This window comes from Streptomyces sp. NPDC102259, from assembly GCF_044766465.1.
In the GTDB taxonomy this organism is placed as follows: Bacteria; Actinomycetota; Actinomycetes; order Streptomycetales; family Streptomycetaceae; genus Streptomyces.
Genome location: NZ_JBIWMA010000001.1, coordinates 225,715 through 279,586, shown reverse-complemented (window position 1 = coordinate 279,586; position 53,872 = coordinate 225,715). Strand labels below are relative to the sequence as shown.

Sequence of the window (53,872 nt, the reverse complement as noted above, 5' to 3'; positions counted from 1 at the left end):
TGGTGGCGATCGAGTTCGGAGAGTTCGCCGATGCGGCGGTCCAGGGTGCCGGTGTTCTCGGCGGCTTTGGTGGCGTACTTGGCCACGTACGAGGCAACGGCCTGTTCGGTGATGTCTGAGCCGTCGCCGAAGGCCTTCACCGGGCGGACGTCGAGCTGTCGACCCCATCGGAACGTCCGCGCGGGTTGGTCGTCGACGGCCGGGACCGAGACGGACGTGTACGCGTGCGCGGCGGCGGCACGTACGGCGTCCGTGAGTACGTCGACCGTGGCCCAGGCGGGCGGCGGTCCCCCGGGCCCCTCGGGGCCGTCCAGGCGAACGACAGCGTGGAAGTGCAGAGCACCCCTCTTCTGGAACTCGGCCACCTTGCCGTACGAGACACGCAGGTGGTCGGCGAGTTCCCGGCGGGCCAGGCCGCCGCGGGCGGCGAGTTCGCGGCGGAGCCGGGTGGTGAAGCGCTGCCAGAGCTGTCCGGCGTGGTTGTTGAACAGGACGGCGCCCGCGTAGTCGTAGGTGTCCGGGTCGAGGGCAGTACCGAGGGTCGTGTCGTCGGCCGGGTGGCGAGTGCCGCAACGGCAGACACCACGATCCGGACGGTTGTGGACCGGGCCGAACGAGGGGGCCGTGAGGGTGGCGAAGACGCGCGGGTGATCGCGGACAGCGGCGGGGATGTCTCGCCGATCGTCCCCGGCGAGGCCGGCGCGGATCAGGTGGTAGGTGTCGCCCGCGTAGGTCCAGGCACAGGAGGGGCAGCGGGAGGCGCGTCGGTTGCCGCAGGCGAGGCGGAGGCGTCCGCCGGGCTCGTTCTCGGTGGAGTAGTGGTGCAGGGTCTCGCCGGTGGTCTTGTCTTTGGTGAGGGTCCAACCGGTGAGGTGGATCGGGTCGGAGCAGCCGCCGGTGCGGCGGATCTGGTCTTCCCAGCGGGTGTAGTCGGAGGCCGAGGCCACCCGGAGGATGTCTCCGAGGACGATCGGGTCAATCAGTTGGGCGGGCGTGGACGTCTTCTGTGCCGCAGGTGAGGCCCGGTGGGCCATGCTGGGGGTTCCTTCCGGTTGCGAGATCGATCGGTGGGGACGGCTCCCGGGCGGCGGATGCTTGGCGGTATCAGGGCCGCCCGGGGGCCGGTCAGCGTCGCTTGGCGTCGGAGGCGAGCAGGGAGCGCAGGACGACGGCGCAGACGGCGACAGACGCGCCGGTGATGGCGACGGCCAGGAGCAGCGAGACCAGGACGGCACCGAGGACCAGGACCACAGCCGTGCCGGCGCCGACGAGCGCGAGGGCGGTGCCGGGCGTGAGCTGGACGACTGGACGGGTGGGCACCTGGGCGACGGGCGTCGACGCCGTGGCAGGGGTGCCCGGGGTGATGATCGTCGGCTCGATGACGGCGGGCCGGGACTCGAGGCCGGTCGGGGTGGGCATCGTCGGGATCTTCGGGCGAAGCAGCATGGGCGGGTCTCCCTACTTGACGGCGGTGTCGATGACGGGGGCGAGGAGGCTGTCGGCGATCAGGTAGCCGCCGAGGAGCAGCACCAGGACCAGCCAGAGGGGCGGGCGGAAGAGCTTGCAGCCGAGGTAGCCGACGACGGCGAGGGCGAACCAGAGCGGGACCTGCATGGCGGTGTCTCCTAGCGGACGCGGCAGCGGTGGGTGCGGGCGGCGAGCTGGGCGGCGGTGCGGCTGGAGTAGTCGGCGGACCAGCCGCAGTGGTCGGCAGTGCAGACCGCGGCGTGCACGGTCCGGCCGTTGCGGTCGCGGTGGGTGCCGATCTGCACGGGACCGATCCGCATCACGGAGTGGAAGTTGTCGCGGGCGGGCATGGCGGTCATTCCTTCCGGGCGGTGGGGTCGGGGAAGCTGGCGCGGATACCGGCGGCGGTGGCCGGGTCGGTGGTGCGCTGGGCGGCTTCCTCGGCGAGCAGGTGAGCGAGGAAGGGCCGGTCAGCTGCGGTCATCTCGCGGGCGCTGTCGAGGTAGTCGGCGGCGGTCAGGTCGGCGGGGTCGGAAGTCATCTGTCGTTCCTTCCATCAGGTGAGCTGGGCGGCGATGGCGTCGGCGAGGTGGGGCGGGACGCCGAGGCGGGCGCGCAAGGTGTCGGTGTCGATCGGGGCACCGGTGCGGGCGCGGTAGTCGGCGGCGACCTTGCGGGCGTGGTCGACGAGGACGGCGGGAACCGCGGGCGCCGGGTCGACGGGCGGAAGCGCCGGCGGTTCCTCCACCGGGACGGAGGCGGGCTCCGAGTCCGGCATGGGTTCGGGGGTCGATTCGCGGTCCTCCGCGATGACGGGTTCCGGGGTCGGGGCGGGTGCCGACGGAGTCGGTGTGCCGTGGTCGGCGGAGTGGGCGAGGAGGGTGCCGCCGAGGAAGGCGAGGGCGGGCCAACCGGCGATGCCCAGACAGAGCAGGGCGGGCGGATCGGCCAGGTCGAGGAACCCGGCAGTGGCGACGTTGGCGCCGAGAGAGGCGACCAGGGCGATGAGGAACCAGCACCAGGCCAGCCGCGACGGACCCTCGCTCCGCAGCCGTCGCCAGGCGGCGACCAGGAGCAGGTCGACACTGACCGGGTAGGCCCAGGCCTTCCAGCCGTCTTGTCCGGCAGCGGCGGCCAAGTCGTGCAGGTGGGCGAAGGACAGGGCACCGGCGATCACGGCCTGAATCAGCACCGCGTCGACACGGAGGCCGTGGCGGGCACCCATCAGGACTCCGCATCGGGGCAGATGGGACCGCCGTCGAGGTCGTCGCCGGACGGGAACATGCCGGGCGGCGGCTCGGGCAGCGAGACGGCGAGGGACGTGCTGACGGCTTCCACGAAGTCGAGGTCAGCGCCACCCGTGTCGGCGTACAGGGCGAGTTGGCCGAGGAGGAGCACGGTCCGGGCGAAGTCCTCGCAGTCGGGGCACATGTGGGGCTCTCCCTTCATCAGGCATGGCGGGGGTAGGGACGCGGCGCGAGACGGTCGCGCCGACCGTTGGGGATGAGCGAGAGATCAGGCGGTGGCCGGAGAAGGCTTGGCCGACGGCACTGGATCGGCGGCGCCGGGGCCGGAGAGGGGGGGTCGGAACGACGCCAGCTCGGGCAGGTCCGGAGTCCGGTCGGCGTGCCGGTTGCAGAGGTTCACGGCCTGGCGGAGCGAGGTGTGCGGGGCCCGGATGCGGTGCCAGCCTCCGGAGGAGTCGCCCGCAATGGCGATCCCCCGCATCTCGGCCGGGATCTGGATGGCGGCGAGAACGGCGTCCGGGGAGATGTCGCCGAAGGCCATGTTGGCGGACGTCTCGTCGTTGACGCGGTGGGCGGTGCGGCCGGTGAGCTGGGCGCGGAGCATGGTGATGCCCTTGCCGAGTTCGGAACCGAAGCGCTGCCCGCAGATTTCGAGGTAGATGCCGGCGGCGCGGCCGAGCTGGGCGAGGCGGACCAAGGCGGTGATGATCCGGTCCCGCCGCTTCTCCTCCTCCTTGCTGGCGTACAGGGCGAGCTCGGCAACCTCGTCGACCAGGACGACGACCGGAGTCGGGCGCAGTCCGTCGGGCAGGTCCCAGATGTCGGCGGCGATCTCCGCGTCCGGTACGTCGACGGTGATCCGCTGCTGAGCACGGATGAGCTGATAGACGTCTGCCATCCGGGCCACGAGCGCATCGAGCAACTCGGCGGCGGTGTCGGGGTTGTCGGCCAGCGCGGAGAACCTGCGGGCCAGCGGGAACAGCTCAACCCCTTGCTTGCAGTCGATGCCGACGAGAGCGACGTCCATCGGGGCGAGTCCGGCGACCAGGTTGCGCTGGTAGACGGACTTGCCGGATTCCGTGGCACCGAGGGTGAGGGCATGGGGTATCGCCCGGTAGTCGCGGTAGTGCACCGAGCCGTCCTGTCGCAGGGCGACCGGCACCCGCATGGGCCGGATCTCGGTCGCGGCGGGCATCTGCACCCGCTTGAGCACGTCGTAGCCGGTCATCCGCACCTCCACGACCCCGGACCGCAGCTCACGCGAGTTCACGCCGTACATCGAGAACGAGTGCCGAAGCCGGTCCGAGGCGGCGGCGACGTCGAAGGCGTCCTGGCCGGGACGCAGCTTGAGCCGCAGGACCAGGCCGGTGCGGGTCGGCCGCAGCCGCAGGATGCGCGGCGGGCGGGACTCCGGCATCGGCCGGTTGGTGGCCCGTGCCAGGGCGAGCCGCCATCTCGCGGGCGGCACCGTCAGCCCGCACGCGTCCAGGACGGATCCGTACCGGACCAGGACCCGCAGCGCGGCCAGGGTGACCCCGAAGGCCAGCCAGTACCAGGCGGGGCGCCGCCACCGCAGGAGACCCGCGGTAGCGACGACCAGCACCAGAGTGACCGTGAAGCCGGTCATGATCAGGCCGCCTTCGGCCCGGCGGCGGCGTTGACATCGGCGAGCGAGGTGACCGCGACCGCGCGGAAGGCGATGCCGTGCCGCTTCTGGCCGTTGAAGTCGTTCTCCCAGGGCCGGGCGATCAGGCCGGTGAGCGCGACCGGCGTGCCCATGGCCAGCTCACCGCTGATCCCGGGCTCGGGGACGGTGATGGAAAGAATCTCCACCACCTCGTTCGCCGCGAACATCACGTCGACCGTCATCAGCTTGGATCCGGTCTCGATGTCCATGGCGATCTCGCCCGTACGGCGGTCCTTGACCTTGGGCTGCGGGGTCTTGGCGACCATCACGATCGCGGCGGAGGTGTCGACGGGAATCTGACGCACAGCAGATCACTCCTACATAGATGCTGGACTCCGTCGCTCATGTACATGAGTGACATGAAGAAGAGTGCATCACTCCTATACATGAGTCAACCCGCCGCGAAGAGGAACTCGCGGCGAGCTGCGTGAAGTTGAGCGGGCGTCAGTCGTCGGCAGGGATGCGGTACTCGAAAACGAACTGGTCAGCGGCCATGAGCGTGTCGCACACCTCCACCACGAGACCCGCGGTCGTACGGGCCTCCCGGATCAGGTGAACCACGGGTGCACCTGGGCTCAGCGCAAGCTCCGAGGCTTCCGACTTCGAGGCTGGCCGCGCTTGCAGAGTCTCGACGAACTCCGCGAACTCATGTCCGTGGTCTTCGAGTCGGGCGTAGATGCCACCACCGCCGGGGTTCTCGGCGAACAGCTCCGGGATCTCCTTCACCACGTCCCACGGCAGATAGGACGCGGCGGTCTCGACCGGAATACCGTTGCGGAAGTAGAGGCGCCGGCGGGCCAGCACCTGAGCACCGGCGGGAACACCGAGCCGTTGGGCAGCATCCTCAGGAGCCTCCATGGGCCCGATGTAGAGGACGCTGACCTTCGCGGTGGCGCCGGACTGTGCGGACTCCGCAAGGTAGGCGGCCTGCCCTCCTTGCCGGAGCGAGCGCCGGAAGCGATCGGAGGAGCGGTGCCGCACCGGAGGCCGGTTCTTCACGATCGAGCCCTTGCCGTGCCGGGTCTCGACGAGTCCACTCGCCCGCACCTCGACCATGGCCTTACGGATGGTGCCGCCGGACACGCCGTAGCGATCCACCAGCTCCGCTTCACTCGGCACCATGTCACCGGGCTTCAGAATCCCCGCCCGGATCTGCTGCACGATCTCTTCCGCGATCTGCACGTACCGAGGCCCGGCCGTGCCCCCTCCAGCAGCAGTTCCCATAGTCCTTCTCTGCCTCCTAAGCTCCTCTACATGAGTCAACCACAGGACGCGACACCGCCTCCCCTGCACTCCGTGTCCGTAGCCGGAGTAGTGGTGCGCGAGGACGGCCGCCTCCTGGCGATCCGCCGAGCCGACAACGGCACCTGGGAGCTCCCCGGCGGAATCCTCGAACTCGACGAGACCCCAGAGGCCGGCGTAGCTCGCGAGGTCTTGGAGGAGACCGGCATCCACGTCGAGGTCGACGAACTCACCGGCGTCTACAAGAACATGACCCGCGGAGTCGTCGCCCTGGTCTTCCGCTGCAAGCCTTCAGGCGGCACCGAACGCACCTCCGGCGAGTCCACGGCAGTCTCATGGCTCACGCCAGACGAGGTCAGCGAGCGCATGTCCGAGGCCTTCGCCATCAGGCTCCTGGACGCCTTGGACGGCAACGGCCCCCACGTACGAAGCCACGACGGACAGCACCTCATCCCAGCGGGATAAGACTTTCTCTCCTTCATCAAGGCGGCTCGCTCCGCTCACCGCGCGCGGCCCGGCCCCCGGCCGGGCCTGCGCTCCTGTCTCCGCCCCGCTCCAGCCCGGCCAGCGTCCGTGCCGCGCTCCAAGGGATCAGTCGCCTGATGCAAGAGAAGGGGTACGTCGTGGCTGGGGCGGCCGGTTCCACGGCTTTAGGCAGCCACTTTGGCGCGAGCCTCGAAGATCATGGCCCCAACGTCGTGCTTTAACGGGCAGGTCCACAGACTGCCCGACTCGCCGGAAGCTTACGGGGCCATGATCACTCGCGCCAAAGCAGCTCCAGCCCAAAGCCGCTCCACCGACCGCGAGCGTCGGTGCAGGGCATCGACGCCATTCCCAGAGAACGAAGATTCCTAGAGGCGAGCTTGGGGTATCACTGCCCGCAACCGGGACGTGCCCGCTCAAACGACCGAGCGGTAATCTGCGTTGGGCACTCGCACGCGCCAGCGCCTTCGAACGAACGTCGAGCTCGGGCCTGCCACCACCATACGGTCCGTGGTTCGCCCGACGTGGCTAGGAGTTACCTGGATGAGCTTCGCGTTCAAGCTAGTTGAGTGGCACAGTGCGGTCGGAAAAGCACCAGGCGCCTACTTGCTCCCGGAGCAATGGGATGATTTCGGATTTCAGACACTATTCGAACTGAAGATACGCATCACTCAAGGTGGTCGACTTGTCAAGATAGGACGCCTTCGAATTGCACACCCCGGAATGCAGAGCGATGAACTGCCAGGCATCTTCTCAACCCGCGAACAACTCGACGAAACATTCGATCGACTACCCCAAGGGTATTTCAGTCTCGGCGTCGACGATTCCTACTATTCCAATCTAAACGAGCTGCCGAATGAAATCCGTCATAACCTCTTCCGCGGGTTGAATGATCTCGCATTTAATACTCATCTCTGGCGCCGAGTTCGAGATGCACCCGTTTTGAAACAATCCGTCATGCGCGGGATTGAGAACCGCGAGGCAGAAATCGATCGCCTAGCCAAGATCGCCTACGGGCGAGCCAGGACAGTTCAATACGAGTGGACATTTGAAGCCAAACCAATTGGCGCCTCCAATTCCATTAATCTTCGCTTTAAGGTGGACCCCCACTCCGATCCGCCATCAAATGTTTACGCGCTGATCGGTCGCAACGGTGCCGGAAAAACTAGAATCCTGCATCAGCTAGCGAGTAAAGTTTCCAGGAGCGCGGCAATCATCTCAGACTTGAGCGATGATACTGCGGAGCCAATGAATGTCGTCGCCGTATCATTCAGCGCCTTTGACACTCTCTTCGCCAGCGACACGCGCACTTCGACACTGCTCCCGTTTAAATACGTTGGGCTTCACGCAAGCGGAAATAGAGGAACTTTCCTAAAGCCAGAGGCAGATCAAAAGCGCGAGTTTCTAGAAAGTTTTGAAGTCTGCATGATCGGCACGAGACGGCAGCTATGGCTACAAGCTATGCAGACCCTTAACTACGCAGGATCTGGATTCCTTGAGGGTCGGGAGGATCTGCTGCTGCGAGTCAGTGAGGGCGAGCCGATCAATGAGGTTGCCGCAGAAGCCGAGGAGTTGCTAGAAGAGCTAAGTTCAGGGCACAGAATGGTCTATCAGACGATGACCCATTTGGTCGCAAGCGTCACGGAACGAACTCTCGTCCTTATCGACGAACCAGAAACGCACCTTCACCCACCCCTACTGTCAGCATTGGTTAAGAGCATCTCGGATCTTCTACGGGACAGAAACGGCATGGCTCTGCTCGCGACGCACTCTCCTGTGGTTCTCCAGGAGATCCCCCGCAAGTGTACTTTCGTGCTCCGCCGGCACGGCCGAAGGCTGCGGGCTGATCCCCCGGAGATCGAGACGTGGGGCGAGAACGTGGGTGATCTGACTCGTTCCGTATTCCACCTTGAGGTAACCGCAACTGGTTACTACCGGCGGCTTGCTGAAATGGTTGACTCCGGGGCAAGCTATGAAGAAATTATCGATCGGTTCAATTCAATTGGAACCGAAGCACGTGCTCTTTTGCGCGCCCTGATCGCTGAGCGCCGCTCTGAACTTGAGGGCTAATGCTGCAACTTGACATTCCTGAGGTTACTGTCGCAGAAGCCGCGGCAGCGGTGACGCTACGAATGCGACGTCAACCACACTCCAATAGGATTGACGCACGAACGTCTGACATGAAAACGGCAGAGATGCTGTACCTCGCAGCCGGGCGTGACGGAACGTTGCACGATCTCAGCAGACAACTTCCTGCAACAGGGAGCGATGGAGAGTACCTAGAATTCGCGTACGACGGCGGCTTGGTCACTAGCAAGGCCGGCCGTGATATATATGATCAAATCCTGGCGGGTGCACCGTACGAGCGTTGTCCTTTGTGCGGGCGAGGGATCGCAACAACTCTCGACCACCAGCTACCTAAGAGTGAATACCCAATTCTGGCGATCACTCCAGCGAACTTGGTCCCGGCATGCAACAAGTGCAACCAGAGGAAGTCCAGTAAGGATCCCACAGATGAAACCGAGACGCTCCTTCATCCCTACTTCGACAGCCTAGGAACGAGTCAATGGCTGGAAGCACGGATTCACGAAGATTCGCCAGCTCGTGCCGAGTATTTCGTTAGACCGGGTGGCGACTGGAGCGCTACTTTTACCGATCGGGTAGTACGACACTTTACGTTTTTTGGGCTGCGCCGACAATACGCCCTTGCCGCGGCTGGAAAACTCGCGACTGACAGAATACAGCACTCCGGCCTACTCAAACGTGCCGGGCCAGATGAGCTGCGCCTGCACCTACAGGAGGCCGCAGCGGGATATTGGTCGACTGCGGGTAATACGTGGGAGGGCGCTCTCTGCAATGCCTTGGCTGATAGCCAATGGTATGTAAACGGCGGCATGAACGAAATTTAAGATTGGCCACCCACATGCGGAGCCTCACGTTACTTTCTCCAGCTAATCAAGCTAGCCGAGGAGAACGGGGACTACGCTTAAGCCGCCCCGTCCACTCCATTATTAACACCCGATAGGTGTTACCTTTAGCATCCCTGTTACCTATATTTGGGAGGCTTGAACCGACTCAGTCCAACGCTGTCTTGTGGCATTCCAAGGCTTCTTTGAGCGAGCAGCGTCAGGACGCTGCGGCCCGTTCCCAAGGGGAGCGAAGAAGCCGAGTGGGCGAGAGCGACAGGAATAACGGCGTTGGGATACAACTGGGTCTGCATGAGATCCAATGCCTCAAGGGTCACTCTGAGCGTTGGATACGACTCGTATTTTTCGGATGGAACCTGGATGAAGTCGCCGGCGCTATCCCGACGAGGTTTCTCATATGGATGCCCCCCAGGAACTCGCGGAACCGTCACGACGAGTGACTCTCCGGTACTCGTCTTGTAGATGAAGCGGCGACCGTAGAACTCATCTTTCCCATAGTGATGGTCGGGTTTTTGATTCGTCACATATCGATTGATATAAGGAGTATCCAGCATCATGACGTGCCCGTTTGGGATGTGACGCTCAATTACACGTGCGTGATCGGCGAAGCGGCCGGACTTCTCAATTCCAACCAACAGAGGAGGCGCGATGTCGCGCCGATCCATGGCAACACAAAGTTGAGTCCAATATTCGAGGAACTTGGACTTCATGGGTGCAGCAGGACCGTAGACAGCCAATGGGCCGTCAGTAATAAAGATGCCTTGTGACAGCATCCGGGGTTCCACCCGATAGAAGCCGTCAATGTAGGAAATAAGTAGCAGGCGTTCAGCCATGTTCATGGCTCGCGTGAGAGTGAGTGCATTCTCCCCATCGTCAGTGAACTCCTCGTATCCGCGAAGGACATCTGTTGGGTAAAGCTTCTCCATGCAGTCCGGAGTCGCACATACGCCCCCTGAGGCCGTTACTCTCTGGTCTGACGCTCCACAGGCCGGGCATTTACTCAGAGTTAGAGACGAAGCCGGAGCACCGGGTTTGCCGTGGATGGTCATGAGGGCATCGGTAAGACTGAATGAATTACCGAAATCAGTGATCTCTGACTCAGTGAAACTCCTGTCGAACTCCGCGCGCCAGGAGTCTCGCCCAGTGACTCCTTTGAGGAAAACGTTGGACCCGGGGAGGACGCTGTTCACCGTCTGCGTTATCTGTGCACGTTCCAGCTGACGCGCATTAACAAGTCCTGAGCTGTTGGCCCCTAGGAACTTCAAGATGTCGACGTACACACCGGCGATCTGAATGTAGCCCACACGGACCGACGGGTACCCCGGGCGAGCCTCAACTTCCTGGTTAGAGCCGTCAAAGGCAATGGCAAATGTTGGATCGGGGCGGTCATCTCTGTTTAGATTCTCAAGTGAAGTGAGCCTTTCTGTGATGTGGGCAGGATCACCTACCTCAAGGGCGGGGGTTTGCCAGCGCTCCATCGCTTCGCTGATCGCGGGACTGAGCGCAGTTTGTACATGGCCAATCCGTGAGGCCCGCTCTTGCTCGTAAGGCATTTCATCACCCTCAGGGATTGATAGGAGGAAGACCAGCCGCCTCGCGCGCACGGTTGATCATGGCATGGTCAAACTTCGCGATCTGCACCGGAACGATGTACTTCCCTGAGAATGTCTTCATTCTGGCGTAGCCGCGATCCTCCACTTTCCGCAGGCCATCGGCAAAGACGGCAAAGTCGTAATAGTGACTCAGTTCACGCGTCTCATTGTCAGAGTTCAGATGTGCCACGACCCAGTTCGAGGTGTTTGACAAAATTCGCTTGTCAATGCTCGTTACCTCTTGCGTCGCGTACACAAGGCCCATTTCGTACTTGGCGGCTTCTTTCGCGAGGCGCACCCAGGGGTCGTCCTTTACGGTGGACTTGCCCGCCTTAGTTCGATCAAAGAGGTTGTGAGCCTCTTCAACTACGATCTGAATTGGCGCATTTGGCAAGTTTGCCCTGAATCGCTGATTGGCGCGATCGATGAGCCGGAAAACGAGGCGCTCGGAAAGCATCGTGATGACTCGGTCACTCCCGACGGAGAGGTCAATAATCACCAGCCTTCCTGCCACCAGATCATCCCAAACTTTGTCAGCTAGATCACCGCGACTCGCGGGGTCATGGAAGTCAACCAGTGTCCTAATTCGGTTGATTACCGCGCTTCCTACCCTGGCGTCAAAGACGGCCAGCACTGCCATAAAAGGATCGCAGTTTTGCCACGTGGCGGCATTCACTTGCTGATATTGGGGCGGCACATTGTCGTTCACGACCTCTGCTATGCGTTCCGATAGCCACGTAACAACCGTCTTGGCCTCCGCAGGGGAATGGACAGCGCAGAGACCATTGTTGGAATTTACCAACTCGAGGATGCTCGGTCGATCCTTTTCAAACGCGGCCCGGGTGGCCTTATCCATCTTGAAACGGAGAGTAAAACCTGGTGCAGACCCTGGGTAGCTCGCCTTGGCAAGCAGAGCATAGAATGCAAGTTTGCCCCTTTGGACATCGCAAAGGGTGTCGTAATATTCGCGCTCGCCAGCAGGTCCGACGGGATAGTCGTCACGATCGGGTTCCAGCAGCCGAGCTGTCTTGAACGCGTTAGCATATGACGCGCTCATGTCCGCAAGTGAATCCCCCAGCATCTCCCATACCATGGGAAACTCATTCGTGTCATGAAAGTTCACAGCCAGGGGGAATTCCTGGCTATCGTCGGGATCGGGCTTCATCTTGTAGATCCGGACGCGATCGCCGCCGATACCCAGCAACCGAAGGCCAGTTTTGTCCTGCTCGTTTACGTTGGCGTATTCACCCTGTGGATCAAAAATAAGCTGACCGATGTTCTTTCGAGTGCGCGCTGCATGTTCGAAGACGGCCGTGCAAAGGGTCTTATTGGTGTTCGACTTACCCACACGTGTCATACCGAGGACCGCGGTCTTTCGCGAGATGAAGTCGGTTACGCGAACCTTCACGGGGACATTGTCCATCTTTGCAGCTACCGCGCGGCGGCGCGTGGAAGAGAAACGGACAACACCAATGTCGATCAGGTCAGGCTCTTCTTTCTTCTCGATCTCTTCCGATGTTTTGTCAGGATAAGAAGCGATGAAGGAGAGCACTTCCGCTGAGGGGAGGTATACAAAATAGCGGGCACCCGAGTACACGTTGTCGATATCGGCGCCCCACTGTACATACGGCTGACGTGCAACCAAATCCGAGTAGAAGGTCCCAAGTACCTCGCAGTCAAAAGCGGACATCTCGATCTGGCTTGAGGTCAGGTTATCGATCACGTCTTCCGGTCGCTGATCGCGAACATCTGCGGTGCGCATGGCCGCGAGCCGCGTGGCGATCAATTCGCTCTCATTGGGCAGCGCAGCGGTTCCCCGGACGCGGAGCAAGATAACTTCGTCTTCGTCCAGCGGGGCATTCGTCTCTTTAGTAGGGACCGTGGCTGCCGCCAGGAGGAATCCGTTGCGCGGGATACCACCCGCTTCCCTCTTTACGAAGTCGTCGGTGATGACGATGGCCTTGTCATAGTCAAGGTGGTAGATCCCGCCCAGCCTCTTAGCGCCATCGAGTAGCGCCGTCAACGGGTTCCCGCCAGCTGTGGCCGCTCCAGCAATACCCGATAGCCTGGTCATGTGCCCTCCCCTAGAGCTAGGTCCGGCCTGCCTACCAGACAGAACCGCGCCTGCGCAGGTGTGACCTGACGCCGGCCTAGCGCCCCTGCGCCTCCGACGACTTCACATCGAACGCAGAGGGGCCCCAGTTGAGGCTAGTCCAACTCGCGCTAGTTGGCGGGCTCTTGTAGATCTAGGACCCTGTAGTCGTCCGAAGGCGGGATCGTTGGGAGGTTCGTCACGAGCAACTCGTCCTTGACGGTGCGCTTTTCGGAACCCGCCGCGGTGTACCTGTGAGAGACGTGCAACGTCGTCTGCCCCTGCTGATCGCAGTACAGGTCGCGTACCGCTCCATGGTCGTCGTAAGACAGTAGCCAGCGATAATGAGTGTCTGTCAGCAGAGCCGAGGCGAGGGCGCCGTGTTCCCCGCTATCAAACGACCACTCGTACAGCCACAGGGCCTTGTCTACGTATGGTGGATCCAAGTAGACGACCACTTCGTGATCTTCAAGGAACCCGAAGCGTTCGGAGACCCTCTGTAGGGTAGTTCGCCAGTCAGCCTGCCAGACATCCAGTAGGCGTCCTGTCGAGGCCAGTTCGGCCACACCATTGATCCTTCGGGTCAGACCCTCCAGGCCGAATCGGCAGTCAATCGTGTACTTCGATGCTTGAGCACGCCCGCCGATGGGTCCCGCCCGGCCGTGGAGGATCCCCGAGAAGGTCGTGCGATTCAAGAAGAGGCACTTCAGAGCACGATCTCGTCGGCTGCGAGGACTGGCGGCACGCCAACGGTCCCACTCCTCGACCGTTATCGTCAGCTCATGCATGGAAGAGATCAGCCACGACGCATCGAAGGCGGCTGTCTTCCAGAAGGCAGCAACCAGCGGGTCGACGTCTGCCAGGATGCCGTGCTCAGCCACTCCTGCGCCGAGTAGCCTCAAGGTCGTCGTCGCGCCTCCGCAGAACGGCTCCACTAGCAGGCGTGGGGGGGGAATGTTTGCGGCGATGAGACCCTCGATGACAGGTACCAACTGACGCTTGGCGCCCGGGTATCTGAGAGGGCTGATCACAGAGCGACTGAAGAGTGACTGATCAACAAGGGGCTCAGCCTTGTCCAACACCGCTTCCGGCGGCCACGAACTGCGGCGACGTGTGACACCTCGCTTTATCCCCATCGGATCCTCTCTACCTCCATGCCTATGACGAACCAACTAGTCTCGTCGACACGGTTACTGTAGCGGTCTTCCAGCGTTCCCCCAGGTCAGATGCTCAATTTCGCGGCCGCCCCGCACGTCCAGGCATCTTCGTCGGGTGTCGCAGCCTCCGAGCTCCGCAGCCAGCAGACAGTACGCGGCACGACGCTCTTGCGTAGCCCCCGCGAAACCACGCGGAGACCGCCCGGCGACACTTGCCAGAACCAAACTTTCCCGTTCGGCAGATGAGAGAGCTCCCAAGGAAGGTGACCAGGTCTCGTGGACTACCTGTGGACTGAGTTCAGCCGATTGGCTCCCCGCCCAACCTTGACCAGCAGCATTGTCTGAGAACCAAGCGGCCTCCGGAGCCGTGTGCGCAGGTTCGAATCCTGCCGGGGGCACCTTGGATCAGGTGCCCAAAGACCCCGCCACCAGCGCTTTCGCTGAGGACGGGGTCTTGGCGTATGTGCAGGCGTGTGCGACCCGAAGCGGCTCTATGCCGGGGTCTGTGGACGAGGCGTGGACGGGATCTTGGGGCGTTCCCCCAGGTGGGCCCACCAAAGCGACGCAGCCCCGGCCGAGTACGGGGCCGCATCGCGAAGCGGTATCGGTCCCCCTAGTCGGCGGTGACCCCCCAGTAGCCGATCTGCGCAGGCCTGCCGTCGCGGTAGAGCACTGTGCAGTTCCCCTGGGCGCGGCTCGGGAAGCCCAGTTGCTCGGAATCAAGAGCTGCGTCCCACTCCTCGTAGGTGGGCCGGCCGTGAGGTGCCCATGCACGCACCTCCCCATCGGTCAGGGGCCGCATGAACGGACCGTCATCGGTGTCCGCGGCTTCGATCATGAGAGGAAAGTCGAGCACGGTGCACGTGCCGCCGGTGAATATGTACTCCTGCCACTCCGGGTCGCGCCACAGTTCCTCGACGGACTGCCCCTCGAAACCGTGGTTGTCCTGCGCCAACTCGTCCTCCTGAGCCTGCCGGAACGCGGCCACCAGATCACGCTGATACGGGCCCGTGTGGCTCCACTCGTTTCCGCCCATCCGTATCCCCTCCCCATCCGAACTGCTTGATCAGGAGCGGAGCGTAAAGGACGGCACTGACAGGGCGTCCACCCCGGCGCCGGTCACGCCCCGAAGGCTCCCCCACAGCTCCCATGGAAAGGGCCGACACTTCACCGAGGAGAGCTTGCTTAGGCCCCTATCCACGCTTGGCGATGACGGGCGACGTCGTACACCTGCTCGACCTGTTCAGTCGTCAGCACCCCTGAGAGCGGCGCCAGTGCCGACACCTCACGCTCCCGGTACACGCGCACACTGAGCTGCGTGGCGACCACCTTCAGATCGGTCACGCCGACGAAGACGAGCACCGGCTCCACCGGTACGGGAAATCCGCAGTAGCGCTCAAGCACTCGGGCTACCCGCTTGGCTTCAGCCCGGCTCTTGCGCGCATAGGGCGTCGGCTTTCCGTGATCGACCTTCACGGAGTCGTCGCCGACCCATACAGCCCTTTTGTGGTGGTGTTTCGTATTGATGCTGAATACGCCACCGGGCCCGATCAGCAAGTGGTCCACGTCCACCTTGTCGGCCAAGAGGATGGAATGCAGGACGCGCCAGCCGTGCCGCTCCAAGCGGTTCAGCTCGGTTCCCACCCTCTGCTCGCCCTCAAGGCCCTTCCGCCAGGAGTCCCATTCGGCGGGGCGCCGCAGGAGCTGTGAGACGACTCGCTTGATCAGGCCTGGCCCGGATTTGTCGAGCAGAGACTCGCCGGGACGGTTGGCGGACAGGTCGTCGGCCGCCGTCAGCGGCGGCAGCATCGGGGGCGCCTCAACCTCGAGCGTCCTGGGCGTCTTCTGCGGCGGGACCGGTTCGGGGTTGTTCCGTAAGTGATCTGTCAGCACGGCGATCACGTCGTCGCGATACTCGGCGACCAGGACTGTGATTCAAAAAAAGCCGACAAAATTGTGGCCCCTAGTAATCGGTATCGTCGCTGGTCTTGACCCAGATCGTCAGGTTGGTGTCGACGGCAACGGCGACAAAGCGCCGGGGCTGGGCCGTCCCTGGGCCGTGCGAAGCCGACCAACGCTGACAGGCGCCGTCGCGACTGGCCCGCGGTACGCGATGCTTGGGGTATGGCCTCTGAACCCAGCGCTGCTCCGTTGATGACCACTCACGTAAGTGCAGTGACCGACGGAACCACCAGAGTCTTCACGTGGGAGGAAGGTACACGCATCGAAGTCCGCAATCTGGGCGGCGAGATCGTCATCGAGGCGAACTCTGCCGGGTTGAAGACCCTGGCCAGCCACCTCATCACGCTCGCCCAGGACGGCACGCCGGACGGCGCTCACCTCCACCTGGAGGTGGACAACAGGCTCGAAGAGGGCTCCGTAGGCCTGGTCTTGGAGCGGTGCGACGACGAATGACTCGTGCCAGACACGTGCCAGATCGGGCGGGGAACCGCGGGGAACAGCGGGGCACCGATTGACCCTTTACTACGCACCCGCGTCGCGCCGCCGCAGGTCAAGCCCGTGGCAAGCCCCAGACGCCCTGAGCTTCCCAAGCTGATAGCTCGCGCTCCGTCGTCACGGGGCCGGCCGTCGCGGGTTGCTCCGGTCGACGGCGCAAGCCAGTAGCGTGGCTGAGGCCGGTGGGGGTGCAGCGAGGCATACGCAGTTGGTCGACGCACCCGCCATCGTGGCTGACTGTCGTCGGCTGAGGCTTGTGCCACTGCCGTGCCAGATGCAGCGGTCAGCCACGGTCAATCGGGGTGTCTGGCAGTTGAGTTGCGGGGCATCTCGCCAGGCATCGAAGCCGCTGGTCACCGGCCCTACACTCCAGCCTCTCTCCTAAAGCGGTAATGCCCACGCAGCCCAGACCACGGCCCCGCTACGCCAGCGAACTCATCGAGGGCCCCACTGAGTGCCGTTGTCGGTACGGTCGTCGGCGACTGGGCCATGCTGCCCGTCATGTCACGACGACTTGGAGGCATTGTGTACCCGTTCGCTGCGATGACGGCCAAGAAAGTTGAACCTGCCCTGCGTGAACTGCTGGAGCTGTGCCGGCGACGCGAAGGCCGACCTGCTGGTGCACACGCCTTGTTCGAAGCGACCTGCTCCATCGGCGGCGACAACGACACGTCCTACGTCCGGGTCAGTGTGGAGAGGCTCCCCCGCGACTGGGTGGAGATCTATGTGTATGCGTGGAACGTCGGCCACGACCTGGCCCGTTATGTCGGAGGTAACCCGCCACCGAGTTGGAACGACGAACTGCTCCGACTGCGCGGACCTGTGAGCCCGCACCAAAGCGACTCCAGCTGGCGCGTCGCCGAAGCGCTCTGTGCTCTGGTCGGAGGCACGAACGTCACCAGGCCAGAAGACGGCCTCGCGTCTTTCTCTCTCACACTGAACAGCGCAGTCGCCCCGAAACCTCCTGGCGAACAGTCATCCAACGCGCCGCTGGATCCGCCGAAGTAGTCGTCCGACCCCTTTGCGATTGATGAGACCCCGCGGGGTCACCGTTGACTATCCGCATTGGCCAACGACTCCTCGCCCACACGGGCCATCCGCAGACAGGCGAGCCGGAACAGGCCACCACTAGCTCCTGAACTGCTGGGGAACCGCCGACGCTGGTCGACGGGACCCGGTGGCGCGGGGTCAGCAGGCGTCGTACTTCCAAGCGCCGCCCTCGACCTTCCACGGCTGCCGCTGCTGGTCGAACTTGGGCAGGCCCTTCACTTTGTACGAGACGCGGCCCGTCCCCCCCGAAACCGTGGCGTGCACGTCCGTCGCCGGATGGTCGGGCCCGTAGCCCTCCGCCGCCTGGTCCGCGGTGGCCGCGTACGTGGCCGGGTCCGCCTTGGCGCGGCAGCGCTTCGACAGGAAGGCGTACGCCGCCTCTCCGGCCCCTCCGAAGTAGAGGTTCACGTACGTGTCCGCGACGCGCTCCAGGTCGACGGCGCCGGGCGCCGCCGGGGTGGTGTCTGTCGCCGTCTCGGCGGCCGCGGTGGGGCTGCTGCTCGGGGTGCCGGCATTGTCGTCGCCGGACGAGGAGCAGGCGGCGAGGGTGGCGAGCAGGGCGGTGGTCAGTGCGATGGTGGCGCGGGTGCGCATGTGTCCCCCATGAACGGTGTGCTGGAGGGGGCATGGTGCCACGCGGGCATGGTTGGGGCCCCGCCGGGGGAATTCGGCGGGGCCGTGGGAACCAGTCTGCGGCCGCTGTTTCAGAAGCTGTGCGGTTCGCTCACACCCAGGAGGTGACCGCGGCTGGTTGCGATCCGGAGCACGTCTCGAAGGGCTCCGGTCAGTTCCCCGGTCAACCGTCGTAGGTCCTCCGCGTCCGCGTCCTGGTCGTCGAGGGTGTCCGAGGCGTGCTCCAACAGGATTGCGACCGTATCGAGTTGGTCCGCTTCGATGTTGTCCGCCAGGCGGGACATGTAGCCGCCCTTGTCATCCGTGCTCAGGTAGCAGGGCTTGCCCTCCGGACCCGACCACGGGAGGAGGCGCAGTTCATTCTGTGCTGTCATCCTGACGTCTGCCTCTCGTCGGGCGTGCTGTGGGTGGTGAAGACTGCGTCGGCTCGATCCCCTGGGAAGACCAGAAGGGCCGCCTCGACCACTCGGCCGGTGGGGTCGGTCGCGACGCGCGTGATCGCCAGAACTGGCGTGGCGGAGTTGGTTCGCAGGGTCGATGACTCGTCCGGCGTCGGCTGGCGGGCGCATACGGTTTCCCGGACTGCAACCGGCGGAGGGCCGAGTACGGCGAACCTCTTGACGGCCTCTGGGCATGAGGATTCGTCGTCGAGCACTCCGGCCGGCGCCAGGTCGCGCGGGATGTAGATACGGGCCAGTGCGTGCGGTGACTCCCCCTCGTGGCTGACGCAGAAGAACTCCGCGAGTGGACTGCCCGTTGGCACCCTTAGCAGGGTCGTCAGGTGTCCGTCAGCCTGAACCGTGGCAGTGCGAACCGTGACGCGTAGAGCCGCTTCAGCGGCGGTCCACGGATCCAGCGTCCCCCAGCCGCCGACGTACATGATCCGGCGGAGAGGGCGGCGGACGAAGTTGCCTTTGCCGTGAATCTTCTCGACGAGGCCTTCGCCCTGGAGCACCGAGAGAGCACTCCGCAGCGTCGCTGTGCTGACCTTGTACTGACCCGCCAAGCCGGTCTCGGACGGAAGTCGTTCGCCGGGCTTGAGGTGGCCGGTCGTGATTTGGTTTCGGAGGTCGTCAGCGATGTCGTGGTGGCGAGGAGGCACGGACCGGGTCACCACCGCCTCATCATTCGCACGGCAGCGAACCGAGTGCGCGTGTGTATGGTCAGCAACTCGCCCGAGTCGAAGAGGATTTGCTTCGCTCCCTGGGAGAGCTGGAAGAGATCCTGCACCCGGCAGGCCCGGCCTCCGAGTTGGATGATGTCGCCGCGCTGCACGGTGGCCGCGGTCACCTCGACGTTGGATGCCAGCGTGCCGACGGGCACTCGTTCTCTCACCGCTGCACCTCCGTGGGCTTCGTCCGGCCCGGCATCGAATGACACGAGCAGTCGCACGCCTCGTAGACCACCGGGAGGTCGACCGGCGCCGAGGCCGGGGAGGACTCCGCGCAGGTGTCGTGGGTGCCGATCCGGCATGCGGTTGATCGGTAGGGAACGACCGAGGCGTCCGTTACGCGGGTCCGTCGACGGGGAGACATCAGTGGACCCCCACCAAGGCCGACCACGCGTCGGCCGACAGATACGGAGCGACTACCACTTCGCGCGCTCGCACGCGCTTCTCCCAGGCCAGTACGTACGGACGGACGAGCGCGACGTCCTCACCCCTGAGCGGTTGCCGGTGGTCCACGTCGTCGGAGGCGCGACGGCGGGCGGCCGTCGTCCTGTCCGGAGACAGGGAGGAGGCGGGGGTCGACGGCCCGGGGGTCGTTAAAGGGCGGCGGTGCCTGCCCCTGGGGAAGTACCGCTCTCTGGTGAGCGAGACGGCACGGCGGATACGGTTGAGCACGCTGGTCAGCTCCTATCGCTGATGGCCCGGTCCCCCGACATCGCCCGTCGCGGGGACCGTTTTGCGTACGACCGCCCAGAGGGTGCGGCCGTTCATGCTGGTGGCGAGGAGGCCGAAGCGGTCGGCTTCCGCCACCACGTCCAGGACCTCCCGCCATGACTCGGCGGAGAGCTCGTCCGGCACCTCCGCTTCCACCGACGTGTGCCGGGGGTGTTGCTCCACTCGCGTGAGCAGCCCGAGGGCGGACAGCCGGGCGGCGAGGGCCGCCGCGCTAACTCCCGAAGCGGGCACAGGGCAGCCTCCGTCACCAGCGATCACTTTGAGTGAAGCTAGTTAACTAGATTAGAGCTAGTGGACTAGATTTTCCATATGTCTGAGCAGCCGCCCTATCTCCGCATCGCCGACGAACTCCGACGGCGGATCGCGGAGCACGTGTGGGAGCCGGGGGACCGCCTGCCCTCCCGTGCCCAGATCGGCGAAGAGTGCGGCGTGGGCGAGAACGTGGTCCGCCGGGCGCAGGAGTTGCTGATCTCCCAGGGTGTGCTGGAGGGTCGCGCCGGATCGGGCACCTACGTCGCCGAACCCCGTCAGCGAGTGCGCGTGGTCCGTTCCTCGGCGCGCGAGCAGCCCGACGGATCACCCTTCCGCGCGGACATGAAGGCCGTCGGCAGACAAGGGGACTGGGAAAGTCGTACCGACGCCAAGGTGCCGGCACCCGCGGAGATCGCCGCACGGCTGGGCGTCGCCGAGGGCGAGCTGTGCGTCCGTACGACGTACGAGTTCCTGGCGGACGGCAGGCCCGTACAGCTGTCGACAAGTTGGGAGCCGTACGACCTCACGGCCGGCACTCTCGTCGTCCTGCCCGAGGGAGGGCCGCACGCCGGGTCGGGTGTCGTGAACCGCATGGCCGCTATCGGCATCACCGTCGGCCACGCAGTGGAGCAGCCGGAGCCGCGGCAGGCGACCGCCGAGGAGGCGTCGCTCCTGGGCATCCAGAAGGCCGCGCTCGTCACGCACATTCGGCGGACCTACTACAGCGACGAAGGGCGGCCGGTGGAGACGGCGGACATCGTGGTTCCCGTCGCCCACTGCGAGATCGTCTACGAGATCCCGATCAACCGTCCGTAGCGGCTGACCTGCGGGACCCGGGAAAGCAGGTCTGCGGGCATCGCGACTACCGTCGGCGTCGGATGTACCAACCGGCGACCAGCACGATGAGAATGGCAACGACGAAGGCCCACACGGTCGTTGCTCCGTGGTACGAGCGGTAGGCAATCAGAGCATGCATGTTCAGGCGGATACCCCGGGCGTGTGGCTTCAGCCGACACGCGTCGCCCGCCCCTCTGCCGAATGCGTGTCGAAGTCGCCAAACGTCCGAACACCTCGCCCGGAAACGACCAGGTCAGGCCCACCCATCTGCCGGTCAGCTCAAGCGCCTTCTAAGCGCTTGGCCGCAGGTTCGAGTCCTGCCGGGGGCGCAAGTCTCCGCCCTCCCTTCGGGAGGGCATTTTTGCTGGTCAGAGCACGTTTCCCGCGACCCGACGAAGCCCCGAGCACTCCCCCGATGATCAAGGGGAAGGTCCGGGGCTGTCCGGCTGTCACCGGGTTTTCGCGGCTGCCCCTGTCGAATTTGTGTCGAAATGCTCGACGGAGAAGCCTCTGCCCGCGTCGGGCGGCTCGGGGAGCCTCCCCCGCAGCCGCCAGGCACCGTTTCAGGTCAGGCAGCCGCCCCTCGATGTGCTGCCGCAGGATCGCGTCAGGGCGGGACGGCCCGGCACGGTGCGCGTCTCGCCCCCGGCCCGGCCCGGCCCTTCAGGTCACGAGCCTCATGGATCTCCCCCGGTGTCGGTCCACTGCTTGGCGACCTCCGGAGTCGCCGTGTGGATCAGCAGCTCACACCACTGGTCTCCGGCGTCGACGGCGGGATGCGTCACGTCTTGCACTCGTATGGCTACGGCTTTCTCTGGGCCCGGGACACGCAGGACGCAGTAGTGCAACGTGGCGAAGAGCGCGTGCAGCCGTGGGCAGGTGGCCGGAGCGGAGGTCGTCGTGTCGTGGAGGCAGGTGACCCCGACTACGCGCGCCGAACCAGGCGGAGTCGCCTGGTTCGGTCACGGCTGACGTCAACAGCGCCGGACGCCGGCGGCTTCGGGCGGTCGTGGGCGTCGGATCGAACCTCGCGGCAGCCGATCGCCGAGGGCGTCGGATCGAACTCCTGAAGCGGTGCTCTCAAGAGCTGTGCGTGCCGCACTCGGCCGTGCGCGGTGGCTGTCACCATCGTGGGATGGCAAGCAGGCAGCTACCAGCAGGCTGGACTCTGGAGGAGATCCGCAGGGTCTCCGGCGACCAAGAGGCCACACCACTCGACACCGATCGCGTCGTGACGAGCTGGCCGGCACAAGACGAGCGGCTCCACCCCGAATACATCTTGGGGTTCCACGGCCTCTGCCTCGTGAAAGCCGTCAACGACGACGACTGGTACATGGGCAGCCTGAACGACGACGGCATCGTCACCTGCTGGAGCGTTCACAGCGACCTATACGAGGCACTTCGCGGCCTGTGACCCGACGACACCTGTACCGACTGGACGGCAACGTCCGTCGCGGTTTCCGTGTCATTCAGCGCCGTTCACGGCCGTTCGGGCGAGACCGAAGGCGGTAGCCGCTCCCGCGACCGGCCGCCCGGGAACTCGGGTGAACGGATCCGCTCGAAGCCTCAGACCCCACCAGCCGTAGTTCGAAGCGCGTGGAGGGCAACGTAGGTGTGCCGCAACCCGCTTGACATGGTTGGGCCGTCGTGAGGTGATCCACCCACCATGATCCTCTGGGGGAAGAAATCTTGTGTCGTACATGGCCGTGACGCTTGCCGGCGCCGATTCACCGAGTGAGCATCTCCAGCTGGCCGCCTTCACGGCGATGGCAGCGATCGTCTTCACAGGGCTGGGGCGGAGGCAACGCCGCACCGGGCGCAGCCTGATCGCTCCGAACGAGACGATGAGAGCAGGTGACCGGCTGATCCAACCGCCGCCGCCAAGCCGCGGCCATCGAACTGCCGGGTGCGTGTGGATCGGCGTCGGAGGCATCTTCGTCTTGCCTGCAGTGTTCAACCTCGTGGCGGCGGTCCACGAGCTCATCAGTTGAGCCTCTGGGCGGCCCGGCCGCCTGCGTGGGGATATCGGCGCACCACAACCGCACCACAACCGCACCAGGCAGGGCGGGCAACAGCGGGGAGCGAGCGGTACACGAATGTCGGCAATCCTGACGTTGACGCTGGTCAGATTTCGATCCCGCCTCGCCTGACCGCAGCTTCCCGAGCTCGGCGTGCGGACGGTGCTGACGCGGACGATCCCCTCCGATACGGTGCCGAGCCATGGCGAATGGCAACGAAGTCCCTGAGAAGGTCGCGTGGGTTCTGATTCGGGACGACCGGGTATTGGTGACGCGTAGTCACGGCAGAGATCGCTTCTATTTCCCGGGCGGTCATCGTGAGCCGGGCGAGTCCGACGGCGAGACCCTGGTGCGGGAGATCGACGAGGAACTGCGGGCGGTGATCGACCCCAATTCCATGGTGCATTCCGGCACTTTCGAGATCGGCGAGGGCCATCCTGAGCACGGCCCCTTCCGGATGATCTGTTACACCGCCGATCACCGCGGCGAGTTGACCCCGTCGCGGGAGATCGCAGAGAAGGCGTGGTTCCGCTACGCCGACCGGAACCGGGTCTCGGCGGTCGACGAGATGGTCTTCGACACGCTTCACGCGGCCGGCCGGCTCCCTGATCCCGTAACCGCCGCACAGCAGCAGCGAAGTACACGACCTCAACGACCGCAGATGGTTCTCGGCAATCATCTGGCACACGCGTGCCCGCACGGCCGACTGAGCTCCGACCCCGTCGGGCTCGCATCGAACTCCTGAAGCGCTGCTCATCTCTGCGCAACGATGTCGAGCCAATCTGTGATCGCGGAGAAGTCCGCGTCCGTGAGTCCCAGGGCCGGTTCCACGCGATGGAGCAGCGACGGCCCAGGGTGCTGGGCAGCGACCCAGAGACGGTCCACGGAGCTGATCTCGTCGTCGACCCAGATGAACGGCCGGCCGTCGGCCCACTCGACGAGGTGGCGGGTCTTCCAGTGCAGGCCGCGCGGGCCCGGCTCGGCATCGGCGGCGGTGTCCGGCCAATCAGCCACGGGCAGGTTCGGAAGTCCGATCCGTGGGGCGACCACCTCGTTCGCCCTCTCCATCCAGGTCGTGGCCCATACGAGGCGACAGTTCAAGGCCAGGAGGCGCGCCCCGATGTCGGGGTCGAGCCGCTCCAGCAGCGGGTTTCCCTGATCGACAGGCGTCGAGGCACTGTTGGTGGCGGCCTGTGGATGATCGGACGGCGTCCCGAACGGGATATTCGAGTTCCTGCAATAGCGGGATTCCTGCCTGGACGTCACCGGCGCGCTTGATGTCACTCAAAATGACGTCATAGGTGCCGCGATGAATAGAGATGTAGATAGGCCTTGATGAGTTGCACTTTCCGCTGTGGCTCATCATCCACCCAGAGCAACCTGCCTGCCGCCCCGATCAAGATCTGACGCGTACTCAAGTCGACGTACGGCCGCCTTCCTTGCGGACAGGGGCGGTCAGCGACGGCCGTCAGGGCCGTGTCGATCCGGTTCGGCCCTGTCCGGCATGAGCATGCCGCTGGTGGCAGACTGTCTGGACTTTGAGTGACGGGGGCGCGATGAGTAAGAAGCATGTGCGAAAAATGCTGCGGAGGATGGCGAGCGGGGAGCCCGTTCGGATGACTGTCTCCATGTCCTCATGGAAAGGGCTCGCCCGACTCGCCTTCATCGCCCAGCAGTTCGGGTACGAGTACGCCAACCTGCAGCTGACCAGCGACAACAAGTTCGCGCTGTTCATCGTGCCCGACCCCAGCCCGCAAGCCCGACAGCGCGCTGCGCAGAATTGGGCGCGGTATCCCGACGCGAACGACGGGGTCTCGCTGCCGCCCGTCGTGCCCGACGAGATCGATCTCCTCAAGGCCCGCATGGTGGTCGACAGCGGCAATCAGTTCACCGACAAGGCGCGTATGGCGATCGCGGTTTTCGTCTTCACCTCGCTCGCCACGGCCATCGGCTTCAGGCTCCACGCGGACTCCGCCGCCGTCGTCATCGTCGTCATCGTCTGGGCCACGCTCATGGCCCTGCTGCCCGTCCTGCTCGCCTACAGCCGACGTCACAGGGCCAAGTACGCGGCCCGCCTGCAGGCCGCCGGGTTCACGCCGGTGACCGACCCGAGCGGTCGGCTGCGGTATGTGCCGCCAGGCAGGCGACTTCCCGGACACGGCAATCCGTTCGCCGGAGGGTCGTAGTGGCCGTGCCCGGTCACCGGGCGTACCCGGCCAGCAGCTCCGAGCCGTCGTGCAGGGCGACCCGCACCCCACCGTCCTTCACCTCTCCCGCCTCACCTTCGGCGACCGTCACCGTCACCGCCACCGCCGCGGGATGCGCGCCGTCGACGACCAGGTCCGTCATGCTCATGTGGGGTCGGGTGGTGAGTCGGTCGGGCCAGGCCAGGACGGCCGGCGGTCGCTCGGGCGCGGATACCTCCAGCTCGCGCAGTGGCACGGCCAGTCCCACGCCCAGCGCTTTGAGCGCGGCTTCCTTGCGCGTCCAGGTGCGCAGGAAGGCGGGCTGCCGTTCGACTGCCGGACGGGCGTACAGCGCGGCGAGTTCCGAGGTGGACAGGGCGACCCCGGCAGCGGAGTCGACGTCCATGTCGCCGTGGGACTCCTCCACGTCGAGGCCCACCTCCCCGCCCCGGCAGACGGCGACGCCGACGAGCGCGCCGCTGTGGGTGACGGAGAAGTCGTAGGCCGGACGGGTGCCCGAAGAACCGTCAGGCGGCAGTGCCAGGTGGACCTTGCCGTGCGGCCCGCCGCAGCGCGGACACACGCGGCGCAGGGGGACGTCCGCCGGGGGCAGGCCGAGCAGTTCGCCGAGGACCAGGCGGCTGAGGGCGCAGCCGACCAGGAACCGCCCCCTGCCCGCGGGGTCGACGGTCGACTCGTACCGGGCGCGTTCCACGGGATCGAGAAGTGCCTGAAGACCCGCCCGGGCGTCCCCCAGACGGGCCCACCACACCTGCACCGGGTGTCCTGTCACAGCGCCTCGTCCTGGTTCGATGATCAGTCCGCGAACAGTCCGCGCCCTAGACTCCTGCTCACACCACACCACACGAGGGGCAGCCGCATGCGACTGCACACACAGGAGTGGGGAACGGGCGAGCGCGTCGCCGTCCTCGTCCACGGCATCATGTCCGACCACCGCACGTGGCACGAGCTGATCCCGGTCCTGACCGGACGGGGCTACCGCGTCCTCGCCGTGGACCTGCGCGGACACGGCGACAGCGCTCGCGGGGAGTACGAGCCCCGGCTCTTCGCCGAGGATCTCGTCGAGACGCTGCCGCACGCCCCGGAAGTGGCGCTGGGTCATTCACTGGGCGCGCTGGCCCTGGCCCTCGCGGTGGCGGAGCTGCAACCGGCCCGCGCCGTCTACTCGGAACCGGCCTGGCAACTCGCCGGGGCCCACGGATCCATGGATCCGGCCCTCTTCACCCTCTTCAAGCGTTCTTCCCGCGCTCTCGCCGCGCTCTCCCGTCCGCCGCGCGACGGAGAATCGGACGAGCGCGCCGAGCAGCGGGCCGCTGCCGAGCAGCAGGCCCTCGACCGCTGGGACGAGAAAACGGCTCTCGCGCTCTCCTCCCACCGGCACATCGACCACACGCCGGAGAAGGCTCTGGTGCCCTCTCTCGTCCAGGCCTCGGACCCGAGCATGCTCGTCAGCGCGGAGATGCGGGCGGAACTGGTCCGGCGCGGTTTCGAGGTGCGTACGGTGCCCGACGCACCGCACGCGATCCACCGGGACCGGTTCGACGCTTTCGTCGAGTCGCTGTCGGGGTGGTTGTGAAGGGTGCGGGTCAGTGCACCGCGCGCAGCATGCGCGTGACGTTGATCCGCGTCGGCGAAAGGCCGAGCTCGACGCTCTGCATCATCCGCTCGCCGTTCAGTCGGCCATAGGCGAGCAGGTCGACATTGGCCAGGCTGAATTCGGGCCAGGTGTGAATGCTCAGGTGCGACGCGGAAAGCAGGAGAATCGCGGTGACGGCACCGTTCGGGAAAACGTGTGACGCCTCACCGAGTACGGTGGCGTTTCCCTTTTCGGCGGCCGTGCGCAGTACCTGGAGGAGGCGCTCCTCGTCAGTCAGGATGCTGTGGTCGCTCACCCATACATCGACGGCATAAGAGCACAGATCGTCGACGTTTATACCCTCGGTGGCGAGGTTGGCGGAGTTGGTCATGGGGAACCGGGGGTGACGAACCGCTGCCCCCGTCTCCTTTCACATAGATCTGCGCTGGTCCGCGCGGCCAAAGAAGAAGGTTGCGAGGCCGGTAAGCGGCGCTCGATGGTGCCCAGCGTAGCATCCGGGGCGCTCCAGGGCTCGCGCGCGCATCGCGTCAAGGGGAGAGGAGGGGGCCCCAAGGATTCGCCCGAAAAGCCATCACACCCTTTTCGGAATTCCTCCCTCAACCTCCCTGTAAACATCATGCGAAACCCCGAACGGAACACCGAACGGGACATCAATCGAAACAGCAAGTGAAATAGCGAGTGAGATAGCGAGTTAAATAGCAGGCAGAACCGTGGGCGGAACGGCAGACGGAACGACGGAGGGACCGACAGACGGAACGCCAGGATTCCCAGTCCTTTCCTGCGCTTTCCCCTCCCCTTCCCTGCCGATTCCCCGCCGTCCGAGCGGGTCCGGGGGCCCGCGTACCTGCCCGTATACTCGATAGTCCCGGAATCCACCAATCAGCTTGCCCGGAGTTGCCTTGTGAAAGACGCGCCTCGACACCGTCGGCGTGCCACCGCGGATTCCGTGCTCACGGACGTCGCGGAAGCCGTCCGGCTCCAGGAGGGCCCGCCCGGGGTGCGGTCCGTCCTGCGCGCGCTGCGCCGGCTGGCCCCCGCCTCCACGAAGGACCTCAGCCGCGCGACCGGCCTGCCCGTCCCGATCGTGGCCGCGCTGGGCAACGAGCTGCGCCGCCGGGGATTCGTCAGCACACAGCGTCCGTCGCGGCTGACCGAGGCCGGTCTGGACCTCGTCGCCCAGCTCGGCATGGACCTGTCCCTCGACGCCACCTGCACCACCTGCGACGGGCGCGAGCTGGTGATCCCCGACGTCCTGGACCAGGCCGTACGGCGACTGCGCGCCCTCATGGAGTCGGGTCCCGCCGCCGACATGGCGATCGACCAGTCGCACTGCACGGCCGAGACCAAGGTGCGCCGGGTGCTCGCGCTGCTCACGGCCGGCACGCTGCCCGGCGGCTCCCTGCTGCTGATCGGCGACGACGACCTGGTGTCCCTGGCCGTCGCCGTGGTGGGCGACGTGCTCGGCGCTCCGATCGTCGACCGGGTGACCGTCGTGGACATCTCCCCGGAGATCCTCGACTACATCCAGAAGGTGTCGGCCGGCCTCGGCACCCGCGTCGAGACCGTCCAGCACGACCTGCGCCTGCCGTTGCCCGCCGAGCTCCACGGGCAGCACGACGTGGCCATGACCGACCCGCCCTACACCGCCGAGGGCGCCCGCCTCTTCCTCTCCCGTGCCGTGGAGGGGCTGCGGCCCGGCCCCGCGCACAGCGTCTTCTTCTCCTTCGGCGGCAAGAGCCCGGACGAGATGCTGGAGGTGCAGCGGGAGATCATGGGGCTCGGCCTGGTCACCAACGGTTTCATCCGCAACTTCAACGAGTACGAGGGCAGCGGCATCCTCGGCGGTGTCGGCTTCTTCCAGCACCTGCTGACGACCACGTCGACGGCCCCCACCCACGAGGGCGAGTTCAGCGGTCCCCTCTACACCGGCGACAAGCGGACCCGGCAACGCGAGTACACGTGCGTGGCCTGCGATGCCCGGCTCCGCGTCGGGCCCGGCGCCCGCTGGACCTCGGTGGCCGCCCTGCGCGACGAAGGCTGCCCGAACTGCGGCAAGGGTCCCTTCCGCCCCGGCCGCCTGGTCCCCGCGGAGGACCCGACGACCCTGGCCGAACCGCCCGCCGAACAACCCACAGAACAACCCTCCGCCCAGGCCCCGCAGTCACCCCCGGCCCAGCAGGCGCCGCCGGCTCAGCAGGCTCCGGCAGCCGCCGACACCCCGGCCGCGGTCAGGAACCCCGCAGCCCCCGCCCCGGTGTCGACCCCGGCCACGCCCGTCGGACGCACGGTCGGCTGGCGCCCGCCGGCCGGGGAGGACCGTGCCGCCCTCGCCGAGCGGGCGCGGCCGTACGTCACCCGCCAGGCCGACGAGCGCGATCTGCCGGCCATCGGACGGTTCGAGGCCGAGATCGCCCGTGTCTCCTTCGGCGAGGACGCCATCGACGACCCCGCGCGGTGGGAGGCCCGCCTCGGCCGCGCCATGGAGAAGTCGAAGGAGGGCATGATCGTCGCCCACGGTCCGGGCGAGGAACCCGTCGGCTGGTGCTGGGTGAGCATCAACCAGAACGCGATGACGGGCGACCGTTACGCCAACTTCCGCTCCCTGGCCGTGTCCCCGGTGGACAACCGCAGCGACGTCGCCGAGCTCCTCCTCACCGCCGGTCTGGAGTTCTGCCTGGCCAACGGCATCACCGAGGTCGTCGGCCGGGTGCACGTGGGCAACGTCCCGATGCGCACGGTGTACCGCAAGTTCGGCTTCGACCCCACCAGCCTGTCGATGAAGCTGTTCCTCCCGGAGGGAGACGGCGCCCGATGAGCGTCACGGACGGCTTCGATCCCGACGGCGTCAAGTGCGTCGTATGGGACCTCGACGGCACCCTGTGGGACGAGATCGCCGTCGAGTCGGCCACCGACGACCTGCCCACGCCCCGCCCCGCCGCGCTCGCCGCGATCGACGCCCTGGCGGCCCGCGGTGTGCTCAGCAGCATCGCGAGCCGCAGCGCGCCGTCGGTGCTCGACCGGCTGGACGCCGTGCCGGAGGTGCGGGCGCGTTTCCTGGCCCCGCAGGTGTCCTGGCAGGACAAGAGCGAGTCGCTGCGCAGGATCGCGAAGGACCTCGGCATCGCGGTGGACGCCCTCGTCCTGGTCGACGACTCCCCGTACGAGCGCGCCGAGGTCGGGGCCCTCCTGCCGGGCGTGCGCACCCTCACGCCCGAGGACGTGCCCGCGCTGCTGGCCGCGTTCGAGGGCCGGGAGGTCACCGCCGAGTCCCGCGAACGCGTGCACCGCTACCGCACGGAGGAGACCCGCAGGGCCGAGGGGGAACGCTTCGAGGGCTCGCGCGAGGAGTTCCTGCGCTGGTGCGACATGCGCCTCACCGTCGGCACGGCCACGGCCGACGAGATCCCGCGCGCGCTGGAACTCGCCGCCCGCACCCACCGGCTGAACTCCTCCGGGCTCACCCCCGACCGCCTGCGCGAGCTGGCCTCCGCGGACGGACACGAGCTGTACACCGCGCGCATGACGGACCGTTTCGGCGCGTACGGCATCATCGGCGCCGCCCTCGTCGACCGCGCGCACCGCACCGACCGCGCCACGCCCGCCACCTGGTCCGTCCCGCTGCTCGCGCTCTCCTGCCGGGTGGCCGGCCGGGGCGCGGCGGCGGCCTTCCTGTTCCGGCTGATGGAGCGGGCCCGCGAGGCCGGCGCCGAGGAGTTCCGGGTGACCCTGCGCCCGACGGACGCCAATCTGGAGATGCGCATCCTGCTCCGCCAGGCGGGCCTGCGCCGTACGGATGACATCGCCACCGTCACCGGCACCGCCCCCGCCGCGGATTCGGCGGTCCTGGGCAGGACACTCGAGGGCGATCTGCCCGGGCCACCCGGGTGGCTGCACGTATCCGACCGAGAGGACGCCGAAGCGTGACGGACATCCAAGAGCGGGCCGCGGTGGAACGCGAGCTCCGTTCGCTGATCGCCGAGGCGGCCCGTCTGGACGCGGCGGTGGTCGCGGAACTCCCCGCCGACACCGACCTGTTCGGCCCGGAGATCGGCCTCACCTCGCTGGCCGGCGTGACCCTGCTGGGCACCGTCGACAAGCGGTACGGCGTCGACGTGGCCGCGCTGGATCTGAGCCTGGACAGCCTCCAGTCCATCGCCACCCTGAGCGACTTCGTCGCGACCCACCTCCAGTCGCACTAGCCACTCGGCTGTACGGCCGTCCTGTTCAAAAAGGGTGATCCGTCCGAACGCACCGTGACTCGCTCACGGTGTCGGCGTTGAACGGGGAGTGCGGTGGCGCCCCCTGCCACCGCACGAACCGATTCCCTAAGGAGAACGTGATGTCTCGCATCGCGAAGGTGGCCGCTGTTGCCCTCGGCACCAGCGCCGTGGTGGTCAGCGGAGCCGGCCTGGCCATGGCGGACGCGGGTGCGCAGGGCGCGGCCGTGGGTTCGCCGGGTGTCCTGTCGGGCAACGTCGTCCAGGTTCCGGTCAACATCCCGGTCAACGTCTGCGGCAACAGCATCAGCATCATCGGCCTGCTGAACCCGGCCTTCGGCAACACCTGCGCCAACGTCAGCGACCACGACAAGGGTGGCGACAAGCACCACGACAAGCACGGTGACAAGCACGACGACAAGCACGGCGGCGGCTACGGCGGCTGAGCTTCGTCCGTACGTCCCGTACGTACACCCCGGTCGTACCCCGCGTACGTACCACCAGGAGAGCCCCGGCACCTCGAGCGCCGGGGCTCTCCCCCTGTCCGCGAACGGTTCACCGTGTCGGGTTCACGGTGTCTGGTTCACCGTGTCGGGTTCACCTCGTCGGATTCACCTCGTCGGTTCACCGCGACCCGTTCACGCGTACCGGTAGATCCGGGACGCGTCCTCCAACTGGTCGGGGGTCACGTCCCACGGGGGCAGCTTCTCCTGCCGGGCGACGACCCGGCGGTACTGGCCGTTGGTCGGCCCCGGCGGTTCGGCGGGCAGGTAGCGGTGTTCGCGGTGCCTGCTCTGCCAGCGGGTCCACAACAGGTCGACGAAGGCGTGGTGCAGCCAGAAGACCGGGTCGTTGACCGAGGCGCCGCCGAGCATCACCCCGCCGACCCACCGGTGCACCCGGTTGTGGTTGCGCCAGGCGGCGCTGCCCGAGCCGGCGCCCCACCCCTCCAGCTTGTTGCGGAAGCCCCGGGTGACCGTCGAGTCCCAGGGCTCGGTGTCGTAGACGGGGTCCTGAAGCGCCGCGTCCAGGTCGCGGCGGGTGGGCAGGCTGATCGGGTCGGCGGCGCGGCCGAGGTCCCGGGTGAGGAACTCCCCGTCGGTCACGTTCTCCTTGATGGTCCAGTCGCCGGTGGCGTAGGCGAACGCCCCGGTCGTCACCTGGTGGTCGGAGCGCCGTCCGTTGCCGCCGAGGAGGTCCTTGGTCCAGGGCGCGGCGGTCGCGGTGCGGTCGCGCGTCCAGTCCCAGTAGGGCACCGTCACGGAGGAGTCGACCCGGCGCAGCGCCTGCTCGAGGTCCAGCAGGAACCTGCGGTGCCAGGGCAGGAAGGAGGGCGCCATGTGGGCCGTCCGCAGACCGCCGTCGCCGTCGGATACGTAGTAGTCGATGTGCATGCGGACGAACTCGTCGTACTCGCCCGTCCGTTTGATCTCCAGCAGCGCCCTCACGAAGCGCCGCCGTTCGGCGCCGGTGAGTGTGCTGACGTCCTTACGCGTGTAGGCCATGGTGTCCCCCCATGTGCGGGTGATGGTGTGCTGGATCCGCCTCGCGCAGCCGCTCCCCCGGACCGAGTCCGTCCACGGCGGCACGGACCGCCTCCAGGGGGGTGGCGTACGAGCTGTAGTGGTCGACCATGCTCAGCCAGGTGCCGTCGGCGCGGCGCATGAGGTGCAGGGGCCGACCGTCGACCGTGACGTCCCACCGGACGTCCGTCGCGGGCGCGTGTCCCGTCGGGGCGAGGACGCCGTGGATGTGCCGGCCCCGGTAGGTCTCGTCGAAGGTGTCCGCGGGGCCGCCGTCCGCCTGCCGCGAGGGCCGGGAGCCGGTGACGACGGGGACGATCGCGAGGGCCGCGGCGGCGCCGAGCAGCCCGCGCAGCAGGTCCCGTCGCCGTGCGCCGTGCGCCGTGCCGGGTCTGCCCGGGCCCACCGGCACTACGGTCACGGGTGCTCCGTCGACGCTGACGACCATGGTGTGCTCCTCGTCCGGTGCACCGGCCCGGTTCGCTGATCCGGTCCGGTTGTCCGTAGCGGGTTTCTGTAACGGGGTAACCGCCCGATGGCCCTCCTGGTCACCGCCCACAGCCCGAACGATCCGCCGGGGGAGCCGGATCCGGACACGGCGACGGGCCCGGACGACGGCGTCCGGGCCCGTGGTTCGTGACGGTTCGTTCGTGACGGTTCGTTCGTGGCGGTTCGTCCGCCGGGGAGCTAGAGCCCCTCGCCCACACCGAGGTCCGCGCCGGGCACCGCCTGGAGCATCGGGGTGAGCACTCCGGCCTGGGGCAGCTGGAGGTCCGGCAGGCCGAAGCGGTCGGGGTTGGGCGCGGTCAGCGGGGCGTCCAGGGTCAGCCCCGGGCTCAGCGTGCGCAGGTCGGAGGCCGGGGCGTCGAGGCCGAGGTGGTTGAAGTCGTTGCCCAGGATCTCCGGCAGGGGTGCGCGCAGCCCCACTCCGGGCAGCCCCGCGGCGACCGGCAGCTGCGGAACGACCCTCTCCGGGATGAGCCGGCCCTCGACGAAACGCGGCCCCTCGGGCGCACCCGGCGTCGGCAGGGGGATCTCGCCGCCGATCGTGGGCAGTTCCACGTTGAGGGACTTCTCGACGCCGTCGAGCGGTACGGGAACGGGCACCGTGCCGATCGCGGCGGCGGGGGTCACGGCGGCGGCGGCACCTGCGGCGGCCGCCACACACGTGATGACTGCGGCGAGGGTTCCTCGGGTGGTCGACTTCATCTCGGGTACGGGCCCTTTCGGAGGAGTGGGGGGCGTTGCGTCCGTACCGGGTAACGAGCAGGAAATCGGCATCAGTTCACAATTCCCCCGAGTGCCGCAATAGTGCTAAAGACACACCGCGGCGAGGTCCTACGACGCCAGGCCGTATCGGTACGACGGAACGATGGTCAGCTCGTCCAGAAATCCCACCATCGGGTCAGGATCAGCATGCCGATCACCCCGATGTGCAGCAGCGGCGGCACCCAGGGGAATTCGGCGAGGAAGTCGCGCACCCCGGCCGGGGCGGGCAGGAACGCGTGACGTACGTCGAACGAGACGACGTACCAGAACATGAGGATCGTGGCGACCCACGCCAGACAGCACCACAGACACAGCGCGTTGATCCGGTACAGGGACTCGAACTGCAGCCAGGACACGAACCCGACGCCGAACAGACAGCCGCCGGTGAAGGTCAGCCAGTACCAGCGCGGGAAGACGGCGCCGGCCAGCAGGCTCACGCCGACGCACACGACGATCCCGTAGGCGACCAGGCCCAGCATCGGATTGGGGAAGCCGAACGCCGAGGCCTGGTCGCTCGTCATGACGCTGCCGCAGGAGACGACCGGGTTCAGGCTGCACCCGGGCGTGAAGCCGGGGTCCTCCAGCAGCTTGAACTTGTCGAGGGTGATGACCCAGGCGGCCAGCAGCCCGGCCGCACCGGTGAGGACGAGCAGCAGGGCGTACGCGCGGCCGCCGCCCGCGGGCGCCGGGTGCGGCCGCCGCATCAACCGCGCAGCCTGCGAGCGGGCAGGACGATGTGCGCCGCGGCCGTCAGGGTCTCATAGGCGCCCGCGAACGCGGCCAGCTCCTCGGGCGTGACGGCCCGGCCGGGTGTGGCCTCCGGCCAGGCCCGGGTGGTGAGGACGAGGTAGGCGTAACCACGCTGCTCGACGGCCGCGAGCCACTCCGGCGGCGGCAGGCACTGGGCGTTCAGGCTCGGCATGTTCAGGATGGCCGCGCCCGACTCGACGAGCAGGGTGAACGGCAGGCTGGGCCGCTCGGTGCCGTCGACGACGTCCCCGCCAATGGGCATGCCGTTGTCGGTGAGCAGGCGCGCGACGGCGACGGCGGTCCCCTCGGGGCCCTCCGCGGTGTCACCGAGGGAGTAGGCGAGGAGGTAGGGCATGTCGCTGCCGTCGGGGGCCTCACCGCTCCACGGCATCACGACGAGGGTGCCCAGGTCGGCCACACGGAAGGGGCGGGTTGCGCTTGGGGTTGAGGTCACCGCGCGACCTTATCGGCGGGTCGGGGGGCGTTCGGACGTGTTCTCACTCGACCGGAGGACGCCGGTGCGTTGCTCCACACGAACGAGGGACGCGCCGCTCGACCCGCCTCGAACAGCACCGAGGGCCGCTCCCGTCGGTGACGGGACCGGCCCTTTCGGGAAAGGCGTCTCAGCCCTGGAGCGGCAGCCCGCCGAGGAGGGCGTTGTGGGTGTTGAGGGCACCCGTCGCACCCTTGACGGTACTGAGCACGGAGTCCTTGTTCTCGGTGTCGAGCGCGTCCGACTGGTGCTGGACCGGCATCGCGTCCTCCAGGTTGATGGGCCCCCTGGCGAGGGTGTCCACGGCACCGTTGAGGCTGGTGGGCGTGAGGTCGGCGGGGGTCGCGAACGCGGGCGCGGCGGCACCGGCGAGGACCATGGATCCGGCAACGACAGCGGCAGCCTTCAGGGACTTCATCGGATTCCTTTCTTCGGCGACTCGGCGACTCGACCACTGGGCGAATCGGCGACTCAAGTCACCAGGGAAATTCTGGCGCCGTGCCTAACGAGCCCCGCCGAATGCGGAAACCGTGTGCGCAGAAGATTTCCGCACCCCGGCATGAACGCCGGGGTGCGGAAATCGGGGAGCGACCGTCAGGTGGTCGGCAGGGCGGGCGCCTCCGGCAGGGCCGGCGCCTGCGCCTCGGCGGGCAGAGCCGGCAGAGCCGGCGCCGGTGCCGGCGCCTCCGCGGGCAGGGCGGGCAGGGTCAGGCCGGCCCCGCCCAGCGTCGCGCTGATCAGGTCGAGCAGGCCGGACACCACGCCGGTCACCGCCGGGGCGACCTGGCTGACGTCGAGTGACGTCGCGGCCGCGAGAAGGGCGGCGACCGCCTTGTCCAGCGCGGCGACGGCGTCGGACACCGGGTCTGCGGCGGCCTTCGCCTTGGCGTGGTCAGCGCCCTTGCTCAGCACGGGCTTGACCGGCAGCGCCGCGGCCGGGTCGGCGGGCTTCGCCGGGAGCACGACCGCCGCGTCGGCGGGCACCTCGGGCTTGGCCGGGAGCACGACCGCCGGGTCGGCGGGCGCCTCGGGCTTGGCCGGAACCGCGGCAGCCGGGTCGGCCGGCGCCTCGGGCTTGGCCGGAACCGCGGCAGCCGGGTCGGCGGGGTTGGCGGGCAGCTCCGCCTCCGGGTCGGCCGGGGTCGCCGGGGTCTCCGGAGTCGCGGGGGTCGCGGGGGTCGCCGGGGTCGCCGGGGTCGCCGTCGTCATCTTGGCGACGGCGGCCTTGACGGCGTCGCCGAGTTCGGTCGCCTGGTCGGCGGTGAGCTGACCGTCCTCGGCCTTGAGGACGGTGTTGAGCAGGTTGGCCACCGGGGTGATGACAGTGCCGAGCTCGCCGAGGCCCTGGGCCTGGGCGAGCAGCGCGTCGGTGCCGGCTACGGGCGCGTTCGACGCCGCGGCGTTGCGCTCACGGGAGGCGGCTCCGTCGGCCGCCATGGCGGCGGGGGCGGCGATGCCGAGGACGAGGGAGGCGCAGAGTGCGGTGGAAGCGATACGCCGTACGGGCAGGCCACGCATGGGGAATCCTTTCGTTTGCGTCGGGTCTCTCGTGATCCACCGTGCAAACGGTCGTCGCTCTCCGCAACAGCACGCTTTCGCTGAGTGACGATCAGTTCCCCGCCCCGTCCGCATCACCCCTGGTGGGGAGGCCTGTCAAGGTCCGTCGAGCGTGTCGGGGTCACATCCCCCCATTCGGGGCAGCGCCGCCGTCGGCACCCGCGGCAACGCGAACGGCCGCCCTCCTGGCGGGAGGGCGGCCGTTCGGCGAATGACGTGTCGTGACCTCGAAGGGCGAGGAGACGTCAGTCGTTGATGCAGGTGTTGCCGAACGCCGGGTTCAGCAGGCCGATCACGTTGATCGTGTTGCCGCAGACGTTGACCGGGATGTGCACGGGAACCTGGACGACGTTGCCCGACAGCACGCCCGGGGAGTGCTCGGCGATGCCGTTCGCGCCACTGTCGGCGGCGGCGATGCCGGAGGCGCCGGCGACGGCCGCGGCGGCAACGGAGGTAAGGACCAGGCCCTTCGCGATACGCGACATGGAGAGGTGCTCCTTGGGGTTTTGACACAAACACCTGGGCGGGGATGCCCGGCGCTGAAGTCAACGCGCTGGGCTCGCAGGGGTTGTGCCGCCAAATGAGTGATGTCACCGAAGCCCGGCTTCACCATTCCGACACACTTGTCCGGTTTCGACGGATTAATCCGGACAGCGGCTAGAGTTGCGCCCCATCCGACCCACGCCTATAGCAAGCAAATCGCACGAAAGGGCACCGCCGGTCATGCGTAATTCCCTGGGTCCGCTGGTACGCCGCGCGACAGTCGGCGTTCTCGCCCTCACCGCCCTCTGGGCACCCGGCGGTGCCCGGGCAGCCGGCGCACCGCCCGCCTCGGAGGCACAGCAACTCGCCTTCACACAGCGCTACCACGCGACACAGCACGGCGGAATCGTCCGCGCGGCCAACGCTGCCATCAGCTGCCGCACCACCACCACGCCCACCGGCAAGGCGGCGCCCGCCTGCCCCGCGGTGCGCCAGGGCGGGGCGGCCGTCAACAACGCCTTCGACATGTTCTACGTCGACGTGGACCGCGACCCGAACACCTACAACTCCTCCCGCGCCGAGGTCCGGCTCCCGCAGGGCGCGCGGGTGTCGTACGCGCGGCTGTACTGGGGCGGCAACCTGCGCGTCGGCGAGCAGAAGCCGCCGAAGGACAACGGGCGGGTGCTGATCGCCGAGCCCGGCGGTGAGTACAAGGCGGTGCTCGCGGACACGGTCGTCGGCCACCGGGTGGCCCAGGGCGCCGACGCCTTCCAGGCCTCCGCGGACGTCACGAAGCTGGTGCGCGCGAGCGGCCAGGGCCTGTACACGGTCGCCCAGATCAACGTGGCCATGGGCCGCTCGGCGGCCGGCGCGTGGGGCGGCTGGACGCTGGTCGTGGCGTACGAGAACCCGACGGAGCCGCTGCGTGACCTGTCCCTCTGGGACGGCTTCGACACTCTCGACTCCCCCGCGGGCAAGGAGATCCGACTGCGCGGGCTCGCCGTCCCGCGGGGCGCGGGCGGCCGGGCCGGGCTCGTGGCGTACGACGGCGACCGCGGCCGAACGGGTGATTCGCTCATGTTCTCCACCGGTGACCGAACGCCCGCCGCGCTCACCGATCCGGTCAACCCATCTGACGATGTGTTGAACTCCACGATCAGCGAGCCGGGGGAGGCTCCGGCGGCGCGTGTACCGGCGTACGTCAACACCCTCGGCTACGACTCCGATGTGTTCGATCTGAGCGGCGGTTTGCGGCGCGGCGGTGACCAGCTGGCCGTCCGGCTCGTTTCCCACCGGGACGCGGCGTGGGCCGGGGCGCTCTTCGTCGCCGTCGACACACGGAAGAAGCAGTAGGCGCGTTCCCGCCCGTCCCGAGCGCCACCGTGAGCGAGGAAACCGCGCCATGCACCAGCCAGAACCCGACGCCGGAACCCGGGTCCTGCATCTCACCCAGCCCGTGGACGGCGGGGTCGCCCGGGTCGTGACGGATCTGACGCGGGCCCAGCTCGCGGCCGGCCTGCACGTCACCGTGGCCTGCCCGGCCGGCCGGCTCGCCGGGGACCTGCGGTCCCTGGGAGCGGACGTACGGCAGTGGGCGGCGACCCGGTCGCCGGGACCCTCGCTCCCCGGTGAGGTGCGACGGCTCGTACGCCTGCTCGACGAGGTACGCCCCGACCTGGTGCACGCGCACAGCGCCAAGGCCGGGCTGGCCGGGAGGCTCGCGGTGCGCGGGCGGATCCCGACCGTGTTCCAGCCGCACGCCTGGTCCTTCGAGGCGGTCGGCGGGGTCACCGCGACCCTGGCGCTCACCTGGGAGCGGTTCGGCGCCCGTTGGGCGGACCGGCTGGTGTGTGTGAGCGAGGCGGAGCACACCACCGGCCTGCGCGCCCGGATCGGCGGACGGGTCAGCGTCATCCCCAACGGCATCGATCCCGAGCGCTTCCACCCGGCCTCCGTCGACACCGTACGGGCCTCCCTACTGCCCGAACTCGACCCGGCCACACCGCTGGTGGTGTGCGTGGGGCGGCTGTGCCGGCAGAAGGCGCAGGACGTCCTGCTGGCGGCGTGGACGGACATCGCGCGCAAGGTGCCCGGCGCCCGGCTGGTCCTGGTCGGCGACGGCCCGGACGGGGAGCGGCTGCGGTCCCACGCGCCGGAGTCGGTGCTGTTCGCCGGGGCCGTCGCCGATGCCGTGCCCTGGTACCAGTCCGCCGACCTGGTCGTGCTGCCCTCGCGCTGGGAGGGCATGGCACTGGCCCCCCTGGAGGCGCTGGCCTGCGGGCGGCCCGTGGTGGTGACCGACGTGGACGGCGCCCGGGAGGCCCTGCCGGCCGCGCTCGCGCCCCGCTGTCTGGTGCCCGCCGAGAACCCGGCGGCGCTGGCCGGCGCCGTCGCCGGGCTGCTGCTCGACCCGCTGCTGCGCGAGTCGCTCGGCCACCAGGGACGCCGGCACGTCCTGTCCACGCACGACGTGCGGCGCACGGCCGAGGCGGTGGCGGGCGTGTACCGCGAGTTGCTCACGACCACCCACCGGGCGCGCGTCGCGCCCACCGAGTGCAGGGAGTCCATCCACTCGTGACTGCGGAAAGCACCGTCCCCTCTCCCGGCGCGCAGCCCGGGTACTCGCCCGTCTCGGTCATTCCGCGACGGGAGAGCGGAGCGGGATTCCGGTTCCCCACCCGACGGCCCCCGGCGCGGCCCGCGTCGCCGGTGCCGCTGCTGTTCACCGACGGCCTCGCCACGTTCGTGGGAGCGCTCGCACTGACCGGGGCGCAGCGCCGGCCGCTGCTGGTGGCCCTGCTGGTGGCGGCGACGATACTGCTGCGCCCGCAGCGACCGCGTCCGGTCGTGGGGGTGCTCGACGAACTGCCCGCCGTCTGCGGCCGGATCGCGGTCGCCTGGCTGACGCTGGGCACGCTCGTCGCGGCGTGGAACCCGGCCCACGCGCTGTCGGCCCGCACGCTGCTCCTCGGGTTCGCGGCGCAGGCCGCGGCCGGTTGCGCGGGCCGCGCGGTGGTGCACCTGCGGCACCGCCGGGCACTGCTGCGCCGCCCGCACGCCGCGCTCGTCATCGGTCCCGCCGCGACCGCGCAGCGGGTGGCCACCGCCGTGCTGCGGCACCCCAGGTCGGGGGTGCATCCGGTGGGCATCGTGGCCGAGCAGCCGGACGGCGCCGACGGACTGCCCGTGCTGACCACGGGTCAGGAGGTGCAGCGGGCCCTCATCCAGAACGGCGTCCGGGACGTCCTGTGCGTCCACCCCGCCGTACGTACCGTGCAGGGCCCGCTGCTGCGGGCGCTCGCCGAGTCGGGCTGCACGGTGTGGGAGGTCGACGCCGACACCCCCTCGTACGCGAGCCGCGAACAGCTCGCCGGGTTCTCCTGCCGACGTCTCGACTTGGGAACCCGGCGCCGGGGCAGCCTCGGCAAGCGGCTGCTGGACATCGCGGTCTCCGGGGCGCTGCTCCTGCTGCTGAGCCCGCTGCTGGCGGTGTGCGCGGTGGTGCTGCGGCTGACCGACGGGCCGGGGGTCGTCTTCCGGCAGGAGCGCATCGGCAAGGACGGCCGGCCCTTCACGCTGCTGAAGTTCCGCACCCACCGCCCGGTCGACGAGCACGAGGCCGCGACCCGGTGGAGCGTGGCCGGCGAACGGCAGATGAACCCCTTCTGCCGCTTCCTGCGCCAGACCTCGCTGGACGAGCTGCTCCAGCTGTGGAACGTCCTGTGCGGCGACATGAGCCTGGTCGGCCCGCGCCCCGAACGCCCTTATTTCGTCGGCCAGTTCAGCCAGACCTACCCCGGCTACGCGGCCCGCCACCGGATGCAGACCGGCATCACCGGCCTCGCTCAGGTCCAGGGGCTGCGCGGCGACACCTCGATCGAGGACCGGGCCCGCTTCGACAACGCGTACATCGACAACTGGTCGCTGTGGCAGGACATCTGCATCCTGCTGCGCACCGCGGCCGCCCTCGTGCGACCGACCGGGAGCTGAACCGCCGATGACCCTCGCCCTGCCCCTGCCCCGCGCCCGGACGCTGTCACCGGTCCTGCCCGTGGTCGCCGTGGTCGCCCTGCTCGGCCTGCCGATCGGCCCCGGCGGCGAGGGCGGCGCCGGACCGGCCGACGCGCTGTCCGCGCTGGTCGTGCTGTTCTGCGCGGTCCGGCTGCTGCGGCAGCGGCGGCGCCCGCTGTCCCTCACCGCCGCCCTGGTCCTCGGACTGCCGGTGGTCGGGCTCGCGCTCGCCGCGATGGGCGCGTCCTCGCCGGGGGCGGGGCTCTCCGGTCTGGGCCGCTACCTCCAGATCTTCGTGCTCGTCCCGGCGGCCGTCGTCCTCCTCGTCCGCGACCGGGCCGACTTCCGGGTGCTGGCCTGGTCGTTCGTCGGGCTTGCGGGATGGCAGGGGGCGGTCGGCGTCCATCAGTTCGTCACCGGGACCGGCGCCTCCTACCAGGGCGAGAACATCCGGGCGGTCGGCACCTTCGGGCCGCAGGACGTGATGGGCATGGCGACCGTGGTGGCGTTCGGCCTGATCTGCGCCGTCGGGCTGGCGCTCGGCCGGACCCCGGTACGGCAGCGGGTGATCGCCGCCTGCTCGGCGCTCGCCCTGCTGGTGCCGCTGGCGCTCTCCTTCAGCCGGGGCGCGTGGATCGCGACCGTGCTGACCTGCGCGATCCAACTGGCCCTCGCCGGGCCGCGGCGGGCGCTGAAGGTGGGCGCGGTGGCGGCCGCGGCCGGGGTGATCCTGGTGGGCGGTTTCGGGGTCGGCTCGGCGATGCTCCAGGAGCGCGTCAACAGCATCACGCAGATCAGGGACGCGCCCGACCAGTCGGTCACCGACCGGTACACGATGTGGGCGGCCGCGGTCGGCATGTGGCGCGACCAGCCGCTGACCGGCGTCGGGTTGAAGGGCTTCCCCGAGCAACGCGACGGCCACGCCTCCCTCGCCCTGTCCTCCGGCAGCGACACCGACGGCGCGGGCTCCGGGTTCGTCAAGCAGCCCCTGCTCTCCCCGCACAACATGTACCTGCTGGTCCTCAGCGAGCAGGGCCTGATCGGGCTGCTCACCCTCGCGGGCGGCTGGCTGGCGATGCTGGCGTGCGGGCTGCGCGGCTGGTTCCGGGTCCGGCGCTCCGGACCCGGCCTCGACTGTGCGCTCGTCGCCTGCGGCCTGCTGATCTGGCAGCTCGTGGACTTCACGTACGCCGACATCGGCGGTCCGTCCACCGTGCTGACCGCCGTCGTCTTCGGGGCCGTGGCCTGGTGGGCGCTGGTCGGCGGCAGCGGCCGCGAGGAGGCGCTCGCACGATGACGGTCACGCCTCCCCGGACGCCTCGCACGGACGGTCCCGCTTCCGTGCCGTCGGCGCGGTCCGCCGACCGGTCCGGGGAGACGGCCGACGACGCCGCCGGAACGACCGCCGAGGCGGCGGCCGACGGGCAGGAAAGCAGCGGGCGGGAGGGCGGCGGACTCCCCCTGATCTCCCGTCGGTTCCTCGCCAAGGCCACGTTCGTCACCGCCGTCCTCTCCGTCGCCGGGGCCCTGCTCGGGCTGGTGCGCGACCAGGCGCTGGCCCGGCTGTTCGGGGCGGGCAGCGAAACCGACGCCTTCCTCGTGGCGTGGACCGTGCCCGAGTTCGCGGCCACGCTGCTCATCGAGGACGGACTGGCGTTCGCCCTGATCCCGGCGTTCAGCATGGCGCTCGCCCGCCGCTCCCAGGGCGCCCCCGGCGACCCGGTCCGCGCCCTGGTCGCCGGCACGCTGCCCCGTCTGTCGCTGGCCTTCGTCGCGGTGGGCGCCCTGTTCATCGGCCTGGCGCCGCAGCTGGTCGAGGTCCTCGCCCCGGGCCTGCCCGACCCCGCGCTCGCCGTCGACTGCACCCGGCTCACCGCCACCTGTGTGGTGAGCTTCGGGCTCGCCGGGTACTGCAGCGCCGCCCTGCGCGCGCACCGGCGGTACGGAGCGCCCGCGGCGATCTACGTCGCCTACAACGTCGGCATCATCACCGGGATGTTCGTGCTCGGGGGGCGCTGGGGGGTGCGCTCGGCGGCGGCCGGGGTCGCGGTCGGCGGGCTGCTGATGGTCCTCGTCCAGCTGCCCTCCCTGTGGAGGCAGCTGAGGAAGCGCGGGGCGACCGAGGAGGCCTCCGCTCAGGAGGAGCCCCGGCCCCTCGACACCCTGCTCCTGACGACCGTGCTCCTGTTCGCGCTGTGCCGGCAGTCCCAGGTCCTCATCGAGCGCTTCCTCGCCTCACAGCTGCCGGCCGGGGCCATCTCGCACCTGAACTACGCGCAGAAGGTCGCGCAGATGCCGATGATCCTGTCGGTGATGGTGTGCACGGTCACCTTCCCGGTGGTCGCGCGGGCGCTGGCCGAGGGGGACACCGAGCGGGCCCGCTCACGGGTGGAGCGGGATCTGGCGCTCGCCGCGTGTGTCGTGCTGCTCGGCACGGCCGCCGTGCTGGCCTGCTCGCCGCAGATCATCGAACTGCTCTTCCAGCGGGGCGCGTTCACCGCGAAGGACACGGCCGCGACGGCGGGCGTGATGCGGGTGTACGCGCTCGGGCTGCTCGGCCAGACCCTGGTGGGCGTGCTGGTCCGCTCGTACTTCTCGGCGGGCCGCGGCTCCTGGTACCCGGTCGGCGCGATGGCCTCGGGGATCGTCGTGACCACCTGGATCGGCGCGCTGAGCGTCGGCTTCTGGGGCGTGTACGGGATCGCCGCCGCCAACGCGATCGGCATCACCGTCACCGCCCTCGTCCTGCTGGCCGGGATGGGTCCGCGCAGCGTTCCGGTCGATGTCCGGGGCGTGCTGCGCGAACTGAGCCGGCCGGTGCGGGCGGCCCTGGTGGCCACCCTGGCGGGGGCGTTCGCCGCCGGGCGGTTCACCGACCCCCTGTCCGGCCTGGCCGCCGGGGGGCTCACCGTGACCGTCGTCTTCCTGCTGCTCGGCCGTGCCCTGGGCTCCCAGGGCATCGCCTCCGCACTCCGTTCCGTACGTTCCGCGACCCGAAGGTTCTCCCATGTCCGCTCCTGACAACAGCAGACGCACTCCCGTCCCGTGGGTGGCGATGTACCACTCCGTGGGGGACTGCTCCGAGGATCCCTACCGCATCACCGTCACCCCCGAGCGGCTGGAGAAGCAGCTGATGTGGCTGCGCCGGCGCGAGCTGCGCGGCGTCTCCATGGCGAAACTGCTCGCCGCCCGTGCCCGGGGCGAAGGCCGCAACCTGGTCGGTCTCACCTTCGACGACGGCTACGCCGACTTCCTCACCGAGGCGCTGCCCGTGCTGCGCCGCCACCGCTGCACGGCCACCCTGTTCGTGCTGCCCGGCCGGCTCGGCGGCGACAACGCCTGGGACCCGCTGGGCCCGCGCAAGCCGCTGCTGACCGCCGACGGCATCTGTCGCGCGGCCTACGAGGGCGTCGAGATCGGCTCGCACGGCCTCACCCACGTCGACCTGACCAAGGCCGACGACCTCACCCTGAAGAAGGAGACCGTCGAGAGCCGCGCGGCCCTCGTCGCGTTGCTGGGCACCGAGGTCGACGGCTTCTGCTACCCGTACGGGACGATCGACCGGCGCGCCATGGACGCCGTACGCGCAGCCGGTTACAGCTACGCCTGCGCGATCGACCCCGGCGCGCTGAACGGCCTCCACGCCCTTCCCCGTCTGCACATCGGGCAGGGCGACAACTTCCTCCGCATGCATCTGAAGTACCGGCTGCACCGGCTGCGCCGACGGCCCGTCGAGGGGCTGCGGTGAAGGCGCTGCACATCATCACGGGGCTCGGTGTCGGGGGTGCCGAGCAGCAACTGCGGCTGCTGCTGCGGCACCTGCCGGTCGAGTGCGAGGTGGTGACGCTGACGAACCCGGGGACGGTGGCCGACGGGCTGGCCGAGGACGGGGTCCGGGTCGTCCACCTCGGCATGGCCGGCAACCGCGACCTGGCCGCGCTGCCCCGCCTGGTCCGGATCATCCGCTCCGGCGGCTACGACCTCGTCCACACCCATCTCTACCGGGCCTGCGTGTACGGCCGGCTGGCCGCGCGGCTCGCCGGGGTCCGCGCGGTCGTCGCCACCGAGCATTCCCTGGGCGACTCGCAGATGGAGGGGCGGAAACTGACCTCCGGGGTCCGTGCGCTCTACCTCGCCAGCGAGCGGCTGGGCCGCACCACGGTCGCCGTCTCCCCCACGGTCGCCGACCGCCTGCGCGGCTGGGGGGTGCCCGCCCCCCGGATCGAGGTCGTCCCCAACGGCATCGACCTGGCCCGCTTCCGCTTCGACCCGGACGCCCGCCGGCACACCCGCCGCCGCCTCGGCCTGCCCGACCACGCCTATGTCGTCGGCGGCGTCGGACGGCTCACGGCCGCCAAACGCTTCGACGTCGTCATCCGCGCCCTCGCCCGGCTCCCCGCCGACCACTGGCTGCTGCTGGTAGGCGGCGGCCCCGAGGAGAACGTGCTGCGCCGCACCGCCCACGAGGCGGGGGTCGCCGACCGGGTCCTGTTCACCGGTGAACGCCCCTGTGTCCCCGACGGCACACCCGGCCCCGATCTGCCCTCCCTCACCTCCGCCATGGACCTGTTCGTCTCCCCGTCCCCCGAGGAGACCTTCGGTCTGGCCGTCGTCGAGGCGCTGGCCTGCGGCCTGCCCGTGCTCTACGCCTCCTGCCCGGCGATCGAGCAGCTGCCCGCCGGTGCGGCGGGCGCCCGCCGGGTGACCGGCGGCACCGAGGCCTTCGTCCGCGCGCTGACCGAGGCACGCGCGCGTACCCCGGGCCCGCGCACCGCCGCCGAAGCCGCCCGCCACTACGACATCACCCGCAGCGCCGCCCAGCTCATGGACGTGTACGCGGCCACCGTTTCCGGACCGCCCCTGCTCTCCCCCGCCACCCCGACACCCCAGGAAGTCAATTCCCCATGACCGAGAATCCCCGCCGTCCTGCCGCCCTGCGCCGCGCCAAGGCGCTCCCGCCCTGGTCCCTGCTCGCGGTCGGCGCCGTCGCCGGCGGACTGCTCGGCGGCACGTACGGCGTCCTCGAGCCGCCCACGTACACGGCCACCGCCTACGTGGTCGCCGTCCCCACCGAGAAGTCCGACCCGGCGTCCGCGCTCGGCTTCGCGCAGGCCTACGGCCGGGTCGCCACCCAGCTGGCGGTGCTCGGGGACGCGCAGGTGTGGGCCGGTGTGCCGGTGAAGACGCTCCAGCAGAGCGTGCAGACGGCGACCTCGCCGGACGCCCCGATGGTCTCGATCACGGCGACCTCCTCCCGGGCCGACCTGGCCGCCGACATGGCCAACGCGGTCTCCCGCTCGCTGACCCAGCACGCCAAGAGCTCCCGGGCCGCCACCAACATCGAACTCCAGCAGTTCGCCCGCGCGATCCGGCCGACCGGCCCCTCCTCGGTGTCCCCGGCGGTGACGGGTCTGGTGGGGGCGAGCGCGGGCGGCCTGCTCGGCGGGCTGCTGCTGCTGGTACGGCCGAAGCGGGGCCGGGAGGAGGAGGCCGCGCGCCCCGCCGCCGTCCCCGGCCCGGCCCTCGCCGCCGACGCCCACGGAGCGCTGTGAAGCCGACGTTCACGACCGAACTCGTCACCGACGAAGAGGCCTTCGCCGCCCTCGCCCCCGCCTGGGGCCGGCTGTACCAGCGGTGCGCGAGCGCCACCCCGTTCCAGAGCCACGCCTGGCTCCACTCGTGGTGGCTGTCGTACGGCAGGCGCGGCCGGCTGCGTCTGCTGCTGGTCCGTAACGGCGGTGAACTCGTCGCCGCGGCCCCGCTGATGGCCGTACGCCGACCGCTGCCGGCGCTCGTACCGCTCGGTGGGGCGATCTCCGACTACGGGGACGTCCTCGTCGACGACGACCAGGGCGAGCGGGCCGTCGCCGCGCTCACCGAGGGCCTCGCGGCGGCCGCCCGCACCGCGCTGATCGACTTCCGCGAGGTGCGGCCGGGCGGGGCGGTGGAGCAGGTCTACGAGCGCTGGCACGGCCCCAGGCGACGGGTGAACGACTCGGTGTGCCTGGAGCTGCCCGCCGTGCCCATGGACGAGCTGGTGGCCCGGCTGCCGTCGGCGAAGGCCCAGCGGGTGCGCGCCAAGCTGCGCAAGCTGACCGCGCTGGGCGTCGAGCGTCAGGTCGTGTGCCCGGACGGGGTCGACTCGGCGCTGCGCCGGCTGCTGGAACTGCACCAGTTGCAGTGGCAGGGGCGGAAGGTGACGGGCGAGCACCTGCGGGCGCGGTTCTGCGAGCACCTGGTGCGGTCGGTCGGGCCGATGGTGCGCTCCGGGGACGCGGTGGTCACCGAGTTCCGGCTCGACGACGACGTGGTGGCCGTCGATCTGACCCTGCTGTCGCGACGGCTGGCCGGGGGCTACCTCTACGGCGCCCATCCCCAGCTGCGCGAACGCAAGGCGGATGTGGCGGTGATGCTGCTCGACGCGTGCGCCGAGCACACCCGGAACGGGGGCCGCGCCGCGCTCAGCCTGCTGCGCGGCAACGAGCCCTACAAGCACCACTGGCGGCCCGAACCGGTCGTCAACCAGCGGCTGCTGCTGGCCCGCCGGCGCACCGCTCCGCTGCTGTCGGCGGTCGTGTGCGACGTGGCCGCGCGACGGCGGGGCAAGGAGTTGTTGCTCCGGCTGGAGCAGCGGAGGGAGCGTGACGGTGGCGGCAGGTCCTGACGCGGGCCTGCCGCCACCGCATCGCGGTTCACTCGTCGTTCGACCACCAGTCCAGTCGGAAGCACAGCTTGCCGCCGATCCAGTACTCGACCCAGTCTCCGAGGTCCATCGGTGTGCAGTTCGCCGTGGGTTGGGTGGAGGGCTCGGTCGTGGGATCCGTCGAGGGCGCCGGGGGCGACGGCTCCACGGAGGGTTCGACGGAGGGCGCCGGACTCGTCGGCGGCGTGCTCGGCTCGTCGGTGCGGCCGGACAGCAGCGAGCGGTATACGGCGGACGACTGCGGGTTCTGCCCGCACTGCCACACACCGTGCGGGCAGTAGTCGGTCACCGTGTTGTACAGCGGTTTGTGCTCGTCCATCCAGGCGAGCATGAGCCGCATGTATTCGGCGTTGTCACCGTTGCGAAAGAGTCCCCATTCGGGATAGGAAATGGGCTTGCCATGGCTTTTGGCGAAGTCCACGTGTGCCTGGAGCCCGTAGGGTTCCTTCACCTGCTCGTCGAAGGACAGGCCGGTCGGCTGGTCGTAGGAATCCATTCCGAGGATGTCGACCGTGTCGTCCCCCGGATAGCACTCGGTCCACGGAACGGCGTCCTTGCCGCGGGTCGGCGTGAAGTCGAACCTGAATTTCTGGCCCGGCACCGAGCGCATGGTGGAGACGATCCTGTTCCAGTACTTCTTCCAGGCCTCCGGGTCCGGCCCGCACCGATGGGTGTACGTGATGCCGTTCATCTCCCAGCCGAGCACAATCACCGTGTCCGGCACCTTCAGCGCGACCAGCCGCTCGGCGAGAGCCCTGAAGTGGTGATCGAACTCCCCGGCCGCACCCTGCCGCAGCAGCCCGCGCACCTCGTCGTCGGACACCCCCTCCTCGTTGCGCTCCATCATGGGCACGTTGAGGACGAGCATGCGGTCGTCCTTCTCCAGCCTCCAGTCCGCCCACACGTCGAGGAAGCCGGGCGGGCCCTCGATGTTGTGCCACCGGTCGCCGGGCAGGTAGGTGTGGCCGACGCGCAGCTCCGCGCCGCCCAGCCACTCGCTGAGCTCGGCGATCCGGGCCACGCCCCGGGCGCCGTAGTCGAGGTAGGCGCCGAAGGCGGGGGCGTCCTTCGCGGACGGAGTGGTCGGGGTGGTCGGAGTGGTCGGGGTCGACGGGGTGGTCGGGGTCGACGGGGTGACGCTCTCCGTCGGGGTCACCGACGCCTCGGGGACCACCGGCGTCACGGGGACGACCGGCGTCACGGGGATCACCGGTGCCGGTGTGGCACTCGGGGCGGGTACGACCGGGACGGGCGCGGCGGGTGCGGGGACGGGTGCGGGGAGGGTCACCGCGGCCGCCGGGACGGTGGGGGTGGGAGCGGGAGGATCGGCTACCCGCACCACCCCCGCACCCGCGGCGAATCCAGGTCCGGACGCCAGCGCGGCCGACGCCGCGACCGCTGCCGCGACGACGGCCAACCGTCGGGACCGCGCGCGTCGCTGCTGTGGGGCCATGCCTGCTCCTTTCTCCACTCTCACGTAACGCGCAAAGACCGCGCATTACTGACACTCAGTCATATGAAAGTCACACGAAAAGGAATTACGCCACCGCCGTTACGGCTTTCGAGTGCATCGATCGCCCATACCGGTGAACTGAACCGAAGGACCCCGAAAAACATGCCCGAGTCGCTGCTCGACACTCGCGTCCCCGCCGTTCTTCTGCGGATCGACCGGAATCCCTTTCACCACGGAACGCTGGGTGCCGTGCGCTCGCTCGGCAGAGCCGGAATCGACGTGCACGTGGTCGCCGACTCCACGGGAAGTCCCGTACGCAAGTCCCGTTTCGTACGCCAGTTGCATCCACCGCCGCCGCCCGGCGCCGCCCTCGCCGACATCGCCGCCACCCTGCTGCGGGTGGCCGCCCGCATCGAGCGGCCCGCCGTGCTCATCCCGATGGACGATGCCGGCGCGGTCGCGGTGAGCCGCCTGCGCGAGGAACTGGCGCCCTCCTACCTGCTGCCGCAACAGCCCGTCGCCGTGCCCGAACGCGTCGCCGACAAGGCGGAACTGACCAGACTGTGCGCGGCGGCGGACGTGCCGCACCCGCTCACCGTGATCCCGGACAGCGCGGCGCAGGCCGCCTCCGCCGCCTGGCGGCTCGGCCTGCCGGTGGTGGCGAAGTGGAGCCGGCCCTGGCTGCTGCCCGCCGATTCCGGGCTGCGCAGCACGCTCGTGGTGCGCTCCACCCAGGAGGCGCGCGACCTGTACCTGCGCACCGAGGAGGCCGGCAGCCAACTGCTGCTCCAGGCCTTCCTGCCGCCAGGCCCGGACCGCGACTGGTTCTTCCATGGGTACGCCGACCGCTCCGGCGCGGTCGGCGGCGGCGGCCCGGGCCGCAAGCTGTGCGCCTGGCCACGCGGCGCGGGGCTCACGGCGGTGGGCGAGTGGACCGAGAACCCGCAGGTGCGGACGCTGGCCCAGCGGCTCACCGACGAACTCGGCTACCGGGGCATCTTCGACCTCGACTTCCGCCGCTGCGGCACGACGGGCGACTACCACCTGCTCGACTTCAACCCGCGCCCCGGCGCCCAGTTCCGGCTCTTCGCCGACGGCGCCGGACTCGACGTCGTCCGCGCCCAGCACCTCGATCTGACGCACCGTCCGCTGCCGGCCGGGGTCCCACTGCCGGGCCGGGCGTTCGTGGTGGAGAACTACGCACCGCTGGCCGCGCTGCGACCGGCCCGCCGCGGCCGTGAGCTCGCCTGGCACGCGGGCGACGACACCGCTCCCGGCCGGGCCATGTGGGGCCTGTGGGGCGCCCATGTCGCCCGACGGCTGCTCGACCGGCTGCGCCGGGCCGGCGCCTCGGGCGCGGCCGGGGTCCGGCCCCGCGTGGTCCGCCAGGCGCCGCCGCCCACGCCGTCCCTGACGGACCTGACCGAACCGCCGCCGAGCGCACCGGCCCCGACCGCAGCTGCCCCGGCCGCACCGACCGACGACGAGAAAGCGAGCAGCTGCTGATGTACGACCTGCTGGTGGTGGGCGCGGGCCCGTACGGCCTGTCCATCGCGGCGCACGCCGCGGCCGCCGGGCTGAAGCTGCGCGTCTTCGGCCGGCCGATGGCCTCCTGGCGCGACAACATGCCGGGCGGGATGTTCCTGAAGTCCGAGCCGTGGGCCTCCAACCTCTCCGACCCCGCCGCCCGCTGGCGGCTCGAAGCGTACTGCGCGACCCAGGGCGTGACGGCCCGGCACGGGGAGCCGATCCCGGTGGAGATGTTCGCCCGGTACGGGCTGTGGTTCGCCCGCAACGCCGTCCCCGACGTCGACGAACGCACGGTCACCCGGATCGTGTCCCGGCCGGGCGGCTTCGAGGCGGTCACCGCGGACGGCGAGACCGTGCGGGCCAGGACGGTCGCCCTCGCCGTGGGCGTCATGCCGTTCGTCGAGATGCCGGCCGCCCTGCGCGGACTCTCCCCCGACCTGGTCTCGCACAGCAGCCACCACGGAGACCTCGACCGCTTCCGCGGCCGGGACGTCACGGTGATCGGCGGCGGCCAGGCGGCGCTGGAGACGGCCGCGCTGCTCGCCGAACAGGGCTCCCGGGTACGGGTGCTGGCTCGCGCGGACCGGCTGCGCTGGAACGACGTGCCGCCGCCCTGGGAGCGCCCGTGGTGGCAGTCGGCCCGTTCCCCGCAGAGCGGGCTCGGCTGCGGCTGGCGCAACTGGTTCTACGCGGAACGCCCCGGCTTCTACCGCCGGCTCCCGGAACCGACCCGGGCGCGCATCGCGGCGACGGCGCTCGGCCCGGCCGGCGCCTGGTGGGTACGGGACCGGGTCGAGGGCTCCGTGCGGGTACGGCTCGACCACGAGGTGACGGCGGCGCGAGCGGTTCCGGGCGGGGTACGGCTGGAGGTGGCCGGAGCGGACTCCTTCGAGACCGAGCACGTCATCGCGGCCACCGGCTTCAAGGCGACCCGTGACCGGCTCGGACTGCTCTCCGGCGAACTGCGCGGGGCGCTGGCCACGGTGTCCGACGGCTCCCCCGAGGTGAGCCGGGACTTCGAGTCGTCCCACCCCGGCCTGTTCCTGGCCGGTCTGGTGACGGCGGCCGGCTTCGGCCCGGCGATGCGCTTCGTGTACGGCGCGACCTTCACGGCGGGGACCCTCGTCCGGGGCGTACGGCGCCGGCTGCACACGGGCGTGCCGAGCCGGGTGATCCCGGCACCGGGTCGGCACGGTGCGCCGGAAGCCGTACGACGCTGAACCGGATGGGCTGCGGGTGCCGGGCGCGAGAGCGCCCGGCACCCGGTGCGTTCACCGACGGGACGCGGCTCGGCCTCGCCGGTACAGGACGGCGCCGCCCGCGATGAGCGCCGCGCTGACGCCGGACGCGGCCAGCAGAGCGGCACGGTCACTGCCGGTGTGCGGCAGCTGCGGCGGCGAGCTGTGCCCACCACCACCCTCCGGAGGCGCGGTGTCCTCGCCATGCGGAGGCGTGGTGTCCTCGCCGTGCGGAGGCTGCCCCCCGCCGCCCCCGTGCGGAGGCGGAGTGGAGTGCCCGCCGTGCGGAGGCGGAGTGGAGTGCCCGCCGTGCGGAGGCGGAGTGGAGTGCCCGCCGTGCGGAGGCGGAGTGGAGTGGCCCCCGTGCGGAGGCGGAGTGGAGTGCCCGCCGCCAGGCGGGGTGGAGTGGCCGCCGCCAGGCGGGGTGGTGTGGCCGTCGTGCGGAGGCGGAGTCGTGTGACCCCCACCCGGCGGAGTACTGCCACCACCGTACGGAGGCGGAGTCGTGTGACCCCCACCCGGCGGAGTACTGCCACCACCGTGCGGAGGCGGAGTCGTGTGACCCCCACCCGGCGGAGTACTGCCACCACCGTGCGGAGGCGGAGTCGTGTGACCGCCGCCCGGTGGCGTCGTGTGGCCCCCTCCGGGAGGCGGGGTCGTGTGACCGCCGCCGCAGGTGTCGCCGTAGCCCCCGCAGTCGTCCCCGGGACCGTGGTTCTCATGGCCGGAGCCGCCGTAACCGGAAGCCTCGTCGCGGGAGTTGCCGTAACCAGCGTCGCCGTAGCCGGACGCCTCGTCGCGGGGCTCGCCGTAACCGGTGTCGCCGTAGCCGGACGCCTCGTCGCGGGGCTCGCCGTAACCGGTGTCGCCGTAGCCGGAATCGCCGTCGGCGTGCGGTGCGCCGTGTGAGCGATGCCCCTGGGTGTCCGAGAGGTTGGCACAGGAGTTGCCGAAGGTCGGGTTGAGGGCGGCGAGGAGGTCGACCGAGTTGCCGCAGGCGTTCACCGGGACGTGCAGCGGGGCCTGGACGGCGTTGCCCGACAGGACCCCGGGCGAACCCTTGGCGGCTCCATCGGCTGTTGAGTCGGCGAGGGCGTGGCCGCCCGCGCACAGGGACAGAATGCCCGTCGCGGCGGCGGCCGCGACCATTCCCCTGCTCAGGGTCTGTCGCAATCTCGTTGTCCTCCTGCTTGAAGAAGTGGGAAAAGCCGGCCCTGGACCACAGGAATGTCGTCCAAGGCCGGCCTCGATCCAGCGGTACAGCTGGCGTGTCGCGTCGTCAGTCGTTGACGCAGACGTTGCCGCCGGCCGGGTTCAACGCGGCGATGATGTTGATCGTGTTGCCGCACACGTTGATCGGAATGTGGATCGGAACCTGGACGACGTTGCCCGACAGGACACCCGGGGAGCCGATGGCAGCCCCGTTCGCACCGGCGTCGGCGAAGGCGGGGGCAGCCCCGCCGAGGGCCAGGATCAGACCCGCGACAACAGCAGCGCTCTTCTTCATGAGTTTCCCTTCTCTGCGGTCATGCCCAGATGACGGTCGAAACCGAGCGAGCGCAACTGGAACGGCTCGCACCATGACCCGCAAGCTGCAAACGAGAGATAGACGGCCGAAGAAACTAAGAAACGCGCTTCGCCCGGGAATTCACTCGAACGCCTTCAGGTAATTGACACGAACGGCTCACCGAAGAGGAAACGATTCGCCTGAGCGGCGAAAAAAATGACAGAATGTCAGCGGAAAAAAAATACGGTGGCCGGACGGCCCGCCGGAAACAGAACGGGCCGCCCGGCGGG

At 68.9% G+C, this 53,872-nt stretch carries 61 protein-coding genes (1 of these 61 cut by a window edge); 26 read left to right on the top strand and 35 right to left on the bottom strand.

The window, feature by feature from the left end; translation table 11 throughout:
* The 10 genes from repSA to ACIRPU_RS01300 form a co-directional block, all read right to left on the bottom strand.
* Positions 1–1,034: the 5' portion of a replication initiator protein RepSA gene (repSA, locus tag ACIRPU_RS01345; RefSeq protein WP_403860078.1), read on the bottom strand. Its footprint begins 373 nt before the window's first position; 1,034 of the gene's 1,407 nt are visible here — the first part of the coding sequence; it begins with the start codon at positions 1,032–1,034; its stop codon lies off the left edge, out of view.
* Positions 1,035–1,125: 91 nt separating this feature from the next.
* Positions 1,126–1,443 (bottom strand): SpdD-like protein, encoded by a 318-nt coding sequence (locus tag ACIRPU_RS01340; protein WP_403861542.1) that lies wholly within the window; start codon positions 1,441–1,443, stop codon positions 1,126–1,128.
* Between the two features lie 15 nt (positions 1,444–1,458).
* A complete protein-coding gene (locus ACIRPU_RS01335) occupies positions 1,459–1,614 on the bottom strand; it encodes a hypothetical protein (RefSeq protein WP_020133124.1) in 156 nt (51 codons plus the stop codon).
* Positions 1,615–1,625: 11 nt separating this feature from the next.
* Positions 1,626–1,817: a mobile element transfer protein gene (locus ACIRPU_RS01330; protein ID WP_403860075.1), complete on the bottom strand. Its 192-nt coding sequence runs from the start codon at positions 1,815–1,817 to the stop codon at positions 1,626–1,628.
* Positions 1,818–1,822: 5 nt separating this feature from the next.
* A complete protein-coding gene (locus ACIRPU_RS01325; protein WP_403860072.1) occupies positions 1,823–2,008 on the bottom strand; it encodes a hypothetical protein in 186 nt (61 codons plus the stop codon).
* Positions 2,009–2,023: 15 nt separating this feature from the next.
* Positions 2,024–2,692, bottom strand: coding sequence for a DUF2637 domain-containing protein (locus ACIRPU_RS01320; protein WP_403860069.1), 669 nt, complete (start codon positions 2,690–2,692; stop codon positions 2,024–2,026).
* Complete coding sequence (locus ACIRPU_RS01315; RefSeq protein WP_403860066.1) at positions 2,692–2,898, bottom strand: hypothetical protein; 207 nt, start codon at positions 2,896–2,898, stop codon at positions 2,692–2,694. The genes ACIRPU_RS01320 and ACIRPU_RS01315 overlap by 1 nt, the downstream gene beginning before the upstream one ends.
* An 84-nt stretch (positions 2,899–2,982) precedes the next feature.
* On the bottom strand, positions 2,983–4,341 hold the full coding sequence (locus ACIRPU_RS01310; protein ID WP_403860063.1) for an FtsK/SpoIIIE domain-containing protein: 1,359 nt from the start codon (positions 4,339–4,341) through the stop codon (positions 2,983–2,985).
* A gap of 2 nt (positions 4,342–4,343) precedes the next feature.
* Positions 4,344–4,706: a hypothetical protein gene (locus ACIRPU_RS01305; protein ID WP_403860060.1), complete on the bottom strand. Its 363-nt coding sequence runs from the start codon at positions 4,704–4,706 to the stop codon at positions 4,344–4,346.
* Positions 4,707–4,845: 139 nt separating this feature from the next.
* Positions 4,846–5,625 (bottom strand): GntR family transcriptional regulator, encoded by a 780-nt coding sequence (locus ACIRPU_RS01300; protein ID WP_355701418.1) that lies wholly within the window; start codon positions 5,623–5,625, stop codon positions 4,846–4,848.
* Between the two features lie 30 nt (positions 5,626–5,655).
* On the opposite strand from ACIRPU_RS01300, the gene ACIRPU_RS01295 reads away from it, so the two are divergent.
* From ACIRPU_RS01295 to ACIRPU_RS01285, 3 genes are all read left to right on the top strand, one after another.
* The gene (locus ACIRPU_RS01295; protein ID WP_403860057.1) at positions 5,656–6,108 is read left to right on the top strand and encodes an NUDIX hydrolase; all 453 of its coding nucleotides are present in this window, start codon (positions 5,656–5,658) and stop codon (positions 6,106–6,108) included.
* Between the two features lie 561 nt (positions 6,109–6,669).
* Positions 6,670–8,196 (top strand): AAA family ATPase, encoded by a 1,527-nt coding sequence (locus ACIRPU_RS01290; RefSeq protein ID WP_403860054.1) that lies wholly within the window; start codon positions 6,670–6,672, stop codon positions 8,194–8,196.
* On the top strand, positions 8,196–9,035 hold the full coding sequence (locus ACIRPU_RS01285; RefSeq protein WP_403860051.1) for an HNH endonuclease: 840 nt from the start codon (positions 8,196–8,198) through the stop codon (positions 9,033–9,035). The genes ACIRPU_RS01290 and ACIRPU_RS01285 overlap by 1 nt, the downstream gene beginning before the upstream one ends.
* 137 nt (positions 9,036–9,172) lie before the next feature.
* On the opposite strand, the gene ACIRPU_RS01280 is transcribed toward ACIRPU_RS01285, so the two are convergent.
* The 5 genes from ACIRPU_RS01280 to ACIRPU_RS01260 all read right to left on the bottom strand — a co-directional run bounded on the left by ACIRPU_RS01280 (position 9,173) and on the right by ACIRPU_RS01260 (position 15,796).
* The gene (locus ACIRPU_RS01280) at positions 9,173–10,606 is read right to left on the bottom strand and encodes a hypothetical protein (RefSeq protein WP_403860048.1); all 1,434 of its coding nucleotides are present in this window, start codon (positions 10,604–10,606) and stop codon (positions 9,173–9,175) included.
* Positions 10,607–10,616: 10 nt separating this feature from the next.
* On the bottom strand, positions 10,617–12,719 hold the full coding sequence (locus ACIRPU_RS01275) for a helicase HerA domain-containing protein (protein WP_403860045.1): 2,103 nt from the start codon (positions 12,717–12,719) through the stop codon (positions 10,617–10,619).
* A 149-nt stretch (positions 12,720–12,868) separates the two neighbouring features.
* Positions 12,869–13,768, bottom strand: coding sequence for a DNA adenine methylase (locus ACIRPU_RS01270; protein ID WP_360861159.1), 900 nt, complete (start codon positions 13,766–13,768; stop codon positions 12,869–12,871).
* Between the two features lie 739 nt (positions 13,769–14,507).
* Positions 14,508–14,930, bottom strand: coding sequence for a hypothetical protein (locus ACIRPU_RS01265; protein ID WP_403860042.1), 423 nt, complete (start codon positions 14,928–14,930; stop codon positions 14,508–14,510).
* 149 nt (positions 14,931–15,079) lie between these two features.
* Complete coding sequence (locus ACIRPU_RS01260; protein WP_403860039.1) at positions 15,080–15,796, bottom strand: nuclease-related domain-containing protein; 717 nt, start codon at positions 15,794–15,796, stop codon at positions 15,080–15,082.
* Between the two features lie 273 nt (positions 15,797–16,069).
* On the opposite strand from ACIRPU_RS01260, the gene ACIRPU_RS01255 reads away from it, so the two are divergent.
* Both ACIRPU_RS01255 and ACIRPU_RS01250 read left to right on the top strand, forming a co-directional pair.
* Complete coding sequence (locus tag ACIRPU_RS01255; protein ID WP_403860036.1) at positions 16,070–16,309, top strand: hypothetical protein; 240 nt, start codon at positions 16,070–16,072, stop codon at positions 16,307–16,309.
* Between the two features lie 543 nt (positions 16,310–16,852).
* On the top strand, positions 16,853–17,359 hold the full coding sequence (locus ACIRPU_RS01250; RefSeq protein ID WP_403860033.1) for a hypothetical protein: 507 nt from the start codon (positions 16,853–16,855) through the stop codon (positions 17,357–17,359).
* Between the two features lie 180 nt (positions 17,360–17,539).
* Here ACIRPU_RS01250 and ACIRPU_RS01245 read toward each other — a convergent pair whose 3' ends face one another.
* The 6 genes from ACIRPU_RS01245 to ACIRPU_RS01220 all read right to left on the bottom strand — a co-directional run bounded on the left by ACIRPU_RS01245 (position 17,540) and on the right by ACIRPU_RS01220 (position 20,168).
* Positions 17,540–17,995: a hypothetical protein gene (locus ACIRPU_RS01245; protein WP_403860030.1), complete on the bottom strand. Its 456-nt coding sequence runs from the start codon at positions 17,993–17,995 to the stop codon at positions 17,540–17,542.
* Positions 17,996–18,105: 110 nt separating this feature from the next.
* Positions 18,106–18,408, bottom strand: coding sequence for a hypothetical protein (locus ACIRPU_RS01240; RefSeq protein WP_403860027.1), 303 nt, complete (start codon positions 18,406–18,408; stop codon positions 18,106–18,108).
* The gene (locus ACIRPU_RS01235; RefSeq protein WP_403861539.1) at positions 18,405–19,148 is read right to left on the bottom strand and encodes a GntR family transcriptional regulator; all 744 of its coding nucleotides are present in this window, start codon (positions 19,146–19,148) and stop codon (positions 18,405–18,407) included. Before ACIRPU_RS01235 ends, ACIRPU_RS01240 begins: the two co-directional genes overlap by 4 nt.
* Complete coding sequence (locus ACIRPU_RS01230) at positions 19,145–19,369, bottom strand: hypothetical protein (RefSeq protein WP_403861536.1); 225 nt, start codon at positions 19,367–19,369, stop codon at positions 19,145–19,147. Before ACIRPU_RS01230 ends, ACIRPU_RS01235 begins: the two co-directional genes overlap by 4 nt.
* Before the next feature lie 199 nt (positions 19,370–19,568).
* Positions 19,569–19,877: a hypothetical protein gene (locus ACIRPU_RS01225; RefSeq protein WP_403860024.1), complete on the bottom strand. Its 309-nt coding sequence runs from the start codon at positions 19,875–19,877 to the stop codon at positions 19,569–19,571.
* A 12-nt stretch (positions 19,878–19,889) separates the two neighbouring features.
* Complete coding sequence (locus tag ACIRPU_RS01220; RefSeq protein ID WP_403860021.1) at positions 19,890–20,168, bottom strand: hypothetical protein; 279 nt, start codon at positions 20,166–20,168, stop codon at positions 19,890–19,892.
* 78 nt (positions 20,169–20,246) lie between these two features.
* Between ACIRPU_RS01220 and ACIRPU_RS01215 the strand changes: the two genes are divergently transcribed.
* The 4 genes from ACIRPU_RS01215 to ACIRPU_RS01200 all read left to right on the top strand — a co-directional run bounded on the left by ACIRPU_RS01215 (position 20,247) and on the right by ACIRPU_RS01200 (position 23,789).
* Positions 20,247–21,005, top strand: coding sequence for a GntR family transcriptional regulator (locus ACIRPU_RS01215; RefSeq protein ID WP_403860018.1), 759 nt, complete (start codon positions 20,247–20,249; stop codon positions 21,003–21,005).
* Between the two features lie 1,156 nt (positions 21,006–22,161).
* On the top strand, positions 22,162–22,440 hold the full coding sequence (locus ACIRPU_RS01210) for a hypothetical protein (RefSeq protein ID WP_403860015.1): 279 nt from the start codon (positions 22,162–22,164) through the stop codon (positions 22,438–22,440).
* Between the two features lie 286 nt (positions 22,441–22,726).
* Positions 22,727–23,017 (top strand): hypothetical protein, encoded by a 291-nt coding sequence (locus tag ACIRPU_RS01205; protein ID WP_403860012.1) that lies wholly within the window; start codon positions 22,727–22,729, stop codon positions 23,015–23,017.
* A gap of 229 nt (positions 23,018–23,246) precedes the next feature.
* On the top strand, positions 23,247–23,789 hold the full coding sequence (locus ACIRPU_RS01200; RefSeq protein ID WP_403860009.1) for an NUDIX domain-containing protein: 543 nt from the start codon (positions 23,247–23,249) through the stop codon (positions 23,787–23,789).
* A gap of 8 nt (positions 23,790–23,797) precedes the next feature.
* Here ACIRPU_RS01200 and ACIRPU_RS01195 read toward each other — a convergent pair whose 3' ends face one another.
* Positions 23,798–24,310 carry a hypothetical protein gene (locus tag ACIRPU_RS01195; RefSeq protein ID WP_403860006.1) on the bottom strand — a complete coding sequence of 171 codons (513 nt, stop codon included), beginning with the start codon at positions 24,308–24,310 and terminating at the stop codon, positions 23,798–23,800.
* 362 nt (positions 24,311–24,672) lie between these two features.
* Here ACIRPU_RS01195 and ACIRPU_RS01190 point away from each other — a divergent pair, with 362 nt between their 5' ends.
* Entirely contained in the window at positions 24,673–25,230 is a 558-nt protein-coding gene (locus ACIRPU_RS01190) for a hypothetical protein (protein WP_403860003.1), read from the top strand.
* A 13-nt stretch (positions 25,231–25,243) separates the two neighbouring features.
* Here the strand turns inward: ACIRPU_RS01190 and ACIRPU_RS01185 are convergent, their stop codons facing one another.
* Entirely contained in the window at positions 25,244–26,023 is a 780-nt protein-coding gene (locus tag ACIRPU_RS01185) for a 4'-phosphopantetheinyl transferase family protein (RefSeq protein WP_403860000.1), read from the bottom strand.
* Positions 26,024–26,110: 87 nt separating this feature from the next.
* On the opposite strand from ACIRPU_RS01185, the gene ACIRPU_RS01180 reads away from it, so the two are divergent.
* On the top strand, positions 26,111–26,827 hold the full coding sequence (locus ACIRPU_RS01180) for an alpha/beta hydrolase (protein ID WP_355701438.1): 717 nt from the start codon (positions 26,111–26,113) through the stop codon (positions 26,825–26,827).
* 10 nt (positions 26,828–26,837) lie between these two features.
* Here ACIRPU_RS01180 and ACIRPU_RS01175 read toward each other — a convergent pair whose 3' ends face one another.
* Positions 26,838–27,218 carry an S-adenosylmethionine decarboxylase family protein gene (locus ACIRPU_RS01175; RefSeq protein ID WP_079662176.1) on the bottom strand — a complete coding sequence of 127 codons (381 nt, stop codon included), beginning with the start codon at positions 27,216–27,218 and terminating at the stop codon, positions 26,838–26,840.
* 576 nt (positions 27,219–27,794) lie between these two features.
* Here ACIRPU_RS01175 and ACIRPU_RS01170 point away from each other — a divergent pair.
* From ACIRPU_RS01170 to ACIRPU_RS01155, 4 genes are all read left to right on the top strand, one after another.
* Positions 27,795–29,663: a GNAT family N-acetyltransferase gene (locus tag ACIRPU_RS01170; protein WP_403859995.1), complete on the top strand. Its 1,869-nt coding sequence runs from the start codon at positions 27,795–27,797 to the stop codon at positions 29,661–29,663.
* Positions 29,660–30,772, top strand: a complete 1,113-nt coding sequence (locus tag ACIRPU_RS01165) for an HAD-IIIC family phosphatase (RefSeq protein WP_403859992.1) — start codon at positions 29,660–29,662, stop codon at positions 30,770–30,772. The genes ACIRPU_RS01170 and ACIRPU_RS01165 overlap by 4 nt, the downstream gene beginning before the upstream one ends.
* Complete coding sequence (locus ACIRPU_RS01160) at positions 30,769–31,047, top strand: acyl carrier protein (RefSeq protein ID WP_403859989.1); 279 nt, start codon at positions 30,769–30,771, stop codon at positions 31,045–31,047. The genes ACIRPU_RS01165 and ACIRPU_RS01160 overlap by 4 nt, the downstream gene beginning before the upstream one ends.
* Before the next feature lie 140 nt (positions 31,048–31,187).
* Positions 31,188–31,511 carry a chaplin gene (locus ACIRPU_RS01155; protein ID WP_054240058.1) on the top strand — a complete coding sequence of 108 codons (324 nt, stop codon included), beginning with the start codon at positions 31,188–31,190 and terminating at the stop codon, positions 31,509–31,511.
* Between the two features lie 192 nt (positions 31,512–31,703).
* Here ACIRPU_RS01155 and ACIRPU_RS01150 read toward each other — a convergent pair whose 3' ends face one another.
* From ACIRPU_RS01150 to chpG, 8 genes are all read right to left on the bottom strand, one after another.
* Positions 31,704–32,570 carry a tyrosinase family protein gene (locus ACIRPU_RS01150; RefSeq protein ID WP_403859986.1) on the bottom strand — a complete coding sequence of 289 codons (867 nt, stop codon included), beginning with the start codon at positions 32,568–32,570 and terminating at the stop codon, positions 31,704–31,706.
* Entirely contained in the window at positions 32,554–33,036 is a 483-nt protein-coding gene (locus ACIRPU_RS01145; RefSeq protein WP_403859983.1) for a tyrosinase family oxidase copper chaperone, read from the bottom strand. Before ACIRPU_RS01145 ends, ACIRPU_RS01150 begins: the two co-directional genes overlap by 17 nt.
* A 239-nt stretch (positions 33,037–33,275) precedes the next feature.
* A complete protein-coding gene (locus tag ACIRPU_RS01140; RefSeq protein WP_384114334.1) occupies positions 33,276–33,797 on the bottom strand; it encodes a hypothetical protein in 522 nt (173 codons plus the stop codon).
* Positions 33,798–33,964: 167 nt separating this feature from the next.
* Positions 33,965–34,561: a vitamin K epoxide reductase family protein gene (locus tag ACIRPU_RS01135; RefSeq protein ID WP_403859980.1), complete on the bottom strand. Its 597-nt coding sequence runs from the start codon at positions 34,559–34,561 to the stop codon at positions 33,965–33,967.
* Positions 34,561–35,061 (bottom strand): DUF5949 family protein, encoded by a 501-nt coding sequence (locus ACIRPU_RS01130; RefSeq protein ID WP_403859977.1) that lies wholly within the window; start codon positions 35,059–35,061, stop codon positions 34,561–34,563. Before ACIRPU_RS01130 ends, ACIRPU_RS01135 begins: the two co-directional genes overlap by 1 nt.
* Positions 35,062–35,230: 169 nt before the next feature.
* Positions 35,231–35,518, bottom strand: coding sequence for a hypothetical protein (locus ACIRPU_RS01125; RefSeq protein WP_389497780.1), 288 nt, complete (start codon positions 35,516–35,518; stop codon positions 35,231–35,233).
* Positions 35,519–35,694: 176 nt separating this feature from the next.
* Positions 35,695–36,618 (bottom strand): hypothetical protein, encoded by a 924-nt coding sequence (locus tag ACIRPU_RS01120; RefSeq protein WP_403859973.1) that lies wholly within the window; start codon positions 36,616–36,618, stop codon positions 35,695–35,697.
* Positions 36,619–36,902: 284 nt separating this feature from the next.
* Complete coding sequence (chpG, locus tag ACIRPU_RS01115) at positions 36,903–37,142, bottom strand: chaplin ChpG (RefSeq protein WP_062648359.1); 240 nt, start codon at positions 37,140–37,142, stop codon at positions 36,903–36,905.
* Between the two features lie 238 nt (positions 37,143–37,380).
* Between chpG and ACIRPU_RS01110 the strand changes: the two genes are divergently transcribed.
* The 9 genes from ACIRPU_RS01110 to ACIRPU_RS01070 are packed head-to-tail and all read left to right on the top strand — an operon-like array spanning position 37,381 to position 47,815.
* Positions 37,381–38,493 carry a DUF3344 domain-containing protein gene (locus ACIRPU_RS01110; protein WP_403859969.1) on the top strand — a complete coding sequence of 371 codons (1,113 nt, stop codon included), beginning with the start codon at positions 37,381–37,383 and terminating at the stop codon, positions 38,491–38,493.
* A 49-nt stretch (positions 38,494–38,542) separates the two neighbouring features.
* Positions 38,543–39,718 (top strand): glycosyltransferase, encoded by a 1,176-nt coding sequence (locus tag ACIRPU_RS01105; RefSeq protein ID WP_403859966.1) that lies wholly within the window; start codon positions 38,543–38,545, stop codon positions 39,716–39,718.
* The gene (locus ACIRPU_RS01100; protein ID WP_403859963.1) at positions 39,715–41,130 is read left to right on the top strand and encodes an exopolysaccharide biosynthesis polyprenyl glycosylphosphotransferase; all 1,416 of its coding nucleotides are present in this window, start codon (positions 39,715–39,717) and stop codon (positions 41,128–41,130) included. Before ACIRPU_RS01105 ends, ACIRPU_RS01100 begins: the two co-directional genes overlap by 4 nt.
* A 7-nt stretch (positions 41,131–41,137) precedes the next feature.
* Positions 41,138–42,448 carry an O-antigen ligase family protein gene (locus tag ACIRPU_RS01095; protein ID WP_403859960.1) on the top strand — a complete coding sequence of 437 codons (1,311 nt, stop codon included), beginning with the start codon at positions 41,138–41,140 and terminating at the stop codon, positions 42,446–42,448.
* On the top strand, positions 42,445–44,172 hold the full coding sequence (gene murJ, locus ACIRPU_RS01090) for a murein biosynthesis integral membrane protein MurJ (protein WP_403859957.1): 1,728 nt from the start codon (positions 42,445–42,447) through the stop codon (positions 44,170–44,172). Before ACIRPU_RS01095 ends, murJ begins: the two co-directional genes overlap by 4 nt.
* On the top strand, positions 44,159–44,899 hold the full coding sequence (locus ACIRPU_RS01085) for a polysaccharide deacetylase family protein (RefSeq protein WP_403859954.1): 741 nt from the start codon (positions 44,159–44,161) through the stop codon (positions 44,897–44,899). The genes murJ and ACIRPU_RS01085 overlap by 14 nt, the downstream gene beginning before the upstream one ends.
* Positions 44,896–46,059: a glycosyltransferase gene (locus ACIRPU_RS01080; protein WP_403859951.1), complete on the top strand. Its 1,164-nt coding sequence runs from the start codon at positions 44,896–44,898 to the stop codon at positions 46,057–46,059. Before ACIRPU_RS01085 ends, ACIRPU_RS01080 begins: the two co-directional genes overlap by 4 nt.
* On the top strand, positions 46,056–46,703 hold the full coding sequence (locus ACIRPU_RS01075) for a lipopolysaccharide biosynthesis protein (protein WP_403859948.1): 648 nt from the start codon (positions 46,056–46,058) through the stop codon (positions 46,701–46,703). The genes ACIRPU_RS01080 and ACIRPU_RS01075 overlap by 4 nt, the downstream gene beginning before the upstream one ends.
* Positions 46,700–47,815 carry a GNAT family N-acetyltransferase gene (locus ACIRPU_RS01070; protein ID WP_403859945.1) on the top strand — a complete coding sequence of 372 codons (1,116 nt, stop codon included), beginning with the start codon at positions 46,700–46,702 and terminating at the stop codon, positions 47,813–47,815. The genes ACIRPU_RS01075 and ACIRPU_RS01070 overlap by 4 nt, the downstream gene beginning before the upstream one ends.
* 28 nt (positions 47,816–47,843) lie before the next feature.
* Here ACIRPU_RS01070 and ACIRPU_RS01065 read toward each other — a convergent pair whose 3' ends face one another.
* Positions 47,844–49,307, bottom strand: a complete 1,464-nt coding sequence (locus ACIRPU_RS01065) for a glycoside hydrolase family 26 protein (protein WP_403859942.1) — start codon at positions 49,305–49,307, stop codon at positions 47,844–47,846.
* A gap of 162 nt (positions 49,308–49,469) precedes the next feature.
* On the opposite strand from ACIRPU_RS01065, the gene ACIRPU_RS01060 reads away from it, so the two are divergent.
* Positions 49,470–50,813 (top strand): ATP-grasp domain-containing protein, encoded by a 1,344-nt coding sequence (locus tag ACIRPU_RS01060; RefSeq protein ID WP_403859939.1) that lies wholly within the window; start codon positions 49,470–49,472, stop codon positions 50,811–50,813.
* A complete protein-coding gene (locus ACIRPU_RS01055; protein ID WP_403859936.1) occupies positions 50,813–52,057 on the top strand; it encodes an FAD-dependent oxidoreductase in 1,245 nt (414 codons plus the stop codon). The genes ACIRPU_RS01060 and ACIRPU_RS01055 overlap by 1 nt, the downstream gene beginning before the upstream one ends.
* Positions 52,058–52,108: 51 nt before the next feature.
* Here ACIRPU_RS01055 and ACIRPU_RS01050 read toward each other — a convergent pair whose 3' ends face one another.
* Together ACIRPU_RS01050 and ACIRPU_RS01045 are read right to left on the bottom strand one after the other, a co-directional pair.
* The gene (locus tag ACIRPU_RS01050) at positions 52,109–53,248 is read right to left on the bottom strand and encodes a chaplin family protein (protein WP_403859933.1); all 1,140 of its coding nucleotides are present in this window, start codon (positions 53,246–53,248) and stop codon (positions 52,109–52,111) included.
* 106 nt (positions 53,249–53,354) lie between these two features.
* Positions 53,355–53,582 carry a chaplin gene (locus tag ACIRPU_RS01045; RefSeq protein ID WP_307163410.1) on the bottom strand — a complete coding sequence of 76 codons (228 nt, stop codon included), beginning with the start codon at positions 53,580–53,582 and terminating at the stop codon, positions 53,355–53,357.
* Positions 53,583–53,872: the final 290 nt, after the last annotated feature.

Coding starts and splice junctions, on each gene's coding strand:
- ACIRPU_RS01335 (WP_020133124.1), bottom strand. CDS start 1,614: ATGCAGGTCCCGCTCTGGTTCGCCCTCGCCGTCGTCGGCTACCTCGGC.
- ACIRPU_RS01330 (WP_403860075.1), bottom strand. CDS start 1,817: ATGCCCGCCCGCGACAACTTCCACTCCGTGATGCGGATCGGTCCCGTG.
- ACIRPU_RS01325 (WP_403860072.1), bottom strand. CDS start 2,008: ATGACTTCCGACCCCGCCGACCTGACCGCCGCCGACTACCTCGACAGC.
- ACIRPU_RS01320 (WP_403860069.1), bottom strand. CDS start 2,692: ATGGGTGCCCGCCACGGCCTCCGTGTCGACGCGGTGCTGATTCAGGCC.
- ACIRPU_RS01315 (WP_403860066.1), bottom strand. CDS start 2,898: ATGTGCCCCGACTGCGAGGACTTCGCCCGGACCGTGCTCCTCCTCGGC.
- ACIRPU_RS01310 (WP_403860063.1), bottom strand. CDS start 4,341: ATGACCGGCTTCACGGTCACTCTGGTGCTGGTCGTCGCTACCGCGGGT.
- ACIRPU_RS01300 (WP_355701418.1), bottom strand. CDS start 5,625: ATGGGAACTGCTGCTGGAGGGGGCACGGCCGGGCCTCGGTACGTGCAG.
- ACIRPU_RS01295 (WP_403860057.1), top strand. CDS start 5,656: ATGAGTCAACCACAGGACGCGACACCGCCTCCCCTGCACTCCGTGTCC.
- ACIRPU_RS01290 (WP_403860054.1), top strand. CDS start 6,670: ATGAGCTTCGCGTTCAAGCTAGTTGAGTGGCACAGTGCGGTCGGAAAA.
- ACIRPU_RS01285 (WP_403860051.1), top strand. CDS start 8,196: ATGCTGCAACTTGACATTCCTGAGGTTACTGTCGCAGAAGCCGCGGCA.
- ACIRPU_RS01280 (WP_403860048.1), bottom strand. CDS start 10,606: ATGCCTTACGAGCAAGAGCGGGCCTCACGGATTGGCCATGTACAAACT.
- ACIRPU_RS01275 (WP_403860045.1), bottom strand. CDS start 12,719: ATGACCAGGCTATCGGGTATTGCTGGAGCGGCCACAGCTGGCGGGAAC.
- ACIRPU_RS01265 (WP_403860042.1), bottom strand. CDS start 14,930: ATGGGCGGAAACGAGTGGAGCCACACGGGCCCGTATCAGCGTGATCTG.
- ACIRPU_RS01250 (WP_403860033.1), top strand. CDS start 16,853: ATGTCACGACGACTTGGAGGCATTGTGTACCCGTTCGCTGCGATGACG.
- ACIRPU_RS01245 (WP_403860030.1), bottom strand. CDS start 17,995: ATGCGCACCCGCGCCACCATCGCACTGACCACCGCCCTGCTCGCCACC.
- ACIRPU_RS01240 (WP_403860027.1), bottom strand. CDS start 18,408: ATGACAGCACAGAATGAACTGCGCCTCCTCCCGTGGTCGGGTCCGGAG.
- ACIRPU_RS01215 (WP_403860018.1), top strand. CDS start 20,247: ATGTCTGAGCAGCCGCCCTATCTCCGCATCGCCGACGAACTCCGACGG.
- ACIRPU_RS01210 (WP_403860015.1), top strand. CDS start 22,162: ATGGCAAGCAGGCAGCTACCAGCAGGCTGGACTCTGGAGGAGATCCGC.
- ACIRPU_RS01205 (WP_403860012.1), top strand. CDS start 22,727: ATGGCCGTGACGCTTGCCGGCGCCGATTCACCGAGTGAGCATCTCCAG.
- ACIRPU_RS01200 (WP_403860009.1), top strand. CDS start 23,247: ATGGCGAATGGCAACGAAGTCCCTGAGAAGGTCGCGTGGGTTCTGATT.
- ACIRPU_RS01190 (WP_403860003.1), top strand. CDS start 24,673: ATGTCCTCATGGAAAGGGCTCGCCCGACTCGCCTTCATCGCCCAGCAG.
- ACIRPU_RS01180 (WP_355701438.1), top strand. CDS start 26,111: ATGCGACTGCACACACAGGAGTGGGGAACGGGCGAGCGCGTCGCCGTC.
- ACIRPU_RS01175 (WP_079662176.1), bottom strand. CDS start 27,218: ATGACCAACTCCGCCAACCTCGCCACCGAGGGTATAAACGTCGACGAT.
- ACIRPU_RS01165 (WP_403859992.1), top strand. CDS start 29,660: ATGAGCGTCACGGACGGCTTCGATCCCGACGGCGTCAAGTGCGTCGTA.
- ACIRPU_RS01155 (WP_054240058.1), top strand. CDS start 31,188: ATGTCTCGCATCGCGAAGGTGGCCGCTGTTGCCCTCGGCACCAGCGCC.
- ACIRPU_RS01150 (WP_403859986.1), bottom strand. CDS start 32,570: ATGGCCTACACGCGTAAGGACGTCAGCACACTCACCGGCGCCGAACGG.
- ACIRPU_RS01145 (WP_403859983.1), bottom strand. CDS start 33,036: ATGGTCGTCAGCGTCGACGGAGCACCCGTGACCGTAGTGCCGGTGGGC.
- ACIRPU_RS01140 (WP_384114334.1), bottom strand. CDS start 33,797: ATGAAGTCGACCACCCGAGGAACCCTCGCCGCAGTCATCACGTGTGTG.
- ACIRPU_RS01135 (WP_403859980.1), bottom strand. CDS start 34,561: ATGCGGCGGCCGCACCCGGCGCCCGCGGGCGGCGGCCGCGCGTACGCC.
- ACIRPU_RS01125 (WP_389497780.1), bottom strand. CDS start 35,518: ATGAAGTCCCTGAAGGCTGCCGCTGTCGTTGCCGGATCCATGGTCCTC.
- ACIRPU_RS01120 (WP_403859973.1), bottom strand. CDS start 36,618: ATGCGTGGCCTGCCCGTACGGCGTATCGCTTCCACCGCACTCTGCGCC.
- chpG (WP_062648359.1), bottom strand. CDS start 37,142: ATGTCGCGTATCGCGAAGGGCCTGGTCCTTACCTCCGTTGCCGCCGCG.
- ACIRPU_RS01110 (WP_403859969.1), top strand. CDS start 37,381: ATGCGTAATTCCCTGGGTCCGCTGGTACGCCGCGCGACAGTCGGCGTT.
- ACIRPU_RS01105 (WP_403859966.1), top strand. CDS start 38,543: ATGCACCAGCCAGAACCCGACGCCGGAACCCGGGTCCTGCATCTCACC.
- ACIRPU_RS01095 (WP_403859960.1), top strand. CDS start 41,138: ATGACCCTCGCCCTGCCCCTGCCCCGCGCCCGGACGCTGTCACCGGTC.
- murJ (WP_403859957.1), top strand. CDS start 42,445: ATGACGGTCACGCCTCCCCGGACGCCTCGCACGGACGGTCCCGCTTCC.
- ACIRPU_RS01085 (WP_403859954.1), top strand. CDS start 44,159: ATGTCCGCTCCTGACAACAGCAGACGCACTCCCGTCCCGTGGGTGGCG.
- ACIRPU_RS01075 (WP_403859948.1), top strand. CDS start 46,056: ATGACCGAGAATCCCCGCCGTCCTGCCGCCCTGCGCCGCGCCAAGGCG.
- ACIRPU_RS01065 (WP_403859942.1), bottom strand. CDS start 49,307: ATGGCCCCACAGCAGCGACGCGCGCGGTCCCGACGGTTGGCCGTCGTC.
- ACIRPU_RS01060 (WP_403859939.1), top strand. CDS start 49,470: ATGCCCGAGTCGCTGCTCGACACTCGCGTCCCCGCCGTTCTTCTGCGG.
- ACIRPU_RS01055 (WP_403859936.1), top strand. CDS start 50,813: ATGTACGACCTGCTGGTGGTGGGCGCGGGCCCGTACGGCCTGTCCATC.
- ACIRPU_RS01045 (WP_307163410.1), bottom strand. CDS start 53,582: ATGAAGAAGAGCGCTGCTGTTGTCGCGGGTCTGATCCTGGCCCTCGGC.